Origin of the sequence: Baekduia sp., from assembly GCF_035685985.1 — a bacterium.
In the GTDB taxonomy this organism is placed as follows: domain Bacteria; phylum Actinomycetota; class Thermoleophilia; order Solirubrobacterales; family Solirubrobacteraceae; genus Baekduia.
Genome location: NZ_DASRZV010000014.1, coordinates 1 through 54,617, shown reverse-complemented (window position 1 = coordinate 54,617; position 54,617 = coordinate 1). Strand labels below are relative to the sequence as shown.

Genomic DNA, 54,617 nt, shown 5'->3' with positions numbered 1-54,617 from the left:
CTGGCGCGGCGTCGGCGCGGCGCCGCAGCGGCCCGGCGTCGTCGGCCTGCGCCACTGGACGATCGTGCTCGCCGCGGTCGACGACGTCGCGGAGGTCCGCGCGCGCGTGCGCCAGGCGGGCCTCGACGCCGAGGACGTCGCGGGCGGCTTCGCGGTCGTCGATCCGTTCGGGATGACCGTGCGGATCGTGGTCGCCGGGACACGCTGAACGCGCCCAGCAGGGCCGCACGCTGTCGCTTCGTGGACGAACGGGCACGTTTTTCTGTGCGAATTCGTCCTCTCGCGTTGCGATTTGATGGGGACTTCTGAGAGGGTCGCGCGCGTCATCGCGCCGCGACCGGCAGCACGGCGGCGCCCCATCCGCAGGAGGAGAGAACCCGATGAAGATCAAGCGTGCGGCGGCCGCCCTGGCTGCCGTCGCGGCGTGCGCGGCCGTAGGCGCCCAGAGCGCCGCGGCCCTGCCCGTCGTCTACAACTTCCCGACCGCGCTGGCCGCCTCGGTGGCCAACCCCGGCGGGACCCCGGCGGGCGCCAACGTGGCGTGCACCCCGTCGGCGGCGCATCCGCGCCCGGTCGTGCTCGTCAACGGCACGTTCAGCAACGCCATCATCAGCTGGAACGCGTTCGCGCCGCTGCTGAAGAACAACGGCTACTGCGTGTACACCTTCAACTACGGCGGGCCGCTGGTCCTGGGCCAGGTCGGCGCGCTGGGCCCGATCGCCGCCTCGGCGAGCGAGCTGAAGACCGAGGTCGACAGCGTCCTCGCGTCCACCCACGCGTCGAAGGTCGACATCGTCGGCTGGTCGCAGGGCGGGATGATGCCGCGCTACTACCTCAAGAACCTCGGCGGCGCCGCGAAGGTCAACGCGCTGATCGGGCTCTCGCCGTCCAACCACGGCACGACGCTGGACGGCCTCGCCACGCTCGCCGGCTACATCCCCGGCGCGCTGAGCCTCGTCGGCTCGGCCTGCCCGGCCTGCCAGGACCAGGTCGTCGGCTCGTCGTTCCTGACCGCGCTCAACGCGGGCGGCGACACGGTGCCGGGCGTCAAGTACACGGTGATCCAGACGCGCTACGACGACGTCGTCACGCCCTACACCTCGGCGTGGCTCAGCGGGTCCAACGTCACCAACATCCTGATCCAGAACAAGTGCATCCTGGACCTCGGCGACCACCTCTCGATGCCCTACGACCACGTCGTCGGGCGCGAGGTCCTCAACGCGCTGGACCCGGCCCACGCGAGCTCGACGCTCTGCACGCCGGTCGTCGCGGCGGTCGGCGGATAACCACCGGGCGGTTGTCTCGGCAACGAGTCGGACATGATGGTGGGCGTGCGGGATCGCACGCCCACCACCGCCACGTCCCCGATCGAGGCCGACCCGACGGGTCAGGCCGAGTTCGAGACGCTGCGTGCGGACACGCGCGCCGACGAGGGCAAGCGGCTGCGCAACGGCATCGTCTCGCTCGTCATCCTCGTGGTCCTGGTCGGGGCGCTGCTGCTGGCGGTGCCCGGGCTGCGCGACGTCGCCGACAAGATCTCCGACGTCGCGCCCGGCTGGGTGGGCCTGGCGATCGTGCTCGAGATCCTGTCCTGCGTCGGCTACACGCTGGCGTTCTGCGGGATCTTCTACCGCGTGCCGACGCTGCTGGCCGTGCGCACCGCGCTGTCGCAGATGGCCTTCGGCGCCGTGCTGCCGGTGGGCGGCGCGGGCGGGATCGCGATCGGCGCCTGGGTCACCAAGGCCAAGGGCGGGTCGCTGCGGCGCTTCATCGAGCGCTCGGCGGTCCTGTTCCTGCTGACCAGCGGCGTCAACGCGGCGACGCTCGCGCTGGCCGGGATCCTGGTCGGCGTCGGCCTGCTGCACGCGCCGCACTCGATCGTGCTCGGGCTCGTGCCGGGGCTGGTCGCCTGCGTGGGCATCGGGATCTTCTGGGTCGTGCCCGCCGCGGCCCATCGCTTCGCGCTGGTCGAGGACGCCGGGCGCATCGTGCGCTGGATCCACACGACCGCGCGGGTCGTGCAGGACGCCAAGGAGGAGGTCCGCCACCCGTCGTGGCGCGTGATGGGCGGCTCGGTCGCCTACCTGTGGTGCGACATCGCGATGCTGTGGGTGGCGTTCCGCGCCTTCGGGCACGCGCCGCCGGTCGGCGCGCTCACGCTGGCGTTCATCATCGGGTACCTGGGCAACATCATCCCGGTGCCCGGCGGGATCGGCGCGTTGGACGGCGGGCTGACGGCGGCGCTGGTCCTCTATGGCGCCGACCCCACGTCCTCGGCCGCGGCCGTCCTCGTCTACCACGCGATCGTGCTCTGGGTGCCGACGCTGCTGGGCACGATCGCCTTCCTGCGGCTGCGCCGGACGCTCGACGAGCCGCTCGTGCTCAAGCCCGAGCGACGTACCTGAGCGCCTGCGCGACGACGAGGTCGTCGAGGTTGCCGAGCGCGATGGTGGCGTCGACGAGATGCAGGCCCCAGGACGGGTCGGGGTTCGGCTTCAGCGTGGGCGCGCCGGGCAGCGGTGAGATCCTCAGGACGTGCGCGCCGTTCTCGGTGACGCACCTTCCCGTGTAGGCCTGGGTCTGCAGCCACGGCGTGGAGACGCCGGAGGGCATCGGCATCCCGACCTGCGTGGTCAGCGCGCCGATCGTCGTGCCGGGGGCGAACGGGGCGGACGGGAAGATGGTGGTCAACGTGGCCGGGCCGCCGCTGGAGAGCGCCGCCGGGTTGGTGCACAGCACCGTGCCGCCCTTGCTCTGGGCGAGGCCGCCGAGGCTGCCGCTGCGGCCGAAGACCGCGTTGGCCGGCGGGGTGGCGTCGAACGTGGAGAACGCGACGACGCACCCGAGCTGGGTGTTCCGCCGGCACGCCGGGATGTGCTTGAAGTCCTTGGTGGTGACGTTGCCGCCGAGCAGGATCGCGGAGACCAGGCGCCTGCGGACGGTGGGCTTGGGGTCGACCTCCTCGGCCAGCAGCCGCCGCAGCACCGCGGTGCCCTGGGAGTGGCCGATGAAGACGATGCCGCGACCCTTGTTGTCGTGCTCGAGGTAGTCGCGGAAGGCGTCGCGCACGTCGGCGTAGGCGGTGTCGCGCATCTTGGTCGTGACCGTCGCGGGCTGGAGGAGGCCCTGGAGCGTGATCTGGCGGTAGACCGGCGCGTAGATCCGGCAGGCCGAGTTGTAGCGGGCGGCCTGGTAGAGCGCGATCGACCGCAGCTCGGGGTCGATCCGCTTGTTGGCCTCCGGCGTCTTCTGGTCGCTGACCGTCGGATAGACGTAGAAGCAGTCGACCGACTTGGTGCCCTTGCGCTTCGGGGCGGCGACGGGGCCCTTGACCGCGCCGTCGGGGCTCAGCAGCGTCGTCCCGTCGCCGACGGCGCACGGGTTGGACGCGAGGCCCGGCCGGCACAGCCAGGTCGTCTTGGCGGACGACGCCGTGGGGAGGGCGCACGCGAGCAGCGCGAACAGCGCCGCGGCCGGGACGGCACGCAACAGTCGGGACATGCGTCGCACACTAAGCGCTAGCCGAGCGCGGCGGCAAGGACCTTCCGCGCGATGGGCGCGGCGGCCTTCCCGCCGGCGCCCGCGCCGACCAGCATGACCCCGACGGCGACCTTCGGGTCGCTCGCGGGGGCGAAGGCGACGAACCAGGCGTCGGTGTTGCTGGGGTCCGATCCGCCGTTGCCGGTGAAGCGCAGCTCGGCGGTGCCGGTCTTGCCCGCGACGGTCACGCCGGGGAGCGCGGCGGCGGTGCCGGTGCCGCCGCGGACGACGCCGATCATCATGTCGCGGACCTGGCCGGCGACCTTCGCGCTGACCGCGCGGTTCTTGATGATCTTGTCCTCGGAGACGACGCGCGGCTTGGCGCGGACGCCGTGGTTGCCGATCGTGGCGGCCACCGACGCCATCCCCAACGGCGTGGCGAGGTCCTTGTTCTGGCCGATGGCGGCCGAGCCGACGTTGATGGCGTCGGGCAGGTCCTTGGCGGCGGGGATCGTGTTGGGCTTGGCGACCGGGACGCGCGGCGTCTCGTTGAAGCCGAAGGCCTCGGCGCGCTCGACCAGGCGCTGGGCGCCGACCTTGACGCCGAGCGGGGCGAAGACCGAGTTGCAGGAGTCGGCGAAGGACTGGGCAAGGCTGCCGCCGCAGGACTCGCCCGAGGCGTTGGCGAGCTTGACGCCCGAGAGCGTCGCGCTGGTCTGCACCGGATAGGACGACGAGGGCGTCGCCTTGCCGCTCGCGAGCGCCGCGCTCAAGGTGATGATCTTGAAGGTGGAGCCGGGCGGCTGGGGCGCCGAGACCGCGATGCCGGCCAAGGCGTACACGTCGCCCGTGCGCGGGTTGAGCACGGCGACGCCGCCGAGCTTGGAGCCCAGCGCCTGGGTCGCGACCCGCTGCAGGCCGGGGCGCAGCGTCGAGTGCACCGACTTGCCCGGCGTGGCCGCGACGCGGACGATCCGCCGCTTGCCGAAGCGCAGCTCGGCGCCGTCGCGGCCGGAGAGGCGGTCGCCGTAGCGGGCGTTCAACCCCTTGTAGAAGAGGCCGAGCGTCGGGTCGACGCGCAGCTGGGAGCCGTCGCGGGTCTTGACCGTGCCGGGGTCGGCGGTCTGCAGCGTGCGGCGGCGTGGGGTCTCGCCGGTCCGCAGGCCGGGCAGCCGCAGCGCGGGGTCCCAGCGGACGCCGTCCTGGGAGACCGGGAGCGTGAGCGTCCCGCGCAGCGTGCCGAAGAGGTGGGTGGTGACCGCGACCGGGACCTTCACCTTGCCGCCGCTGGGCTTGCTCGCGGCGCCGGCGCGGCGGGCGCGCGTGGTCGCGGCGGCGTCGGCGGTCTTGATCAGCTCGTCGAAGCGGGCGCGCGGGTACTTGGCCCGCGTCGCGGGGTCCAGCGCGTCCCACATGGCCGCGGTGTCGCGCTTGGCGTAGGCCTTGATGAAGCGGTCGGCGGCCGCGCGCTGGCGGTCGACCTGGCGGTTGTGGTGGACGACGAGCGCGATCGCGCCGCCGACGACGCCGAGGATCAGCAGCGGGACGAGGTAGACCAGCGGGTTGCGTCGCCGGCGGGCGCCGCCCGCGTAGCCGCCGAAGCCGCCGCCGCCACGGCGTCCGCGGCCTCCGCCGCGCCGTCCGCCACGGCCGCCCGCGCGGTGCCCGGGCTCGAGCCACGGCGCGCTCGCTCGGGAGCGCGGTGGCGCCGAGGCGAAGATGGAGCGACGGCGACGGCGTGGCACGGACGTCCTGTTTAGCGTGCCGGGGCCCGCGATGCGACGGTCGCACGCTGACCTGCGGGATTCGGTGTTGTGGGCTGGTGATAAAAGCCTGCCGCCTGGCTCTGGTCATCGCACAAGAAGCCGCGCGCGGTTGGCGCCAAAGTGCAAAGACATGAGCCGTGCCGAGCGTTACGCCAACCTCGCGGGGGTGGTCGTCCCGTTCGCGGGCGTCCTGATCGCGATCGTCCTGCTGTGGAACTCGTGGGTCGACGGGATCGACCTCGCGGTCCTCGCCGTGATGTACCTGGCCACGGCGGTCGGGGTGACCGTCGGCTTCCACCGCCTGCTGACACACCGCTCGTTCGCGGTCGACCCGTGGCTGGAGCGCACGTTCGCGCGCCTTGGGCAGCTGAGCGTCGAGGGCAGCGTGCTGGACTGGGTCGCCGACCACCGCAAGCACCACGCGCACACCGACGTCGAGGGCGACCCGCACTCCCCGCACGTCGGGCACGGGTCCGGCTTCTCCGGGCTCTGGCACGCGCACACCGGCTGGCTGATGGAGACCCAGGGTCAGGCGGACTGGAAGAAGTACTGCCGCGACCTGTACGAGGACCCGAAGATGAAGGCGATCGGGCGGCGGTTCCCGTGGTACGTGCTGGCGTCGCTGCTGATCCCGACGGCGTTGGGCTTCGTGCTGCACGGGTTCACCTGGCAGGGCGCGGTGCGCGGGTACGTCTGGGGCGGCCTGGTCCGGATCTTCCTGGTGCACCACGTGACGTGGTCGGTGAACTCGGTCTGCCACTACTTCGGCTCGCGCCGGTTCGACATCGAGGATCGCTCGACGAACGTGTTCTGGCTGGCGCTGCCGTCGCTGGGGGAGTCCTGGCATCACAACCACCATGCCTTCCCGCGGTCGGCGAAGCACGGGCTGAAGCGGTGGGAGATCGACCTGTCGGCGATGATCATCGGCGGGCTGGCGCGGGTGGGGCTCGCGCGCGATGTGGTGGTGATCCCGCCGGAGCGCCAGGAGGCCAAGGCGATGAAGCGGGAGAAGGTGGCGGTTTAGGCGCCGGCGCCGGCGCCGGCGTTGGTGGCGTCCGGCGCGGTTGTTGTTGGTGGCGCTTTTGGGGTGGGCAAGCTCATCGAGAGGGCGAGCGCTTGAGGTGACGCCGGCGCTGCGGGCCGTCCGTGGGCTCGGGGTTGCGACCTGCGTGGGCGTTGGTGGCGGCGGGGCCGGGGTGGGGGTGGTGCTTCTGTCATCCAGACATCAGACCCGGCTCGGCTCTGCGCGGACGAGTGGCACATCGGGGTCGTCTGGCGACCCCGATGTGCCATCGATCTCGAGGACCGTTCCGAGTTCGGCCGCGAAGCGAGGGTGCGCCACACCGAGCCGGGGTTCAGGTCTGGATGCGGGTCCCGCCCACCAGCGCCCCGCGCCACCCGCAGAGCCCGCGCCGGACGCCACCAACGCCAACGCCAGCGCCGTCGCCGGCGCCAGCGCCCTAAGCCGCCGACTTCACCTTCGGCTGCACCGGCTTGCGGCGCCCCGCGTGGGCCAGCGGCGCCTCGGCGCGGATCTCGGCCAGCAGCCGCGCTCCGAAGTCCCGGTGCGGCTCACCGGGCTGGAGTCCGCCGCCGGCCGGCGGGAAGAACCGGACCGCTAGCCGCGGTCGGGACCGAGGGAACTTCGGCACGTCCACCGTCCCGACCACCGAGCAGCAGACCACCACGGCCTCCGGCACCGCCTCGGCCAGCCGGCCGAAGCCGGACCGGGCGGGAAGCTCGCGGCCCAACGACCGCGTCCCCTCCGGGAACACGCCGATGCAGGCGCCGGCTCGCAGCTCCTCGACCGCGCGGGCGATCGCGCCCTGGTCGCCCTTGCCACGGTCGATCGGGATCTGGCCCATGCCGTCGAGGACGGCGCCGATCCCGGGCTTCCACAGCGAGGACTTGGCCAAGGCCTTGATCTGGCGCTTGGGCAGCGCGGCCACGCCGATCGCGACCGTGTCCCAGTAGCTGTCGTGGTTGCCCGCGAGGAGCACCGGGCCGTCGGCGGGGAGGTGCTCCAGCCCGGAGACCTCCATCCGGCCCCACCACTTGACGGCCGGCGTCGAGAGGGCCATGACGAAGCGGTAGGCGGGCGTGATGGAGGCCATGGCCACCATCTTGCCCGATCACCAGGCCTACTGCTCCGCGGAGTCCTGGCGGCGCAGCTCGGACTTGTGGACGGCGGCCGCCTTCGCCGCGGCCTTCGCGCTGGTCGCCGTCCAGTCGACCGCCACGAACGGCAGCTTCAGCGCGGCCTGCCAGGTCGAGGCGTCGGTCGTGCCGGTCACCGGGATCCCGTTGGTCGTCTGCAGCGCCTGGACCGCCGCGATCGTCGCCGTGTCGTACTTGCCGGTCACCGTCACGGTCGGATAGGTCTGCGTGAGGTGCTCCTGCAGCCAGATGACCTCGTCGCCCTTGGCGCCCTTGCCGAGCGCCGGGTACCCCGGATCGGGCTCGGCCGCCGTCACCGCGGGCGCGGGCTCGTTGAGCACCTTCCAGTGCGCGGCGTCGGTCGCCTGCCAGCTCCACCACGACAGGCCCTCGGCGCCGTAGGCGCTCCACAGCTGGCGGAAGCGGCGCAGGTCGGCGGCGGGCGGGTTGTCGTAGGTCTGGCCGAGCGGCGCGATCGCCGTCTGGTAGATCCGGTTGTGGGCGAGCGTGTGCGCGCTGATCGCGTCGACCGTCCCGCCGATGTCCTTCCAGTACACCTGCGGCAGGTTGGCCTGCGCGCCGCCCGGACCCAGGAACACCGAGAACGGCAGCCCCGGGTGGTAGTCGACGTAGGGGAACGAGGTCAGCCCGATCGGGTAGTTGGCGCCGACCGCGGCGCGGATCGCGGTCATGTACTTCTGGGCCGCGGCGTACTTGCCCTCGTAGGCGGACTCGGCGTCGATGACGAAGCAGTCCGCGCCCGCCTGGATCGCGGCGATCGCCACGTTGGCCTCGCCCGCCGGCGAGTTCCCGTACACGAACTGCCAGGCACAGGCCTTGATGCCGTGCTGGCGCAGCGCGCCGATCAGCAGCGGGCCGAACTGCGCCCACGGCGTCGTGCCGTCGCCCGCCTTGACGTACACGGTGGTGATCCCGGCCGCCGCGGCGCGCGCGGCGATCGCGTCGACGTTGCCGCCCTCGGTCTTCTCCATCTGCCAGATCCACATGCCGTTGCCGCGGAACGCGTCCGGCAGCGGGCCGCCGCCGGTCGTCGCGGGCCGCGTCACCGGCTTGGGCTGCTCGAGCACCCGGATCTTCATGACGTTGGACCGCCGCCCGGCGGTGTCGCGGACGGTCACCTGGACCGACCCGGGCCGCGTGCCCGGCGGGACGCGCGCGACCCAGCCGGCCTTGCCGTGGTGCAACTTGGTGGCCAACGCGCCCTTCGACCACCGGAACGTCACGCGCATCCCGAGCCGCAGCTTGGTCCCGCGCAGCTGGACCTGCTTGCCCACGCGGACCGCCACGCCGGACCTGCACGTCGACGCCTTCACCGGGACGCAGCGCACGTTCGCCAGCTTCGGCGCCCGCGGGTTGGCGGCGTCGGCGCTCGCCGGCAGCGCCGCGGCGGCGCAGGCCATCAGCAGGGCGGCGGCGGAGCGGGACAGGCGTCGGCGTCGGCGCGGCATCGCCGTTCGAGACTCGCGCGCGCCGCCGAAGTTGCGGTCGGCGTCCGTCAGTGGTCGGCGAGCCGGTCGAGCAAGTGCATCGACTTGCGCAGGGTGCGGCGCTCGGTGGCCGACAGCTCGGTCTCCAGCGCCTCGGCCAGCCAGTGCTCGCGCCCCTCGCGCTGGGCGCGGAGCTTCTCCAGCCCCGCGGGCGCGATCGACAGCAGCGTCTTGCGGCCGTCGGTCGGGTGCGCCTCGCCCTGCACGAAGCCCTCCTCCTGCAGCAGCGTCACCGTGCGCGCCATCGACTGGGGCCGGACGCGCTCGGCGGCGGCGAGGTCGCTGGTGGTCATCGGGCCTTCCCGGTCCAGCCGTCCGAGCACGGCGGTCTGGCCGACCGGCATCAGCGAGCTCTCGGCGCGGACGCGACGGATCAGGCGGCCGACGGTCAGCCGCAGGTCGGCGGCGAGGCGGGCGACGTCGTCTTCGGCGTCATCAGGCATGAGGGAAGCCTAATTCACGACGCGACCACCCACACGGCTCGTGCCCGCACGATCTCCTTGCCGTCCACGCAGAGCGAGCAGTCGGCGAACGACAGCGTGCTCCCGACGCGGTCGACGCGCGTGCGCGACTCGATCCAGTCGCCGGGCCTCGCGGGCTTGAGGAAGTCGACGGTCAACGACACCGTCGCGCGGTCCTTGCCGTCCTCGGCGTCGGCCTCGATCGCGCGCCCCAGCGCGAAGTCCGCGAACGTCGACAGCAGCCCGCCCTGGACCGTGCCGCGATGGTTGGCGTGGCGCTCCTCGGTCTGGATGCCGAGCACGAGGTCGTCGCCCGCGTCCGCGCTGTCCTCCTTGACGAAGATCGGCCCGACGTGCTCGAGGAACGGACCCTGGTTGGGGAACGGGGAGAAGCCGGCGGGAGGGGTGCTCATCGGGCCGATCGGTACCCCGGGAAGCGGTGCGCCATCCGTGGTCATCGTTCTTGCACCGCGTCGATCGGGCGGCCTCGATAGCTTCCCGTGATCTGTCGTGCGGCGTACCGGTCGACTCCAAGGCGCCGCGCGAGAAGCCGATGAACAAGACCGTGGACCCCACGCCACAACAGCGCCCCCTTCGCGTGCTCGTCGTCGACGACGCACCGGACATCCGTGCGCTGTTGCGGGCCATGCTCGGCGACCGCGCCGACGTGCTGGTGCTCGAGGCCTCGGGCGGCGAGGAGGCGTTGCGGGTCGCCGCGGAGGACCCGCCGGACCTGGCGGTCGTGGACCAGAACATGCCGGGCATGGACGGGGTCACGACGACGCGCGAGCTGAAGGCGTTGCACAGCGACGTCGAGGTCGTGGCGTTCACGGCGGTCCCGGGGGCCGAGCGCCAGTTCGCGCAGGCGGGCGCCACCCACCACTTCCTGAAGGACCGCTTCGGGGATCTCGTCGGCTTCATCTCCCAACGCGCCGAGGCGGGCAACGGCCGGTGACCTCGCGCGAGGACGCGCCGGACCCCGCCGACACGACGGGCACGGCCCGCCGCGCGCACGAGCTGGCGCTGCTCGTCGACACCATCCGTGACTACGCGATCTTCCTGCTGGACGAGCAGGGCACGATCGTGACCTGGAACGCGGGCGCCGAGCGGCTGAAGGGCTATACGAGCCGGGAGATCGTCGGCCGCCACTTCTCGACGTTCTACCCCGAGGAGGACCGCGCGGCCGGCCGGCCGGCGCGGATCCTGGAGACCGCGCGCGCCGAGGGCCGCTACGAGGAGGAGGGCTGGCGCGTGCGCCGCGACGGCTCCCGCTTCTGGGCCAGCGTCGTGATCACCGCGATCCGCGACGAGGGCGGCCGGCTGCTGGGCTTCGGCAAGGTGACGCGCGACCTCACGCGGCGGCGCCTGGACGAGCAGCACCTGCGCGACAACGCGGCGGTCCTGGCCGCCGCCAACGACGAGCTTCAGCAGTTCCGCCGGATGGTCCTCGGCGTCCGCGACTACGCGATCTTCCTGCTGGACCCCGGCGGGCGCATCACGACCTGGAACGCCGGCGCCGAGCGGATCAAGGGCTACACGGCCGAGGAGATCGTCGGCCGCCACTTCTCCACGTTCTACACCGACGCCGACCGCGCCCGTGAGCATCCGGCCGAGGAGCTGCGGATCGCGTCCACGGCGGGCCGCTACGAGGAGGAGGGGTGGCGCGTCCGCAAGGACGGCACGCACTTCTGGGCCAACGTGGTGATCACCGCGCTGCGCGACGAGGACGGCGTGCTGCTCGGCTTCTCGAAGGTCACGCGCGACCTCACCGAGCGGCGGGCGGCCGATGAGGCGCTGCAGGAGGCCAACGAGCGCCTGGCCCGCTCCAACCAGGAGCTCGACCGCTTCGCGTCGGTCGCCGCGCACGACCTGCAGGAGCCGCTGCGGACGATCTCGGGCTTCGCCGAGCTGCTGCGCGACCGCTACGCCGACGCGCTGGACGACGCCGGGCGCAGCTACCTCGGACACGTCAGCTCGGCGGCGGTGCGGATGTCGCGGCTGGTCGACGACCTGCTCGGCTACGCCCGCGCGGCGGCCGAGCCGCGCCACGACGGCGCCGAGACCGTCGTCGCCGACGCGGTCGAGGTCGTGTTGGCCGAGCTGCGCGCGACGATCGCCGAGCGCGGGACCGCGGTCTTCGTCGACGTGCCCGACGGCGCGCGCGTGCTCGCCGAGCCGCGCGACGTCGAGGCCGCGCTGCGCAACCTGCTGTCCAACGCGGTGAAGTTCGCGTCGGCCGAGGAGCCCCGCGTGGCCGTGACCGCCGAGGCCGTCGAGGGCAGCTTCCGCGTCGCGGTGCTCGACAACGGCATCGGCATCGACCCCGCCGACCGGCCGCGCCTGTTCGTGCCGTTCGCGCGGCTGCACAGCGCGTCGGAGTACGAGGGCACGGGGCTGGGGCTGGCGATCGCGCAGCGGGTCGTGGAGCGCAACGGCGGCGCGATCGGCGTGGACTCGACGGTGGGCGAGGGGAGCCGGTTCTGGTTCACGCTGCCGGCGGGGGTGGCGGCGGTGGGGTAGTCGGCGGCGCGGGGCGCCCCCGGCGCCTACCCCGCCGGCGGCCGCGCCGCGGCGAGGTCCCGCTCGATCGCCTCGGCCGTCGCGAGCAGCGGCGGCAGCAGCGTCGCCTTGACGTCCTCGACCGAACGCGTCGCGTGGGCGGAGACGTTGATGGCGGCGACGACCTCGCCGCCGCGCGAGTGGATCGGCGCGGCGATCGAGCGCAGGCCGGCCTCCAGCTCCTGGTCGACCAGGGCGTAGCCCTGGGAGCGGACGCGGTCCAGCTCGGCGCGCAGCGCCGGCGGCTCGTGGACGGTCTCCGGCGTCAAGGCCACCAACTCGGTCCGGTCGAGCACGTCGGCCAACGCGTCCGGCTCCAGGCCGGCCAGGAGCACGCGGCCCATCGACGTCGCGTAGGCGGGGAAGCGCGTGCCGACCGAGATCGCGACGCGCATGATCCGCCGCGTCGGGACGCGGGCGACGTAGACGACGTCGGTGCCGTCGAGCACCGAGACCGACGAGGACTCGTGGATCTCCTCGACCAGGCGCTCGAGGTGCGGCTGGGCGACCTCGGGCAGCGTCAAGGACGACAAGTACGCGTAGCCCAGCTCCAGCACCTGCGGCGTCAGGGCGAAGCGCGTGCCGGACAGATGCACGTACCCGAGCTGCTGGAGCGTCAGCAGGAACCGCCGCGAGGCGGCGCGGGTCAGGCCGGTCGCGCGGGCGACGTCGCTGAGCGTCTGCGGCTCGGGGGCGCTGAGCGCGCGGATGACCGACAGCCCGCGCTCCAGCGACTGGACGAACTGGCGGTCGCGGGGCGGCGCGGTCTCACTCACCGATCGCGCCCTCTTCCCGGAGCACCCGCTGCGCGGCCGCGAACGCGGTGTTGGCCTGCGGCACGCCGGCGTAGACCGCCGTGTGCAGGAGGACCTCGCGGATCTCGTCGGGCGTGAGCCCGTTTCGCAGCGCGGCGCGGACGTGCATGGCCAGCTCATCCTCGCAGCGCAGCGCGCAGAGCACCGCGAGGGTGATCATCGAGCGCTCGCGGCGCTCCAGGCCGTCCCGCGTCCAGACGCTGCCCCAGGCCATCTTGGTGATGAGCTCCTGGAAGGGCGCGGTGAAGTCGGTGGTGTTGGCGATCGCGCGGTCGACATGGGCGTCGCCGAGCACCGCGCGGCGCACCTCCATGCCGTCGTCGTGCAGGTCGTCGCTCATGCGGTGGACCGCTCCCGGTCGAGGTGGTCGGCGATCAGGTCGATGACGGCGTCGGCGCGCTCGACGCTGACGACGTGGGCGCCGGGATCGAGGATCTCCAGCCGCGCGCCGGCGATCGACGCCGCCAGGCGCTCCTGGTGCTCGGGCGGGATCGCCGCGTCCTGCGCGCCGCCGAGGACCAAGGTGGGGGCCTCGATCGCGGCGGCGTCGGCGCGCTCGTCCAGGTGCGCGAGCGCGTCGCAGCAGGCGGCGTAGCCCTCGGCGGGCTGGGCGGCGAGCATCGCGCGCAGCGCGTCGCGCGCCTCCGGGTGCGCGGCGGCCCACGGCGGCGTCAGCCAGCGCTCGACGACCGCGTCGGCGATCGCCCCGACCGTCCCGGCCTCGCGCACCGTCCGCGCCCGCTCGATCCACGGATCGGGCGCGCCGAGGTGCGCGCTCGTGCAGATCAGGACCAGGCGGTCGATCCGCTCCGGCGCGTGCGCGGCCAGCCACTGGCCGACCATCCCGCCGATCGAGACGCCGGCGAACGAGGCGCGCCGCACGCCCAGGTGGTCCATCAGCGCCAGCGCGGCCTCGCCCAGCCGCGCGATCGAGTACGGGCCGTCCGGGACGGGGGAGGCCCCGTGCCCGAGCTGGTCGTAGGCGATGACGCGCAACCCATGGTCGTTGCGAAGGACGTCGGCCTGCGGGTCCCACATCCGCAGCGTCGTGCCCAGGGATCCGGCCAGCAGCAGCGCGGGCGCGTCGCGCGGCCCGCCGTCCTCGTGGTTGAGGATGTCGCTCATGCTCGGTCCTCCCGCCGGGCGCGGTGCGCCGCCAGCGCGCGGTCGACCAGCGCGCCCGCGGCGGCCTCGGTGGCCCGGAGGTCGAGGTCGTCGCCCAGCGCGGCGTCCAGGTTGGCGCGCATGCGCGCCGGGTCGACCTCCAGCCGCTCCAGCAGGTCGCACGTCCACGCGACCGCCGAGCCCGTGGCGGCGATCAGCGCGCGCAGCGTCTCCCACTCGGCCTGCCAGCCGCCGGCGGCGCGCTCGTGCTCCCCGTCCATCACGGACAACATGGTCGCCGCCAGGCCGGGCGCGCGCGCCGCGCACGCCGCGGCGCTGACCGCCGACACCGGGTTGGCCTTGTGCGCCATCGCCGACGAGCCGCCGCGAGCGCCCTCGCCGTCCTGGGTGCTCTCGCGCGCCTCGCCGACCTCGACCTGGGCGAGCAGGACGACGTCCTTGGCGACCTTGGCGCACGTACCCGCCAGGACCGCCAGCGCGCTCGCCAGCTGCGCGGGCCGGCGGCGGTCGCCGTGCCAGGGCAGCGTCGGGTGGCAGAGCCCGAGGTCGTCGGCCATCGTCGTGGCGAGCGCGGTCGCGTGCTCGCCGAGCGTCGAGCGATCGCCGACCGCGCCCCCGACCTGCGCGGCCGGCACCGTGCGCCGGACCCGAGCGAGCTCCAGCGCGGCCTCGTCCAACGCGGTCAGCCAGCCCGCGGCCTTGGCGCCGAACGTCGTCGGCAGCGCGGGCTGCAGCAGCGTGCGGCCGAGGATCGGCGTCAGGCGCTGGCCGGCGGCCAGGAGCGCGGCGCCGTCGGCGGCCGCGGCGGCGTCGTCCAGCAGCGGGCCCAGCGCGCGGTGCGCGCACAGCATCAGCGCGGTGTCGACGACGTCCTGGCTGGTGAGCCCCGCGTGGACCGACGGCGCGACGTCCTCGCCGACCTCCGCGCGCAGCGCGGCGACCAGGCCGATGACCGGCGTGGCGTGCCGCGCGGTCTCGCGGCCCAGCGCGGCGACGTCGTAGCGCGCGGCGTCACAGGCGGCGGCGATCGCCTCGGCGTGCTCCGCCGGGATCAGCCCGAGGCCCGCGCGGGCGCGCGCGTAGGACGCCTCGACGTCCAGCAGCGCCTGCAGGAACGGACGGTCGGCGACGGCCGCGGCGGCCTCCCCGCGGGCGAAGACCGGGCCGAGCAGCGCGTCAGACGCGGGCTCCGCGGCGGCGGTGGTGGATGTCGAGTTGGTGGCCATCGTCGATGAGCGTTTCACGCATGCAGCACCACCGCCAGGCCCTGGCCGACGCTGGGCGTCGGAGTCTCATCCCTCCAACACCACCGCGAGGCCCTGGCCCACGCCGATGCAGATCGCGGCCAGACCGTACCCGCCGCCGCGGCTGCGCAGCTCGTGGGCCAGGCGGCCGACGATCCGCGCGCCGGACGCGCCGAGCGGATGGCCGATGGCGATCGCGCCGCCGCGGACGTTGACGATCTCCGGGTCGAGGTCGGGCCAGTCGCACAGGCAGGCCAGCGACTGCGAGGCGAAGGCCTCGTTGAGCTCGACCGCGGCGAGGTCGCCCCAGCCGATCCCGGCGGCGCGCAGCGCCTTGCGCGCGGCCTCGACCGGGCCGATGCCGAAGACGTCGGGGTCGACGCCGTGCGCGGCGCGGGAGACCACGCGCGCCAGCGGGTCGCGGCCCAGCCGCCCGGCCGCGGCCTCGTCGCCGAGCAGGACCATCGACGCGCCGTCGTTCAAGGGCGAGGAGTTGCCCGCGGTGACCGTCCCGCCCTCGACGAACGCGGGCTTGAGCCTGGCCAGCTTCTCCAGCGACGTGTCGGCGCGGATGCCCTCGTCGCGCGCGAGGTCGACGCCCGGCACCGGCACGACCTCGCCGTCGTAGATCCCCTCGTCCCACGCGGCGGCCGCGAGCCGGTGGGAGCGCAGCGCGAACGCGTCCTGCTCGTCGCGCGAGATCTTGTAGATGTCGGCGAGCTTCTCGGCCGACGCGCCGAGCGAGATCGTCCACCGGTCGGGCATCTCGGGGTTGACCATCCGCCAGCCCAAGGTGGTGGAGTGCAGCGTCTCGTGCCCGGCGGGGAAGCCCTTGGCGGGCTTGAGCAGGACCCACGGCGCGCGGGTCATCGACTCCACGCCGCCGGCGACGACGACGCGCGCGTCGCCCGCCGCGATCGCGCGCGAGCCCTGGATCGTGGCCTCCAGCGAGGACCCGCACAACCGGTTGACCGCCACGCCGGTGACCGACGTCGGCAGCCCCGCGAGCAGCACGGCCATCCGCGCGACGTCGCGGTTGTCCTCGCCGGCGCCGTTGGCGTTGCCGAGGATCACGTCGTCGACGTCGGCCGGGTCCAGCGCCGGGGTGCGCGCCAGGAGCGCCTTCAGCGCCCCCGCCGCGAGGTCGTCGGGGCGCACGCCGGCCAGCGCGCCCGAGTAGCGGCCGAAGGGCGTGCGGACCGCGTCGATGATGTAGGTGTCGCTCATCGGGCCAGCAGCTCCCGCAGGGCGTTCAGCTCGGCGTCGCTCGGCGGCTCCGTCGTCGTCAGGTCCTCCGCGACGCGAAGGTCCCAGCCCGTCGCGTCGCGCACCTGCTCGACCGTCACGCCCGGGTGGACCCGCGTCAGCATCAGCTCGCCGTCGCCCGGGTCCGGCGTCAGCACCCCGAGGTCGGTGATCACCGCGACCGGCCGCGCGTCGGTGGTCAGGAAGTCGAGTCGCTCGACGAACGTGCGCTTGGTGTGCGGCGCGACGACCATCACCCGGCGGCAGCCGCGCGCGATCTCCGGCGCGCCGCCCGCGCCCGGCAGGCGCGTCTTGGGCGCGTCGTAGTCGCCGATGACCGTGGAGTTCAGCGCGCCGCGCGGGTCGACCTGGGCGGCGCCGAGGAACGCGACGTCGATCCGTCCCGGCTGGATCCAGTAGTTGAACATCTCGGGGACCGACACCACGAAGTCGGCGGTCGCGGCCAGCTCGCCGTCGCCGATCGACAAGGGGATCTTGCGCGGCTTGGCGCCGATCGTCCCCGACTCGTACACCAACACCAGGTCGGGGTTGATGATCTCGCGCGCCAGGATCGCCGCCGTCGAGGGGCGTCCGACGCCGATGAACACCGACCGCGCGTCGGCGAGATGGCGCGCCGCGACGATCGTCTGGACCTCGCCCGAGCCCGCGCCCGCGCCGCTCACAGGATGTGCTCCTCCATGTAGGCCCGGAACTCGTCGCGGTCCCGGGAGACCTCGTCCCACAGCTTGTAGAAGTCGTTGTCGCGGTCGGTCAGGTCGTGCGCGTAGGACGGGTGGGCGCCGCGCTCCGCGACCGCCACCGCGTCGACGCACCAGCCCGGGATGACCACCCCGCCCGGACAGGGCTCCAGCTCGTCCACCACGCGCTCGACGGTCACCAGCGATCGCGCCGACGCCAGCACGGCCTCCTTCTGCACGCCCGGGATGCCCCAGAGCTGCACGTTGCCGCGCCGGTCGGCCTCCTGGGCGTGGACGATCGCCACGTCGGGGCGCAGCGCGGGGACCGCCGCCAGCTCCTCGCCGGTGAACGGGCAGGTGATGAACTTGACGTTGGTGTGCGCGACGAGGTCCGTGCCCGCGTACCCGCGCAGCACCCCGAACGGCAGGTCCGCGGCGCCCGCCGCGTAGCGGTTGGCCATGCCCGCGTGCGAGTGCTCCTCGATCTCGATCGGATGCGGCCAGCCGTGCTCGACGGCGTCGCGCACGCGGTGCAGCGACCCGACGCCGGGGTTGCCGGCGTACGAGAACACCAACTTGCGCGCGCAGCCCATGCCGACCATCTGGTCGTAGAGGACGTCCGGCGTCATCCGGATCAGCTCGAGGTCCTTGCGGCCCTGGCGGATCAGCTCGTGTCCCGCGGCGAACGGGATCAGGTGGGTGAAGCCCTCCAGCGCCACCGCGTCCCCGTCGTGGACGAGATCGGCGACGGCGTCGCGTAGAGGGACGATGTGTGCGCCATGCGTACGGTTGCTCACAATGCGCACACCACGGTATATGCTCCGCGAGAGCGGCGTCAACCCGCCGCGGTCGGCACAGCGAGAGGGAGAGGCCAGGACGTGAGGACGCAGGTCGGGATCATCGGCGCGGGGCCGGCGGGGCTGGTGCTCGGCCGGCTGCTGGAGCTTCAGGGGATCGACTCCGTGATCCTCGAGGCGCGCGACCGCGAGTACGTGCAGCACCGCGTGCGCGCCGGGGTCCTGGAGCAGAACACCGTCGACCTGCTGCGTGGCGCGGGCGTCGCGGAGCGCCTGGACCGCGAGGGCATCGTCCACCACGGCATCGAGCTGCGCTTCGACGGGCAAGGCCATCGCATTGCCATGAGCGACCTCACCGGCGGCCGCGCGATCTGGATCTACGGCCAGCAGGAGGTCGTCAAGGACCTCATCGCGGCGCGCGTCGCCTCCGGCCTGCCGCTGGAGTTCGAGTGCCGCGACGTGGGGGTCCACGACGTCGACGGCGACCGTCCGCGCATCACCTACACCTCGGTCGACGGCACCGCCCAGGAGGTCGAGTGCGACGTCATCGCCGGCTGCGACGGCTTCCACGGCATCTGCCGGCCGGCCGTCGCCGAGGCGGGGGAGATGGTCGTCGCCGAGCGCGAGTACCCGTTCGGCTGGCTGGGGATCCTCGCCGACGTCGCGCCCTCGACCGACGAGCTGATCTACGCCTACCACGACCGCGGCTTCGCGATGCACTCGCTGCGCTCGCCGACGGTCTCGCGGCTCTACCTCCAGGTCGACCCCAGCGACCACATCGACAACTGGCCCGACGACCGCATCTGGCAGGAGCTGCACACGCGCTTCGAGGCGCCGGGCTGGTCGCTGACCGAGGGGCCGATCGTCGAGAAGGGCATCACGCCGATGCGGTCCTTCGTCGCGGCGCCGATGCGCCGCGGGCGGCTGTTCCTCGCCGGCGACGCCGCCCACATCGTGCCGCCGACCGGGGCCAAGGGCCTGAACCTCGCCGTCAACGACGTCCGCGTGCTGGCCGACGCGCTGGTCGCGTTCTTCGGGGCGTCGCGCTCGGAGACCGGCCTGGACGCCTACTCCGACACCTGCCTGCGGCGGGTCTGGCGCGTCCAGGACTTCTCCACCTCTATGACGACGCTGCTGCACCGCCTCGACGGCGACGACTTCGACGCCGGCCTCCAACGCGCGCGACTGCGCTACGTCACGTCGTCGGAGGCGGCGGCGAGGTCGTTGGCCGAGAACTACGTGGGGTTGCCCACCTAGCGGCGCTTCAGCGCGATCGTCGCCGAGGCGCCGCCGCCCGAGACCTTCAACTTGAGGGTTTCGGCCCTGCGCAGCGACCGCTTGGCCTTGCCCGTGAACCGGAGCGTGACCGTCGCCGTGCCCCTCCTGTCGGCCTGGCCGGAGCCCTTGGCGACGAGCCGGCCCGGGGACCCCGAGAGCGGCCCCGGGTGCGGTTCCCCGTACCGGGCTAGATCGGGTACTCCCGGCCGCCGTCCTGGACGGTCAGCCAGCGCAGCTCGGTGAACTCGTCCAGCGCCGCGTCGCCGCCGAAGCGGCCCCAGCCCGACGCCTTGACGCCGCCGAAGGGCATCTGCGGCTCGTCGTGGACGGTCGCGCCGTTGACGTGGACGATGCCGGACTGGATCCGGCGCGCCACGGTCTCCGCGCGGGCGGTGTCGGCTCCGAAGACCGCGGCCGACAGCCCGTACTCGGTGTCGTTGGCGATCCGCACCGCGTCGTCCTCGCCGTCGGCGGCGATGACCGTGACGATCGGGCCGAAGGACTCCTCGGCGTAGATCCGCATCTCGGGCGTGACGCCCGCGACGATCGTCGGCTGCAGGAGCAGGCCGTCGGCCTCGCCGCCGGTCAGCACGCGCGCGCCCTTGGCCTTGGCGTCCTCCAGCAGCTCTCCGACGCGCCGCGCGGCGGCCGCGTTGACGACCGGGCCGATCATCGTGGTCTGCTCGCGCGGGTCGCCGACGGTCAGCGCCTGCGCGCGGGTGACGAGCTTCTCGGCCAGCGCGTCCTCGACGGCGCGGTCGACCACGATCCGCTCGGTCGACATGCAGATCTGGCCGGAGTTCATGAACGCCCCGAAGTTCGCGGCGGCGGCGGCCTCGTCGAGGTCGGCGTCGTCGAGCACGACGAACGGCGCCTTGCCGCCCAGCTCCAGCAGCGTGCGCTTGAGGTGCTCGGCGGCCTTGGCGGCGATGATCCGGCCGACCTTCGTCGAGCCCGTGAAGTTGATGCGCTTGACCGCCGGGTGGGCGATCAGCTCCTCGACGACGTCGGCCGCGTCGGCGGGCTGGTTGGTGATGAGGTTGATCACACCCGCGGGGGCGCCGGCGTCGGCGACGACCTTGGCGACCGCCGCGTGCGTGCGCGGGCACTCCTCCGAGGCCTTCAGGATCACCGTGTTGCCGAAGGCCAGCGGCGTCGCGATCGCGCGCGTGGCGAGGATGACCGGCGCGTTCCACGGCGCGATGCCGACGACGACGCCGACCGGCTGGCGGATCGCGCGCGCGGCGAGCCCGGGCACGTGGGACTCGATCGGCGTCTCGTGGTCGACCTGGGCGGCCAGCGACGCCGCGTGGCGCAGCATCCCGGCGGCCAACATGCAGTTGAACATGCCCCAGCCGAAGGTGGCGCCGCACTCGGCGGTCATCGTGGCGGCGACGTCGGGCGCGCGCTCGTCGAGGAGGTCGGCGGCCTTGGTGAGGGCGGCGGCGCGCTCGTCGGGCGACGTCGCCGACCAGGCCGGGAACGCGGCGGCGGCGGCCTCCGCGGCCCGGTCGGCGTCGCCGCGGTCGGCGGCGGCGGCCTCGGTGACCGGCTCGCCCGTGAGCGGATCGGCCTTCTCGAACGTGCGGCCCGCGGCGGCCGCGACCCACTCCCCGCCGATGAGCAGTGGCTGCTGCTCGGTGCTGACGGTGCTCATCAGTATCGGTGCTCCCTGACCCGGATTCGTGTTCGCATGGCGCACGGGTGCGCGCCATGCGAACGACGTTGTCAGACGGCCTGCGACGAGTCAAGGGCGCCGAGACGTGCGTCGCGCCGCCGCCTGGCGGGGGAGGCCGTCGACACGAAGGCACTGATCCTGAACGGCACGCTGAAGCCGTCACCCGAGGAGTCCGACACCGGCGCGCTGGCGACGTTCGTCGGCGAGCGGCTCGCCGGGCGTCGTCAGCGAGGCCGTCAACCCCGAGGACGGCTGGCCGCGCAACCACGAGCGCGTCGTCGGCGCCGACATCGTGATCTTCGCGACCCCGACCTGGATGGGCCAGCCGGGCAGCGTCATCAAGGGCGCGCTGGAGCGTCTCGACGCGCTGCTCTCCGAGACCCAGGAGGACGGCACGCCGATGGCCTTCAACAAGGTCGCGGGCTTCGTCGTCACCGGCAACGAGGACGGCGCGCACGCGTGCATCGCGGCGATGGCCCACGCGTTGGTCGGGGCGGCCGCGGCGCTGGCCGCCACCCCGATCGGCAAGCCCCCGAACGCGTAGGCACGGCGGGGCGTACAACAAGTCCGGCTCGGCGTTTCAGGTGCGGGCAGGGTGGGGAACCGGCGCCCGTCGGGTCCAACAGCCAGTTCCGCGGGAGGGACTTGTGCAACGACGGGGACGGAAGGCCGCGATCGCCGGTGCGATCGTGGCGACCAGCATGCTCGGCGGCGGCGTGGTGATCGCCGGCACGGGCGCCGGAGACGACGACGCGCTGGCACCGGTCCGCGGTCCGGCCGACGGCGGCGTCGAGAAGAAGGTCGATCGGTTGTTGAAGCAGATGACCGTCGACGAGAAGCTGCAGCAGGTCCAGCTGCTCAGCGACGGGCAGATCACCGACGACGACGCGAAGAAGGGCGTCGGCGGGGTCTTCTCGCTGACCGATCCCGCGAAGATCGACCACTACCAGCACATCGCGGTGGAGCGGTCGCGGCTGCACATCCCGATCCTGTTCGCCTACGACACGATCCACGGCTACCGGACGACGTTCCCGGTGCCGCTGGCCGAGGCGGCGTCGTTCGACCCGGGCGTGGCCGGCGACGACTTCACGATCTCCGCGCGCGAGAGCGCGGCGGTCGGGATCAAGCAGATCTACGCGCCGATGGTCGACGTGTCCCACGAGCCGCGCTGGGGGCGGATCGTCGAGGGCTCGGGCGAGGACCCGTACCTGGGCAGCGTGATGGCCGCGGCCAAGGTCCGCGCGGCGCAGGGCGACGACTACGCCGCCGACGACAAGGTCGTGACGTCCGTCAAGCACTTCGTGGCCTACGGCGCCGCGGAGGGCGGGCGCGACTACAACTCCACCGACGTCAGCGAGCGACGCCTGCGCGATCTGTTCCTGCCGCCGTTCAAGGCGGCGCTCGACGCGGGCGCCGACACCGTCATGTGCTCGTTCAACTCGCTCAACGGGTCGCCGGGCTGCGCCAACGCGCACACGATGACCGACATCCTGAAGGGCGAGTGGGGCTTCGACGGGTTCGTCGAGAGCGACTACACCGCGGTGGCCGAGCTGCGGGCCTGCCCGCCGAAGAACCCCGACGACGGGCCGTGCGGGCACGGCATGGCGGCCGACGGGGCGGCGGCGGGCGCGCTGGCCCTCAACGCCGGGACCGACAGCGAGATGGTGTCCACCAACCTCCGCGACAACGGCAAGCAGCTGCTGGCCTCCCGGCAGATCTCGATCAGGCGGCTGGACGACGCGGTTCGGCGGATCCTGCGCGTGAAGTTCCGCGCGGGGCTGTTCGACCACCCCTACGCGGACCGGTCGAAGGTCGCCGAGCGGACGCTGCGGCCGGCGGACCGCGCGAAGGCGCGCGCCGCGGTCGGCAAGTCGGTGGTGTTGCTCAAGGACGACGACGGCACGCTGCCGATCGACCCCTCCAAGTCGGTCGCGGTGATCGGGCCGTTGGGCGACGACCAGCACGACATGCTCGGGCCGTGGTGGGGCCAGAGCCAGGACGAGGACGCGGTCTCGCTGCTGGCCGGCGTCAAGGCCCAGGACCCGGACACCACGTTCGCGCAGGGGTGCCCGATGGTCGACGCCGACCTCTACGACCCCAAGAACGAGTGCCCGGACGACTCCGGCTTCGCCGACGCGGTCGCGGCGGCGCGGAAGGCCGACCAGGTCGTGCTCGCGCTCGGCGAGGTCCGCGGGCAGGGCGGCGAGGCCGAGGTGCGGTCCAAGATCGACCTGCCGGGCCGACAGCTCGACCTGCTGAAGGCGGTCAAGGCCACCGGCAAGAAGGTGACCGTGGTGCTGTTCAACTCGCGTCCGCTGGACCTCACCGACGTCGCGGCCAACGCCGACGCGATCGTCGAGGCCTGGTTCCCGGGCATCGAGGCGGGCAACGGGCTGGCCGACGTGCTGTTCGGCGCGGTCGACCCGGGCGGCAAGCTGCCGGTCAGCTTCCCGCGCTCGGTCGGCCAGGTGCCGATCTCCTACAACCACGAGCCGACGGGGCGTCCGTGCGACGCGTCGCAGAAGTACAACTCGCGCTACCGGGACATCGCCTCGTGCGATCCGCTGTACGAGTTCGGCTACGGGCTGTCCTACACGACGTTCAAGTTCGACAACCTGGTGTTGTCCTCCAAGTCGATGTCGCCGCGCGACAGCGTGAAGGTGTCGGTCGACGTGACGAACACCGGCTCGCGGGCCGGTGACGAGGTCGCGCAGCTCTACCTCCACGACCCGGTCGCGTCGCTGTCGCAGCCGGTGCGGCGGCTGCGCGGCTTCCAGCGTGTGACGCTGAAGCCGGGGGAGAAGCGGACGGTGACGTTCCGCCTCGACGCCTCCGACGTCGGCTTCTCCGACGACGCGGGCAGGTTCGTGGTCGAGCCCGGTGAGATCGACGTGTTCGCCGGCGACTCCTCCAAGGCCGACCTGACGGACTCGTTCACGGTGACCGGTGGCTCGCGTCGCTGACGTCCCGCCCCGGACGGCGGCCGAAGCTCCGCAGCTTCGGCCGACGTCTGGCCGATTAGGCCCTTTCAGTCCTAGATCACGTCAAAACTGACGTGGACGCCCTCGCGGGTCGCGGCCAGGGTCGCCCGCCGTGGGAGAACCGCTGGACGACTTCAACATCAGGCTTCGCGAGCTGCGCGCCGCGCGGGGGTTGACTCAGGAGCAGGTCGCCGAGGCGGTCGGGACCAGCCAGTCGCACTACAGCAAGATCGAGCTGGGCCTGGTGAGCCCGACGATCCGGACGGTGCAGAAGATCGCCGCCGCGCTCGGCGTCGACCCGATGGAGCTGCTGCGCGGGGCTGCGGAGCCGTAGGGGCGGGAGCGGTCCGGGCCCGCGACCTCGGGGATGGTGAGGCCGCCGACCCGGGTTCCCGTCCCGGTCTCCCGGTCTCAGGCGACCTTCACCGTCGCCGACTTCCGCGACGTCTTGCCCGACTTGGGCGCGAAGGTCGCGGTGAGCTTGAGCTTCCCGTTCAGCTTGGCGCCGCGACGGGGCTTGACCGTCACCTTGATCGTGCCGGCGCGCCGGGCGGAGGCCGACCCGCTGGCCACGGTGCGCGAGCCGCGCTTGAGCGTGACCGTCAGCTTGCCCGCGGCGGGCGCGGTACCCGTGAGCTTCAGCCCGCGGCGCAGGGCCGCGGCCCTGATCTTCGTGGGCAGCGTGATCTTGAAGGACTTGGTGCTCGACGGCGACTTGGGCGGGGGCGGCGTGTCCGTGCGGGGCGGGGTGGAGATGGGCGGAGGCGTCGTCCCGCCGTTGCCCGGAGGCGGCGTCCCGCCACCGGCCGGGGGCGCCGTCGTCGTGGCGTCCGAGAACGCCGGCATGCGCGCGGTGCCCGACACCAGCCGCGACCCGCTCAGCGTGCAGGTGAAGTCGTCGTCGAACGCGTACGGGTCGGCCTGCGCGACGTGCACGCCGGCCGCGTCGTCCCAGGCGACGCTCTTGCCGTCGCGGCTGAGCGCGCCGCGCTCGAAGCCCGCGCCGATCGGCAGCGCGCACCCGGAGTCGATGTCGCCGTAGGGCGGGGCGTCGTTGACGTAGGAGAAGAGCGCGAGGCGCTTGCTGCCGTCGCCGAGCGTCTCGCGGACGAGGACGCGCGTGCCGTCGGCCGAGATCTCGGCGAACGTGAGCTTCGACCCGGGCTCGGTGGGCGACAGCATGACCCGCGAGGCGCCGGTCCAGTAGATCGTGCCCTCCGGCCGCGCGACCACCGGCCGCTCGCGGAACCAGGTCAGGTCGGTGTAGTCGATGGACGCCTGCGCGTCGGCGCCGCTCGGGCTGTTGGGGTTGGAGCGCCCGTAGCGCGGCTGGTTGGGGTCGCCGAAGGCCAGGAACGTGTAGCCGAGCGTGGCGGTCGCGCCGTCGGGCTGCATCCGCGCGCTGGTCGGCGGCGAGGTCGTGGTGTCGCCGGGCGACCGCGGCATGAGGTGGCGCTGCGGCGCGCCCGTGCCGTAGGCCCAGTAGACGATCTCCTGCTGCCCCGTGGTCGCGTTGGCCTGGAAGGCGGCGAGCGAGCCCTCCTCGTCGGCGGTCGGCAGCACGTAGGGCCGTGCCGGGGTGCCGTCGGTCGAGAGCGCGTGGCGCTGGCTGCCGTCGAGGTTCTCGACGTAGACGTTGTCGTGGTCGACGTAGGTGATCTCGGCGGCGCCGGCGGAGGCGGTTCCGAGGGCCGCCAGGGAGAGCGCTGCGGCGAACGCGGGGAGCGGGGTCTTCAGCATGGCGGCGATGCTCCCGGCGGGCTTCCCGGACCGCATCGGGGATGTACCTAGGGATCCCGGCGCCGAGGCCGAGACCCGGGGACTCCCTGATGCGCGCCGGCGGGTCCCGGCCCATCGTGCCGGTCATGAAGACCATCGTCTGCGTCCTCCTGGCGCTGCTCGTGCCCGTCGCCGCCGCGGCCACGGCGTCGGCCGACCCGCGCTACACGGCCAAGGTCGCGATCACCACCGGGGAGACCTTCACCTACAACCAGGGCGGGTACCCCGACGACTGCGACAGCTGGACGCACGCCGAGGGCGAGCTCAGCGCCCGCGCCCGGGCGTCCGGCCCGCTGATCTTCGCCTCCGGCGGCGGCTACACCGTCGGCGGCCTCAGCATCACCGCCAAGAGCGAGACGAACGTCAGCCGCCTGGTCACGTACAAGGTCCACACCGCGTCGGCCGGCGGCGCCTGCGGCACGTGCGACCCGCACACCGAGCTCGGCGACTGCCCCGACCAGACGCCCAGGCCCGACGACGTCGGCCGCAGCTCCTGCCCAGGGTCGCCGACCACGGCCCGGTCCGCCGCGCGCCTGACCTTCAACGTCAAGGGGACGCTGCTGGTCGAGGGCAACACGCCCAGCCGCAAGGTCCTGCAGGAGTGCTCGCGGCTCTTCCCGGTGCCGTACGGCGTCCCGATCGGCAGCGCCGAGCTGCCGCTCCAGAAGGAGGCGTTCCCGGGCGCGGCGCGGCAGGTCGCCAAGCTCGCCAAGGGCAAGTCCAAGAAGTTCCGCAAGGCCGACAAGGTCGGCGGCAGCTGCGGCAAGAAGAAGGTCGTGATGGCGGTCTGCACCACGCACGAGACGGTCGTCGTCGTGACGCGCGTCAGCTAGCTCGGCGCCGTGATCCGGGCGGCGGCCGCGCGGCCGTCGCCCGGCACCCCTTGCACTTCGGATACCAGTCGGTATCCTGACGCTCTGTCAAGGCTGGTACGTGCGTGTACCAGCGTGGTCGAGCCAGAGGGCGAAGGCGGGCGCATGAGCAGCACCATCAACGGGCAGACGGCGGTGATCACGGGCGCGGGGTCCGGGATCGGGCAGGCGGTGGCGCGGCGGCTGGCCAAGCACGGCTGCCCGGTCGTGCTCGCCGACTGGAACGAGGACGGCCTCAACGACACGGCCGCGTCGATCAGCGGGCCGGTGCTCGTCAAGAGGCTCGACGTCCGCGACCGCCAGGGCCAGATGGCGCTGGCCGCCGAGGTCAAGGCGTGGGCGCCGTCGCCGATCGGGCTGGTCTTCAACAACGCGGGCGTCACCGTGCTGCAGGGCGTGGCCGACGCCTCGCCCGAGGACGACCAGTGGGTGTTGGACATCAACTTCCACGGCGTCGTCAACGGCGTGACCGCGTTCCTGCCGATCCTGCTGGAGCAGCGCTCGGGCGTGATCGCCAACACGTCGTCGGTCTTCGGCCTGGTCGGCTTCCCGCACCAGTCGGCCTACTGCGCCTCGAAGTTCGCGGTGCGCGGCTACACCGAGGCGCTGCGCCAGGAGCTGAAGGGCACCGGCGTGCGCGCGGTCGTCGTCCACCCGGGCGGCGTGAAGACCAACATCGTGTCCAACGCCCGCTTCCGCTCGGACTTCCGCGGCGACCACCAGGACGTCGAGTCGGCGGCGCGCGAGTTCGCGACGATCGCCCGCACGTCGCCGGACAAGGCCGCGAAGATCATCCACGAGGGCATCGAGAAGGGCCGCTCGCGGATCCGGGTCGGCCCGGACGCGGTCTTCCTGGACCTGCTGGTCCGGGTCGCGCCGACCAAGTACTTCGACATCATCGAGCGCCTCGAGGGCGTCGTCAGGAGGGGATCGTGAGCACCACCGTGATCGACGGGCTTCCGCCCGGGCCGACGGCCCCGATGCCGTTCCAGACGCTGGGCATCATGCTGCGCCAGCGCCCGTACCTGGAGCGCCAGCGCCGCCGCTACGGGCGGATGTTCTCCATCAACCTGCTCGGCCTCGGCCGCATGGTGATCCTGGCCGACCCGGACCTCATCAAGCACACGTTCATGGCGCCGCCCGACGTGCTGCACGCCGGGTCGCGCTCGCCGCTGCGCAAGGTGCTGGGCGACAACTCGCTGCTGGGCATCGACGAGGACCATCACATGGAGCAGCGCAAGCTCCTGCTGCCGCCGTTCAAGGGCCAGCGGATGAAGGCCTACGAGCCGCTGATCGAGGAGATCGCGTCGGCCGAGATCGAGCGCTGGCCGCTGAACACCGAGTTCGCGACCGCCAGGTCGATGCAGACGATCACGCTGCGCGCGATCCTGCGCGCGGTGTTCGGGGCCAGCGGCGCCACGCTGACCGAGCTGGAGGAGCTGCTCCCGCGCTGGACCGACATGGGGCAGTCGCTCAGCCGCTTCCCGCAGATCCACAAGGACCTCGGCCCGCTGTCGCCGTGGGGCAAGTTCCTGCGCTTGCGGGCCAAGGTGGACAAGATCCTCGACGGCCTGATCGACCAGACCAAGAACGACCCGGACCTGGCCGACCGGCCCGACGTCCTGGCCCTGATGGTCCAGGCCCGGCGCGAGGACGGCACGGAGCTGACCAACCCCGAGATCCGCGATCAGCTCGTCACGATGCTCGCCGCCGGCCACGAGACGACCGCGCACACGCTGGCGTGGTCGATCGAGCGCCTGCGCCGCCATCCGGAGATCCTGAAGCGGTTGCAGGACGAGGCCGCCGCGGGCGGCAAGGAGCTGCGCGAGGCCACGATCCTCGAGGTCCAGCGCATGCGCCCGGTGATCTCGTTCGCCGGCCGCCACACGATGAAGCCCTTCGAGGTCGGCGGCTACCGGATCCCGCGCGGCGTGCTGATCGGGCTCAGCGCCGGGCTGACGCACTACGACCCCGAGCTGTTCCCGCATCCGGATCGCTTCGACCCCGACCGCTTCGTCGGCGTGCGCCCCGGGACCTACTCGTGGATCCCGTTCGGCGGCGGCCGCCGGCGCTGCATCGGCGCGACGTTCGCGCACATGGAGCTGGACGTCGTCCTGCGGCTGATCCTGGAGCGCGTCGAGCTGGCGCCGACCGACGCGCCCGACGAGCAGTGGCACTTCAAGGGCGTCGCGTGGTCGCCCAAGGAGGGCGGGCGGGCGTTGGTCACGCGCCGTCGCGGGCCGGTCGCGCGGCCGGAGCCCGAGGCGCCCGAGGAGGAGGTCGCGCGGGCCGCGTGACCGAGGACGTCGACCTCTCGCTGCTGGCCCTGCTCCCGGAGCCCGCCGGGTTCCGCGACCGCCTGCTGCTCGGCATGGCGGCGGCGATCCGCGAGCAGGGCAGCTTCCGGCCGGTCACGGTCGCCGAGGTCGTCCGGCACGCGCGCACCAGCCGCCGGACCTTCTACCAGCACTTCGACGACCGCGAGTCGTGCTTCCTGGCGCTGTTCGACGTCGTCTCCGCGCGGCTGCTGGAGACGATCGCCGACGCGGCGACCGGCGACGGCCCGTTCGCGCGGCGCGCCGAGCGCGCCGTCGCCGCCTACCTCGGCACGCTGGCCGCCGAGCCGACGCTGACGCGCGCGTGCATCCAGGAGACGGCGTCGCTGGGCCCGGAGGGGCTCGCGCGACACCGCGCGATGAACGACCTCTGGGCCCAGCAGATCATGCGCCTGGTCGAGGAGGCGCGCCGGCACGACGACGCGCTGCGCCCGCTGGGGCTGGAGGTCGCCACGATCATCACCGGTGGCTTCCGGGACCTCGTCCTCGTCGCCCTCGACCAGGGCCGTGACCTGACCGAGCTGCAGGACGTCGCGGTCGACGTCCTGCGCCGGATCACGCTGCGCTGACCACCTGCCGCGTCGTCACGTTGACGCGGTTCCACAGGTTGATGGCCGCGATCGCCAGGACGATCGCGGCCATCTGCTGCTCGTCGAAGTGCGCGGCGGCGGCGTCGTAGATCGCGTCGGGGACCGGGTCGGCCCGGTCGGCCATCCGGGTCACCGCCTCGGTCAGCGCGAGCGCGGCCCGCTCGGCGTCGGTGTAGTACGGCAGCTCGCGCCAGGCGCCGATGCCGTACACGCGCTCCTCGCTCTCGCCGGCCTTGCGCAGCGCCTTGGCGTGCATGTCCACGCACCAGCTGCAGCCGTTGATCTGGCTGGCGCGCAGCGAGAGGAACTCGAGGTCGATCGGGACGCGGGCGCGGCTCGCGGCCTTGCTCAGCGCCTGGGCGGCCTCCAGCGCGCCCTCGAGGACGAGGACGGGGTTCTGCATGCGGGGGAGGAGAGGGGTCGTCGAGGTCGACATGGTGGGGTTGCTCCTTGTCACATCCGGGGGTGTGCGTCGGTCTCACCCCTATGACCGAGCGCGAGCGGAGAATGTGACAACGATGGACGAGAACGACCTGTTGGCCCGACGCTTCGAGGAGCACCGCGGTCGCCTGCACGCGGTGGCGCGGCGGATGCTGGGCTCGTCGGCCGAGGCCGACGACGCGCTGCAGGAGGCGTGGCTGCGGACCAGCCGCGATCGCCGCGACGAGGTGGACGACCTCGGCGCGTGGCTGACGACCGTGGTCTCGCGCGTGTGCCTCAACATGTTGGACTCGCGTCGGCGTCGCCGCGAGGAGGCGCTCCTGGACGACGGGCGGCTGCCGGAGCCGACGGTGGTGGTGGAGCCCGAGGAGCAGGCGCTGGCGGCGGACGCGGTCGGCTCGGCGCTGCTGGTCGTGCTGGACCAGCTCTCGCCGCCGGAGCGGCTGGCGTTCGTGCTGCACGACCTGTTCGGGCTGTCGTTCGAGGAGGTCGCGCCGATCGTGGACCGCACGCCGGCGGCGGCGCGGCAGCTGGCGTCCCGCGCGCGGCGGCGCGTGCGCGGGGCCGAGGCGCCCGCCGGCGACCTCCGCCGCCGCCGCCGCGCGATCGTCGACGCCTACCTGGCCGCCGCGCGCGAGGGCGACTTCGACGGGTTGTTGAACGTGTTGGCGCCCGACGTGGAGCTGCGGGTGGACCAGGACCCCGCCCATCCCGGCGCGCCGCTGCGGATCGTGCGCGGCGCGGAGGCCGTGGCGCGCAGCGCGTCGCTGGGCGGGCGCGGCGGCCAGGCGGCCGGGCGCTCGGCGCGGCGGGCGCTGATCGACGGCGTCCCGGGCGCCGTGGTCTTCGACGCCGACGGCGCGCCGGTGACGATCCTGGCCTTCGCCGTCGAGGGCGAGCGGATCGCGCGGGTGGACATCCTGCTGGACCCGGCGCGGGTGGCCGCCGCGGTGGGCTGAGCGCCTACGACGACAGGTGGATCTTGGTGCCGCGCTTGCCGTAGATCAGCGGCGGCGCGGCGTCGGCGACGATCCTGCCGGCGCGCCAGCGGTAGTGCACGGTCTTGGTCTTCGACGGGCAGCAGAACGGGTCGTCGCCCGAGTAGGCCCCGTACTTGACGCTGATCGCGCGGCCGGAGCCGGTGACGCGGAGGTGCAGCTGGAGGCGGTCGGAGGCCCAGCCGAGGAAGCGCGTGCCGCGGAAGAGCAGGACGGCCTGGCCGGTGCCGTCGCCGGAGTCCGCGAGGACCAGGCCGAAGGCGGTGATCGTGGAGCCGTCGCTGCCGCGGGCGACGGCCTTCGGGCCGGTCAGCGCGAAGTGGCGCTTGCCCAGCGTGCCGTCGACGACGTAGGAGCGGTGCGCGTAGGACTGGGCGACCGCGCGCGAGGGGCCGGCGGCGGAGGCGGCGGCGGGCGCGGTGAAGGCGACGCCGGTGAGGGCGAGCGCCGCGGCGGCGGCGGGCAGGGCGGGAGCGGGGCGGACCGAGAGCATGTCCGCCCCGTACCCGTGTGCGCGAGGCTCAGTCCAGGTCCGGCGCGCGGTAGACCACCTCGCCGCCGACGATCGTCGCGACCGTCGGGACGGCGGGCAGGTCGTCGGCGGCGGTGTCGACGGGATCGGCGCCGAGGACCGTGACGTCCGCCAGGTGGCCGGGCTTCAGCGCGCCGAGGCGGTCGGCCATGTTGGTGGTCTCGGCCGGGCGGACGGTGTAGCCCTCGAGCGCGGTGAGCGCGTCGATCGCCTGGTCGTCGTAGGCGGCGCGGCCGGTCTCGCCCGGCGGGCGGCGCAGGCGCGCGGCGCCCATGCCCTCGCGCCAGTCGAAGCGCGCGACCGGCCAGTCGGAGCCCAGCGTGACGGTCGCGCCGGACGCGATCAGCGAGCGGATCGGGAAGGCGCGGCCGGGCGCGGTGCGCTCGGCGCCCAGGCGCCGCGACCAGTTGTCGTCGCGGTCGGGCGACAGGTGCATCATGTGCTGGGCCTGCATCGAGGCGATGACGTCCTCGGCGGCGAAGCGCGGCAGGTCGTCGGGCTGGAGCGTCTCGATGTGCTCGATCCGGTGGCGGATCCCGGGCGCGGCGCCGGACTTCCTGTAGGCGTTCAGCGCCTCGCGGACGCCGCGGTCGCCGCAGGCGTGGGTGACGACCTGGAAGCCGTGGGAGGCGAAGAACGCGACCGCGCGGGCGTACCTGTCGGGGTCGGGCCAGAACGGGGCGAGGCCGTCGCCCTCGCGGTCGGCCTCCACCAGCCATGCGGTGCCGGTGTCGATGACGCCGTCGATGAACAGCTTGGCGACGCCGGCGCGCCAGCGGGCGCCGCGCGCGTCGCGGTGGCGGGCGTACTCCTCCCAGGTCTCCTCGGGCGTGTCGGGGTTGGACCAGAACGGCATGACGATCCGGGTGCGCAGGTCGCCGTTGGCCTCCAGCTCGCGCAGCGTGTCCAGCGAGGCGACGGTCCCGTCCATGCCGTGCACGCCGGTGAGGCCCGCCGCCGCGAAGCGCTCGAGGTTGCCCTTGTTGAAGGCGTAGACCTCGGCGTCGGTCAGCGCGGGCATCGCGGCGCGGGCCAGGCGCATCGCGCCCATCTCGCGCAGCTCGCCGGTGGGCCTGCCGGCGTCGTCGACGACGACCTCGGCGTGCTCGTCGAAGCGGCGGGGGCCGTCGATCCCGGCCAGCTCCAGCGCGCGCGGCGTGGCCAGCGCGGTGTGGAAGTCGATGAACGTCAGCAGCGCTGGGCCGCCGCCCGCGGCGTCGGCGATCAGCTCGCCGCCGATGCCGCTGTCGGCGAACGCGTTGTAGTCCAGGCCGAAGCCGAGCACCCACTGGCCGGGCGCGCACCGCGCGCGCTCGGCGGCGACCGCGGCGCGGACGCCGTCCAGCGTGTGGACGTCGAGCAGGTCGACGCCGCGGGCGTCCAGCGCGCCGAGGAACGGGTGGACGTGGCTGTCGGTCAGGCCGGGCACGACGGCGGCGCCCTTCAGGTCGATCGTCTCGTCGGCGCCCGCGACGTCGCGCGCGTCGCCGACGACGGCGATCCTGTCGTCCTTGATGCCGATCGCGGTCGCGGCGGGCCGGTCGGGGTCCAGCGTGCGGACGCGGCCGTTGACGAGCGCGAGGTCGAGCTGCTCGTTCATGCCGCCACCTCGCCGGTCGACGCGCGGGCGGGCGCGATCAGCGGCCAGGGGCGGGCGGCCTCGATCGCCGCGCCGACGCGGAAGGTCGTGAGGTCGTCGTAGGTCCGGGCGGCGATCTGCACGCCGGTCGGGACGCCGTTGTCGGCGAAGCCGGACGGGACGTTGAGGACCGGGCAGCGCGACATGATGTTGAACACCGGCGTGAGGCCGGCGTCGAAGTAGAACTCGAGGTCGACGCCGTCGACGGTCAGGACCGTGTCGATGTAGTCGTCGCCGGCGACCAGGCCGCGGGTGGCCATCGTCGGGCAGATCAGCGCGTCGTAGCGGTCCAGCAGCGCGCCGACGGGCGCGTACAGCTCGGCCTCCAGCGTGTGCTTCTCCAGCAGCGTGCCGCCGGCCGCGTAGCCCGCGATGCGCCGGGCGAACTCGGCGGCGTAGGCGGTGACGGTGTCGGCGTGCGCGGCGGCCTCCGCGCCGATCCACTCGCCGAAGCCGAGGTGGAAGTGGATCGCGGTCGCGCGGCGGACCTTCTCGCGGTCGACGACGAGGTCGACCTCCTCGACGAGCGCGCCCGCGCCGCGCAGCGCCTCGGCGACCGCGAGCGTGTTGGCGCGGATCTCGGGGTCGACGGGCCAGGAGCCGAGGTCGGTGGAGACGGCGACGCGCAGGCCCTCGACGGGCTCGAAGTCGCTGGGCAGCACGTACTTGGGGCGCAGGGACGCGATGTCGTCGGGCGCCGGTCCGGCGATCGCGTTCTCGTACAGCGCGGTGTCGGCGACCGTGCGGGCCAGCGGGCCGACGTGGCAGTAGGTGTCCAGGTTGAACGGCGCCTCCTGCGGGACGCGGCCGTAGGGCGGCTTGAAGCCGACGACGCCGTTGAACGACGCGGGGGCGCGGATCGACCCGCCGATGTCGGAGCCGGAGGCCAGCGTGGTGGTGCCGGAGGCCAACGCGGCGCCCGCGCCACCGGAGGATCCGCCGACGCCGAACGCGGGGTTCCACGGGTTGCGCGTGACGCCGTGGATGCGCGAGTGCGTGAAGAACGCGCACGAGTACTCGGGCGCGGTGGTGCGGGCGTGGACGATCGCGCCGGCGTCGAGCATCCGCTGGGCGAAGTTGGAGGAGTGCTCGGCGACGAGGTCCTTGTAGGTCAGCGAGCCCTGGGTCCACGGCTGGCCCGCGACGGCCTCCTCCTCCTTGATCGCCAGGGGGAGGCCTTCGAGCGCGCGCGGCTCGGGCCCGCCGCGCTCGGCCCAGGCGACGTAGCGCTGCTCGGCGGCCCTGGCCTCGACGCGGGCCTCGTCGTGGCGCTCGTGGACGAGCGCGTTGACGGTCGGCTCGACCTCCTCGGCGCGGGCGATCACCGCATCGAGCAGCTCGACGGGGGAGAGGCTCCGATCGCGGAAGCGCTCCAGCGCCTCGGTGGCGGAGATGGCGTACAGCTCGCTGCTCATCGGTCCTTCTTCGCGGGGTCGTTGGTGGGGTTGGCGTCGGCCACGGCCTCGATCGCGTCGAGGATCGCGTCGGAGGCGAGGTCGAACGACGCGTCGAGGTCCGGGAAGAGATGCGCCGCGGCCCGCGCGGCGTGCGGATGCGTGGTCGCGGGCAGGAGCGCGTAGGCGCGGCGCATCGCGTCGGCGTCGCGGAACGTCTGGCCGTTGGCCGCGTAGTAGAGGCCGGTGCCGACGACGTGGTTCTCGATGACCTGGAGGTACCGGGCGGCCTGCTCGGGTCGCAGGCCACGTCGGATGAGGAGGCCGAGGAGCCGGTCGGCGATCGCCTGGAGGCTCGGCGTGTCGTCGGGCTGGACGGCGAGCAGCAGCGCCAGGTCGGGGTGCCGGCGGTAGCGGTTCATCGCGTGGCGCAGCTCGGCCTTGAGGGTCTCGCGCCAGGTGAGCGCGGTCTCGTCGAGGTCGGGGAGCGTGCCGAACAGGCGGTCCGCGAGGCCGGCGAGGATCTCGTCCTTGTTGCGGAAGTGGCGGTAGACCGCGGTCGGGTCGGCGTCGAGCTCGGCGCCGATGCGGCGGAGCGTGACGGCGGCGACGCCTTCGGCGTCGGCGATGGCCTGCGCGGCGTCGAGGATCCGGGCGCGGTCGAGGCGCGGACGGGCGGGCGCCGCGGGGTTCTCGGGGGCCGTGGAGGCGGCGCGTGGGGCCATCGAGGGCCGAGCCTATGGGGTGCGTCGGGAGGAAGTCAACAGCGTTGACAGCGGTGTGGACCCGAGTCGTGCCCCGGGCGCCGCCACCCGGCGTCCCGACCCCTACAGCAACCGTCGCCCCGTCACCGCGGCCAGCGCCAGGCCCGCGCAGACGACCATCCGCAGCACCGGCCGCGGCATCGTCGCGAAGCGCACGTCGTGCCGGTGGCGCCGTTGCAGCAGCGCGAAGTCCCGCAGCCCCGGCTTCTCACCGTCCTTCACCCGGCCGGCGACCTCCAGCGCCGCCAGGTCCCGCAGGAGCAGATGCAGGCGACAGCCCGGCGTCAACGTCACGCGGGCCGTGAGGTCGCGGTCGCCGACGACCTGCCAGAAGTGCACCGCGCCGTGGGGGATCACGATCGAGTCGCCGGCGGCGAGGTGGTGGGCGACTCCCGCGAGCGTGAAGAGGACGTGGCCGCCGAGGACCTCGAAGACCTCGTCGCTGGTGTCGTGGACGTGCGGCGTGTTGGGCCGCTCCATCGGCGCGACCGTGAGCTGGATGACCAGGTGGTCGTCGTCGGCGGCCACGACCTCGTGGAGCCGGCCGCTGGGGAAGACGATGGTCTCGAGGGGCCTGTCGGCAGCGGCCGGGCCGGCGAGGAGAGGGCTGGTCATGCACGCACTGTCCTCCGGCGCGCGCGGGCCCGCATCGGGGGGTACCCCAGTCCGGGCTCTAGTGTCGTGATTCATTCATTCGCCGGCCGCCTCCGGGCGCTCGCCGCCGCCATGCGCTCGTCGCTGTTCCTCAACGACCCACAGGGTCGCCTGCGGCCATCGACGACCGCCTGACGGGGCCGAGCATCCCGGAATGCTGCGACCGAATGAGTGAATCACGACACTAGGTGGGGACCGCCGCACGCCGGCGCTCGAGCGCCAGCGACACCATGAAGATGACCATCCCGGCCAGCGCGAGCGCGACGGCGACGACCATCGGCGCGGTCAGCCCGAGGCCCGCGGCGAGCACGACGCCGCCCAGCCACGCGCCGATCGCGTTGGCGATGTTGAACGCCGAGTGGTTCAGCGCGGCGCCGAGGGTCTGCGCGTCGCCGGCGACCTCCATCAGCCGCATCTGCAGGCCGGTCGGGAGGATCAGCGCCATCCCCAGGAAGAACACGGTGATCGGCGCGAGCACGGGGCTGGCGCTCGTGAACGCGAACGTCCCGAAGATCGCCGCCATCGCCACGAACGCGCCGAGCATCGCCCGATGCGGGCGCCAGTCCATCAGCCGCCCGGCCATCAGGTTGCCCGCGACCATCCCGGCGCCCCAGATCGCGAGCACGACCGGCACGAGCGCCTCGCGCAGGCCCGCGCGGTCGGTGAGGATCGGCGAGATGTAGGAGTACACGGCGAACATGCCGCCGCCGCCGATCCCGCCGGTCGCGACCGCCAGCCAGACCTGCGGGCGGCGCAGCGCGGTCAGCTCGCGCCGGAACGTCGCCGCGCGGTCGGCGGCCACCAGCGGGACGACGCGCAGCACGCTGATCGCGGTCACCGCCGCCAGCGTGGCGGCCACGCCGAACGCGACGCGCCAGCCGAACGCCTGGCCGATCCACGTCGCCGCCGGGACCCCGACCACGTTGGCCACGCTCAACCCGAGCAGCACGCGCGCGACCGCGCGCGCCTTCAGGCCCGGGGGCGCGAGGTCGGCGGCCAGCAGCGACGCGACGCCGAAGTACGCGCCGTGCGGCAGGCCGGTCAGGAAGCGCGCGGCCATCAGCGTCGCGTAGGACGGCGCCAGCGCGCTGAGCAGGTTGCCGAGCGCGTAGGCCACCATCAACGCGACGAGCAGCGTGCGCCGCGGGAACCGCGCGCCGAGCCCGGCGAGCACCGGCGCGCCGACGACGACGCCGACCGCGTAGGCCGACACGACATGGCCCGCGGTCGGGATCGAGATGCTCACGCCGTGGGCGATCTGCGGCAGCAGGCCCATGGCCACGAACTCGGTCGTGCCGATCGCGAACCCGCCGAGGGCGAGCGCCAGCAGCGCCGCGCGCAGGGGCGGCGCGGACGGTGCGGGAGTCGAGGACCGGGTCCGAGGTTCGCTGAGCAGGGCGGACACGCCCTTACACGTGTAGCGGACGCGCGCGCGAGATCGGGCCGGGGTTCACACACCTTCACGTCGGCAGACCCACTACCGTGGCGCGCCGCATGACTTCGACTTCCTCCGACGGCGACTCCGTCGGCTTCGCGGACCTCGACCTCGCGCCCGAGCTCGTCGCCGCCCTGACCACCCTCGGCTACGAGGAGCCCACGCCGATCCAGCGCGAGGCGATCCCGGCGCTGCTGGAGGGCCGCGACCTGCTCGGCCAGGCGGCCACCGGCACCGGCAAGACCGCGGCGTTCGCGCTGCCGCTCCTGCAGCGCCTGGGCCGCGACGGCGGCCAGACGCGCGATCCGCGCGGGTTGGTCCTCGTGCCGACGCGCGAGCTGGCGACCCAGGTCGCCGAGGCCGTCCACCGCTACGGCCGCGACCTCGGCGTCCGGACGCTCGCGATCTACGGCGGGCAGCCGATCGTCCGCCAGCTCAAGGCGCTGGAGCGCGGGGTGGACGTCGTCATCGCCACGCCCGGCCGCGCGCTCGACCACATCCGCCGGTCGTCGCTGAAGCCGGAGGGCCTGCGGACGATCGTGCTCGACGAGGCCGACGAGATGCTCGACATGGGCTTCGCCGAGGACATCGAGGCGATCCTGTCCGGCACCCCGGTCGACCGCCAGACCGTGCTGTTCTCCGCGACGCTGCCGCCGCGCATCGCGCGCATCGTCGACTCGCACCTCAACGACCCGGTCCGGATCCGGCTCGGCGGCGAGCGCCACGCGCCGGGCGAGGCGCCGAAGGTCCGCCAGAAGGCCTACGTCGTGCCGCGCGCGCACAAGCCCGCCGCGCTCGGCCGCGTCCTGGACGTCGAGTCGCCCGGCGCGACGATCGTCTTCTGCCGCACGCGCGCGGAGGTCGACCAGCTCACCGAGACGCTCAACGGCCGCGGCCAGCGCGCCGAGGCGCTGCACGGCGGCATGAGCCAGGAGCAGCGCACGCGCGCGATCGGGCGCCTGAAGGCCGGGACGACCGAGCTGCTGGTCGCGACCGACGTCGCCGCGCGCGGCCTCGACGTCGACGTGCTCACCCACGTCGTCAACTACGACGTCCCGTCGGCGCCGGAGGCCTACGTGCACCGGATCGGCCGCGTCGGGCGCGCCGGGCGCGAGGGCACGGCGATCACGCTCGCCCAGCCGCGCGAGCACCGGATGTTGAAGGCGATCGAGCGGGTGACGCGCCAGCCGATCGCCGTCGAGAAGCTGCCGACGGTCGCCGACCTGCGCGCGCGGCGCCTGGAGGCCACGACCGAGGCGCTGGCCACGCTGCTGGCCGAGGGCGGCGAGGCGCTCGACCCGTTCCGCGTGGTCGTCGAGACGCTCGGCGACGAGCACGACCCGATGGAGGTCGCGCTGGCGGCCGTGGCGCTGGCGCACCGCGCCGGCGGCACGCCGGCCGACGCCGAGCACGACGAGATCCCGGACCTGTCGGCGTCGCGGGAGCGGCCGGCGAAGGGGCCGCGCGAGCGGCGCCCGGAGCGGGGCGAGCGCCCGGAGCGCGGCGAGCGCGGCGAGCGCGGTGGGCGCGGCGAGCGCCCCGAGCGCGGCGGGCCGAAGGAGCGGGGCGGGCGCGGGAAGCACCGCGACGCCGACGGCCCGGCCACCACGCGCCTGTTCATCGGCGCCGGGCGCGAGCGCGGGATCCGGCCGCAGGACCTCGTCGGCGCGATCGCGAACGAGGCCGGGTTGAGCGGGCGGCAGATCGGCGCGATCGAGATCGCCGAGCGGTTCTCGCTGGTCGAGGTGCCCGAGGCGGCGGCCGATCACGTCGTGGCCGCGCTGCGCCATCGGACGATCAAGGGTCGCAAGACGACGGTCCGTCGGGAGGGCACCCGCCCCCGTCGGTGGTAGCTTCCCGGGGGTGGGCCGCAGCGCAGAGCGACCTTCCCCGATGAGGAGTTTCACGTGACGGAAGTGCGGGACCGGCGCTGGATCGCCGCGGCACCCCGAGACGTCTGGCGGTTGCTGAGCGCCATTGAGCGCTACCCCGACTGGTGTCCGTGGGCGCGGACGGTGCGGCACGCGGGCGGTCCGGCCGGGCTCGGCGTCGGCTACCAGACCGGCGCGGGGGAGTGGCGGATCGTGGAGTTCGACCCGCCGCGCCGGCAGGTCCACCGGGCCGAGCATCCGCGGCTGGCGCGCACGTTCGACCGGGTCTTCGAGCTGCGCTCCGACGGTGCCGACGGCACCTGGGTGGAGCTGATCGTCCGCTCCCGCCCGGCGCTCGGCTGGGCGGGACGCGCGTTCGATCGCGCCATCTTGCGTCCGCAGGAGGCGCGCCGGCTGCCGCGCGCGCTGGACGGCATCGAACGCCTCCTGGCCGCGCCGGGTCTGCGGGCCTTAGGCTGAGGCCAACCCCACCGTCAACCACCACAGGAGGAAGCCGGATGCCGGCCAAGGGCCATGCGCAGTGGAAGGGCGATCTCAAGAGCGGGAGCGGCACGTTCACCGCGGGGGACGCGATCTCGGGCGACTACTCCTACAAGTCGCGCTTCGAGGACGGGCCGGGCGCCAACCCGGAGCAGCTGATCGCGGGCGCGCACGCGTCGTGCTTCTCGATGGCGCTGTCCAACATGTTGGCCGAGGCGGGCACGCCGGCCGAGCAGATCAACACCGACGCGGTCGTGACGCTGCGCCTGGTCGACGGCGCGCCCACGATCACCAAGATCGAGCTGACGACGCTCGGGCGCGTCCCCGGCCTCGACGAGGACAAGTTCGTCGAGGCGGCCAACGCGGCCAAGGCCGGCTGCCCGGTCAGCAAGGCGCTGGCGGGCGTCCCGGAGATCACGCTGGACGCGTCGCTGGAGGCCGTCTAGCGACGATCGGCCAGGCGTGGTGGTCGGGCGCGCTCCGGGCGGATCCGCCGCGGGGGCGCGCCGTCGCGCCCGTCGCGCCGCCGCGCCGTCGCTAGGCGCCGGGCAGGACCTTCGGCAGCCACGCCGCGACGGCCGCGCGCACGGCCGGCAGGTCCTTCTTGAGCGCGTGGTCGCCGGGGACCTGCGCGACCTGACGGCGCCCGCGCCCGCGGCGGGCCGGCGGCATCCCGAAGCGGTCGTTGACGCCCTGGACGACGAGCATCGGCACGCGCACCGCGTCCAGCTCGGGCTGGCGCGTCTTGGGCTCGGCGTCGGGGTCGCGCCGCGGCGGGTGCAGCGGGAAGGCCAGGCACAGCACGCCGATCGCGCCGGTCTCGGCGGCGGTGCGGCAGGCGACGCGCGCGCCGGAGGAGCGGCCGCCGGACAGCGTGGGGAGCCCGGCGAGCGCGCCGGCGGCCAGCGCCGCGTGCGCCGCCAGCCAGGCGGCGTCGAGCTGCGCGGCGGGCGCCGCCGAGCGCCGTCCCGCGACGCGGTAGGGCTGCTCGATCCGCGCGACGGTCACGTGCGCGTCCAGCGCGGCGTCGGTCGCCGCCAGCAGGTCGGGCGCGTCGACCGAGCCGCCCGCGCCGTGGCCGAGCAGCAGCGCCGCCACCGGCGCGGGCGCGTGGCGCACGTGGGCGCGGGCCGGGCCGTGCGGCGTGTCGATGTCCAGGACCTCGTCGGCGGGCACCATGCCACCATACGTCGCGATGCACGACGCCTCCGCACCGGTGCGGGTCGACAAGTGGCTGTGGGCCGCGCGGATGGTCAAGACCCGCGCGCTCGGATCCGACGCCGCCAAGGGCGGGCGGGTCGAGGTCAACGGCGTGGTCGTCAAGCCGAGCAAGGACGTCAGGCCCGGCGACGAGCTGGCCTACACCAACGGCCCGGTGAAGACCGTCGTGCGGATCACGGCGACGGCCGAGCGGCGCGGCTCGGCGGCCGTCGCGGCGACGCTCTACGACGAGACGCCCGAGTCGATCGCCGCGCGCGAGGCGTTCCGCGAGCGGCGGCGCCTGGAGCTGCAGTCGATCCCGCGGTCGACCTACGACGACGGCGGCGCGCGGCCGACCAAGCGCGACCGGCGCCGCTTCGAGCAGCAGCGCGAGACGGCGCGCAACCGCCGCGACGTGTAGGCCTACGCGCGCTGCCGCGTTCGCTGCAGGCGCTTGACGACCGGGTGCGACAGCGCGAACAGGATCACGAAGACCGCGATCGTGCCCCAGACCAGCGGGTCGGTGGTCGAGAAGTGCTCCAGGCGCGAGCCGAGGATCACCGCGATGACGATCAGCGGCAGCTGGCCGATCGCGGTCGTCCACGCGAAGCGCGTCAGCGGCACGCGCGTCGCCCCGCACACGTAGCCGACGAAGCTGAACGGCACGATCGGCAGGAGGCGCAGGAGCAGCAGCGCGGTCCAGCCGCCGCGCTGCACCGCGTGCTCGATCGCCGCGCTGCGCTCGTCGCCGGCCAGCCGGGTGAGCAGCGGGCGGCCGAGGTGGCGGCCGATGAAGAACGTGCAGATCCCCGAGGCGAACCAGCCGGTCGCGCAGATCAGGATCCCGAGCGGGATCCCGTAGGTGAAGCCCGTGACGAGGTTGGTGATCTCGGCCGGGAAGACCACGACCGCGTGGGCGATCATCAACGCATACAACACGAGCACGCCGCCCGCGCCGGTGCCGCGGAGCTGCTCGCGCAGCGCGGTCGTGTCGCCGTGGGCGGCGTGGCCGAGCGCCTCGCGGACCGGGTGGATCAGCAGGCAGAGGCCGAGGGCGAGGACGACGGCCCCGGCGATCGCGGCGATGTGCGACCGGCGGGGCCCCACGGCCCTACCTCACACCGAGCAGGTCGACCACGAACACGAGCGTCTCGTCCGGCCCGATGACCGGCGGGGCCCCGCGCTTGCCGTAGGCGAGCATCGGCGGGATCGTGATCCGGCGCCGGCCGCCGACCTTCATGCCCTCGACGCCCTGGTCCCAGCCCTGGATGACCTGGCCCTTGCCGAGGCCGAACTTGAACGTGTCGCCGCGGTCCCAGGAGGCGTCGAACTGGTCGCCGGTCGCCCACGAGACGCCGACGTAGTGGACGTCGACGATCTTGCCGGCGACGGCCTCGTCGCCGGTGCCGACCTCGAGGTCCTCGATCTCCAGCTGGTAGGACGGCGCGCCGCCGGGGACGCTGACTTCGGGCTTCTCGTTGGGGGCCATGGCCCGGGAGGTTAGCCGGCGCTATCCACCGGCGCGCACGACATCGTAGCCGTCGGCCTCCAGGGCGGCGATCACGGTGTCGCGGTGGTCGCCCTGCAGCTCGATGACGCCGTCCTTGGCCGAGCCGCCGACGCCGCAGCGCTTCTTGAGCTTGGCGGCGAGATCGCGGATCTCGAGGTCGTTGAGCGGCAGGTTGAAGACGGTGGTGACGCCCTTGCCCTTGCGGCCCGCGATCTCGCGGCGGACCTTCACGGGGCCGGACGTCTGGCGCTTGACCGTCTTCGGGTCGCGCGCCTTGCGCAGGTCGCCGTCGGAGGACGACCAGACCATGCTGGAGTCGTTGCCGCGTCGGGGCATCGGGCTCAGGATAGGCTGCGAGGCAATGGCGTACACCAACGCGGAGGGCCGGCAGCAGCTGCTCGACGACCTGGGCGGGGCGGCCGACGCGATCGCGATCGCGATCGCCGCCCTCGGCGAGGCCTACGAGCTGCTCGACGAGCAGACCGGCGACAAGCTGGAGGAGCTGCTGTTCCGCCCGGCGCAGGCCGCGTCGGGGCGGGCGAAGCGGACGTACGCGGAGTTCGCCGAGCGCCACGGGTTCCCGGCGCGGGCGTTCGCGGGCGGCCGCGCGCCCCACGCGCACCGGCCGAAGGACCACATCGACAACGCGGTCGCCGCCTTGGAGCGGGCCGACGCCGAGCTGGGCGAGCTGCAGGACTCGATGCTGCCGGTCGAGGTCGGCGACGCCGAGGTCCGGGCGGGCATCGCGGAGACGCGGGCGTTGTTGGGGCCCTTGCCGCACACGGCCCACGAGCTGGAGCGACGGCTCGGGCGCTAGCGTCAGCCCTCGGCGGCCTCGGACGCCTCCAGCCAGGCGGCCTCGAGGTCGTCGCGCTCGGCGGTGAGGGTCGCCAGCTCGTCGTTGAGCGCGCGCAGGCGGTCGAAGTCGGTGGCCGCGCCCGCCATCGCCTCGTGCAGCTCGGTCTCGCGCGTGGCGAGCTTGTCCAGCGCGCGCTCGATCCGGGCGATCTCCTTGCGGGCCTCGCGCGCGGCGCCGCCGGCGCCGGGCCTGCGGGCGGGGGCGGCGGGCGCGGTGGCGTCCGCGGCGGTGACGGGCGCGGTGGCCGGCGCCGGCGTCGCCGCCGCCGCCGCGTCGGCCGCGTGACGCGCCTGGAGGTACTGGTCGATCCCGCCCGGGAGATGGCGGATCCCGCCGTCGCCCATCAAGGCGTACACGTCGTCGGTGACGCGCTCGACGAAGTAGCGGTCGTGGCTGACGACGACCAGCGTGCCGGGCCAGCCGTCGAGCAGGTCCTCCAGCGCGGTGAGCGTGTCGATGTCGAGGTCGTTGGTCGGCTCGTCCAACACGAGGACATTGGGTTCGTCCATCAGCAGCCGCATGAGCTGCAGGCGCCGGCGCTCGCCGCCGGACAGGTCGCGGACCAGCGTTCGCGCCCGCTCGCCGCGAAAGCCGAAGCGCTCGGCCATCTGGCCGGAGGTGATCTCGACGCCGTCGGCCAGCCGCGTGCGCCCGCGCACCGAGGCGACCGACTCGAGGACGTTCTGGTCGCCGGGGATCTCGGCGACCTCCTGCGACAGGTAGGCCAGCCGCACGGTCTGGCCGCGGTCGACCGCGCCGGACGTCGGCTCCTGCGTGCCCGCCAGGATCCGGATCAGCGAGGTCTTGCCGCTGCCGTTGACGCCGACCAGCGCGACGCGGTCGCCGGGGCCCAGCCGCCAGGTCAGGTGGCGCAGGAGCGGCGGCGCGTCGCCGTAGCGCAAGGTGATGTCCTCGGCCTCGAGCACCTTGTTGCCCAGCCGCCGCGCGGAGAAGCGCAGCAGCTCGGCCCCGTCGCGGGCCTCGGGCTCGTCGGCGATCAGCGCGTTGGCGGCCTCGATGCGGAACTTCGGCTTCGACGTGCGCGCCGGCGGCCCGCGCCGCAGCCACGCCAGCTCCTTGCGCATGAGCTGCTGGCGGCGCTCCTCGCGCGCGGCGGCCTGGCGGTCGCGCTCGGCGCGCGCCAGCACGTAGGCCGCGTAGCCGCCCTCGTACTGGTCGACACCGCCGTCGTGGACCTCCCACGTCCGCGTGCACACGGCGTCCAGGAACCAGCGGTCGTGCGTGACGACCAGCAGCGTGCCGCGGCGGGCGGCGAGGTGCTGGGCCAGCCAGTCGACGCCCTCGACGTCGAGGTGGTTGGTCGGCTCGTCGAGCAGCAGCAGGTCCGGGTTGTCGATCAGCGCCTTGGCCAGCGCGATCCGCCGGCGCTCGCCGCCGCTCAGCGGGGCGATGACCGTGTCCAGGCCCTGCGGGAAGCGGTCGATCCCGACGCCGCCCAGCAGCCCGTCGAGCACGGTGCGGAAGCGGGCGTCGGCGCGCCACTCGTGGTCGGCGCGGCCCTCGACCAGCTCGGCGCGGACCGTGGCGGAGGGGTCGAGCGCGTCGCCCTGGCCGAGCACGCCGATCGACACGCCGCCGGAGCGCGTGACCGCGCCCGCGTCGGGCTCCTCGGAGCCGCCGATCAAGGCCATCAACGTGCTCTTGCCGTCGCCGTTGCGACCGACGACGCCCACGCGATCGCCCTCGGCCAGGCCGAGCGTGACGTCGCTCAGGACCGTGCGCGCGGCGTAGCCCTTGGCGACGTCCTTGAGGTTGACGAGGTTGCGCGCGGCGACGGGCGTCACCACCCGTAACCTACGCAACATGAGCGACGACGGCCCTTCCGACGACGCCCTGCTGCGCCCCTGCGACGTCGCCGCCTGGCTCGACGTGGAGGAGTCCTGGGTCGCCGACGCCGTCGCCCGCGAGGACCTCCCGATCATGGGCTACACCTCCAACGGGGAGCCCGTCGTCGTGGCCGGCGAGGTCCGGGCCTGGCTGCGACGGCCGGACCCGTTCGGGGACTGCACCTAGGGACGGGATCGCCGGCGCGGCGTCCGGGCAGGGCTCGCGTCCGCCGGGCCGCGTGTTTTCCCTGGAGCGCGGGGTAGTGGAGGGCTGATGACCGACGCCGGACGCCGTGACATCGACCGTGCCATCGCCGGGCTGGCGGAGAAGCTGCCGGCCGAGCTGGAGGTGCTCGCGCGGATCGCCTATGACTACTCGTGGTCCTGGGACCCGGACGGCGACGCGCTGTTCGGCGACGTCGACCCGGACCGCTGGACCGCGTGCGCGGGCAACCCCGTGCGGCTGCTGCAGGAGGCGAGCGCCGAGCGCCTGGCCGCCGCCGCGGCCGACGCGGCGCTGCTGGAGCGCGCCGCCGCGCTGGACCGGCGGTTGGCCGACCATCGCGCGGCGCCGCCGTCGCGGTCCGGCGCGCCGGTCGCGTACTTCTGCGCGGAGTACGCGATCCACGCGTCGCTGCCGATCTACTCCGGCGGCCTCGGCGCGCTGGCCGGCGACCTGGTCAAGGAGGCCAGCGACCGGGCGCTGCCGTTCGTCGCGATCGGGTTGATGTACCGCCAGGGCTACTTCCGCCAGCGGATCGACCTGTCGGGCTGGCAGCGCGAGTACTGGCTGGACACCGACGCCGAGCGCCTGCCCGCCGCGCTGGTCACCGGCGACGACGGGCGGCCGCTCACGGTCTCGGTGCCGGTGCGCGACGAGACGATCGTCGCGCAGCTGTGGCGGGTGGACGTCGGCCGCGTGCCGCTGTTCCTGCTGGACGCCGAGCGGCCCGAGAACTCCGCCTTCGCGCGCTTCACGACCTCGCAGCTGTACGTCGGCTCGCCCGAGGTGCGACTCGACCAGTACGCCTTGCTCGGGATCGGCGGACGGCGCGCGCTGGCCGCGCTGGGGGTCGAGCCCGAGGTCATCCACCTCAACGAGGGCCACGCGGCGTTCGGGGCGCTGGAGGAGCCGGGCGCGACGGTCGAGGAGATCGTCGCCGCGTCCCGGCCGCACACGGTCTTCACCACGCACACGCCGGTCCCGGCGGGCAACGACGCCTACCCGGGCGGCGACGTCGCGCTGCTGCTGGAGCCGGAGATCGAGGCGCGCGGCCTGGACGACGGCGCGGTGCTGGCGCTCGGCCGCACGCATCCCGAGGACGAGCACGAGCCGTTCGGGATCACGCAGCTGGCGATCCGCACGTCGCGGGCGACCAACGCGGTCAGCCGCCGCCACGGCGAGGTCGCGCGCGAGATGTGGCAGGAGCTGTGGCCCGGGACGCCGGTCGACGACGTCCCGATCACGCACGTCACCAACGGCGTGCACGTCCCGACGTGGATCGGCGGGCCGATGCGGACGCTGTTCGACACGTATCTCGGCGACGGCTGGATCACCCGCGCGGCCGACCCGGCGACGTGGGAGGGCATCGACGCGATCCCCGACGACGAGCTGCTGGCCGTGCGGCGCGCGCAGCGCGAGGGGCTCGTCGACCTCGTCCGCGCCCGGATCCCGCGCGACCGCCTGGTCCGCGGCGAGGAGCGCGCGTTCGTGGAGGCCGCCGAGTCCGCGTTCGACCCCGACGCGCTGACGATCGGCTTCGCCCGCCGCGTGGCGACCTACAAGCGCCTCGGGCTGATGGTCCACGACGCCGAGCGCGCGCTGGACCTCCTGCGCGGCGACCGCCCGGTCCAGCTCGTCATCGCCGGCAAGGCGCATCCGAAGGACGACCCGGGCAAGCAGCTCATCCAGGAGCTGCTGCATCTGCGCGGTGCGGCGGGGACGGAGGGGCGCGTGGTCTTCCTGGCCGACTACGACCTGGCGTCCGCCGCGCGGCTGGTCGGCGGCTGCGACGTCTGGGTCAACCTGCCGCGCCCGCCGCTGGAGGCGTCCGGGACCTCCGGGATGAAGTCGGTGCTCAACGGCGGCCTGCAGCTGTCCGTGCTGGACGGCTGGTGGGCCGAGGCCTACGACGGCTCGAATGGCTGGGCGCTACCCGGCGAGGTCGACGCCGACCACCAGGCCCAGGACGCCAGGGACGCGGCGATGTTGTACCGGTTGCTCGAGGACGAGGTGGTGCCGGAGTTCTACGCGGGGAACGGAGCGTGGGTGGCGCGGGTCAAGGCGTCGCTGAAGACCTGCGCGCCGCGGTTCTCGGCGACGCGGATGTTGCAGGACTACGAGAGCAAGATGTACGCGTGGAGCGGGGTGGCGGTGTAGGAGGGGGGCTTGGGGCGTCTCGGGCGCCTTTGGCGCTGACGCGCTCGGCGCTCGTGGTGCCGCTCCGCGCTGGTGGCCGAGTCACCGAGGGGAACGAGCGGGGTTGGCAGCGCCACCCGGGTCGCTCTCCGCCGGCCCGGCGCCGGGCTCAGGGCGAGCCGTTCGGGGCCGAAGCGTCGTCGCGGGTCACTGCGAACGTCCATGCGACGTTCGCAGTGACCCGCATCGCGCCGGCCGACCCTTCAACGCGCCGGCCGACCCGCGTCGCGCCGGCGGACCGATGGCGCGCTCGTGTCGTTATCCGACACGAAGGCGCCATTGGTTGTCGCTTCGGCCCCGAACGACCCGCCCTGAGCCCGGAGACTCGCTCGCGGACGACCGCAGGCGGTCGCCACGCCAACCCGGCCTCGCTCCCCTCGGTGACTTGGCCACCAGCGCCCCGCAGCACCGCCAACGCCCAGCGCGTCAGCGCCGCGAGCGCTCGCGCCACCCGGCCCGAAGCCCGCGTCAGCGCCGCCGCCGCCGCCGGCGCCGCGCCCGCGCCCCCGCCCGCTCCCGCCCCTACGCCACCCCCGCCTCGGCCAGCCAGGCCCAGAGCGTCTCCTGGTCCACCACCTGCACGCCCAGCTTGTCGGCCTTGTTGGTCTTCGCCGCGCCCGTGTTGGCCCCGGCCAGCAGGTAGTCCGTGTCGCCCGACACCGATGAGGTCGCCGTCGCGGCGGCCTGCTCCACCAACCGGGTCACGTCCGGCCGCGAGACCTTGGCGCCGGAGCGCGGGTCGGTGAACGCGCCGGTGATGACGACGGTCTTGCCCTTCAGCGGCGAGTCGCCGGCGGCGGCGACGTCGACGGGGCGGTCCTCGTCGTGGACGGTGAGGTCGACGCCGGCGGCGCGCAGCTCCGCGATCTCCTGGTCGACCTCCGGGCGCTGGAAGAACGCGACCAGCGACTCGGCGACCTTCGGGCCGATGTCCTTGATCGCCACCAGCTCGTCGACCGACGCCGCGGCGATCTCCTCGATCCGCTCGAACCCGGCCAGGCACAGGCGCTTGGCCGTCCCGTCGGAGGCCATCGGGATCGCGAAGCCGATCAGCGCCCGGCGCAGCCCCAGGCCCTTGGACTCCGCGATCGAGTCCACCATGTTGCGCGCCGAGACCTCGCCCATGCGCTCGTAGTCCAGCAGCAGGTCGGTCGTGATCTTGGTGTAGAAGTCCGCGCGCGACTTCAGGACCCCGTCCTCGGCGAGCTTCTCGATCCAGACGTCGCCGACGCCCTCCATGTCGGCCGCCGGCCGCGACGCCCAGTGCATCAGCCGGCGCGTGATCTGCGCCGGGCACTGCAGGTTCGGGCACCAGCGCTCCTCGCCGGTGCCGCGGATCTCCAGCTCGGTCGCGCACGACGGGCAGTACTTCGGCGGGACGATGACCTCCTCGGTCCCGTCGCGGTCCTCGGGGATCGAGCGCCCGGCGAACGGGATGACGTCGCCGCGGCGGACGACCGCGATCGTGTCGCCGATCCGCAGGTCGCGCTCCCGGATCAGCCGCGGGTTGTGCAAGGTGATGTTCTCGACCGTCACGCCGCCGACGAACACGGGCTCGACCTTCGCGCGCGGCGCGATCCGCCCGACCTTGCCGACCTGCCACTCGACCGCCAGCAGCTTCGTGAGCTTCTCCTCCGGCGGGTACTTGAAGGCGATCGCGCCGCGCGGCTCGGCGCTGTTGAAGCCCGCGGCCTCGAACGCCGCCGGCTCGTGCAGCCGCACGACCGCGCCGTCGATGTCGTAGTCCAACGCGTCGCGGCGGGCGCCGATCGCGTGGATGGCGTCCATGACCGCGTCGGTCGTGTCGCACAGCGTCTGGTGGACCAGCTCGAAGCCGAGCCGCTCGGGATCGACGTCGGCCCCGTCGTGCTCGGCCCCGAAGGCGAAGAAGCGCAGCAGGCGGCCGGCCTCGGCGGCGGCGCGCGCGTCCTTCTGCATCAACGTGCCGGCCGCGCCGTTGCGTGGGTTGGTCAGCGGCTTGTCGGGGTGCGTGTCGTTGTAGGCCTGCCACGTGGAGCGCGCCATCAGCGCCTCGCCGCGCACCTCGACGCGCCCCTTCGGCTTCACGGTCCGCGGCAGCTCCGGGATCACGTGGATCGCCTTGTCGGTGACGATCTCGCCGATCGTCCCGGTCCCGCGCGTGGCGACGTAGTCGAGCTTCCCGTGCTCGTAGACGATCGAGATCGAGAGCCCGTCGAGCTTCTCCGACACGCGGAACACCTGGCCCGGGAAGCGCTCGCAGAACGTGACGATCGCCTCCTCGGTCGTCGCCTTGGCCAGCGAGAGCATCGGCCGCGCGTGGCGGACCGTCGGGCCCTGCAGCTGCTCGGGCGCGTTGACCTTGCCCAGCGGCGAGTCGCTGGGCTCCAGCTCCGGATGCTCGGCGACCAGCGCGGTCAGCTCGTCCTTGAGCGCGTCGTAGTCGGCGTCCGGGAACGGACTGTCGCCGTCGCCGTAGTAGGCGTCGTTGAGGCGCTTGACCTCCGCGCTCAGCTCCTGGATCCGGGCGGCGATGTCCTTCGTGCTCACGTGCCCATGGTGACGGCCGCGCCGGATGCGGAGCCTCCGGCGGCTAGGGTTAGAGAGAGCCCGGCGCTTTCGCAGTTGTTGCCCTCGTGCACCCTCCGCGTTTCGCAGAACACCGACAGGAGGGTGGATCTCCTATGGCCGCACGCAACAAGAAGACGACGATGGCGAAGCTCAACCGCGAAAACCGCCAGCGCGAGAAGCGCATGGAGAAGAACGCGCGCAAGGAGGCCCGCAAGCTCGGCCTCGTCCCCGCGCCCGCTGAGGCCGAGGGCGAGCCCGTCGAGGAGGCGTGGCAGCTGACCCGCGGGCTGGACCCCGACCAGCTCTAGTCGCACACTGGAGCCGTCATGCGGCTCCTCGGAAGGCTCGAGCTGGGGTACGCCATGCTGATCGCCTGGATGGCGGTCGCCGGATGGCGGATGGCGGTCGGCTCCGCGCACGACGACGACGGCTACGGCTGGGCGTGGCGTGCGCACAACGGGCTGCTGCTGCTTCAGGGCGTCCTCGCCCTGCTGGCCGGCGTCACGTGGCTGGCGGTGATGATGTCGGCGCGCGACCGCCGGCGCGGCCAGGTCGTCGGGTGCCTGGCGATCTTCGTGCTGTTCGCCGCGGCCTTCGCGGTGATCTTCGCGTTCCCCGGCCTGTACAGCTCGGGCACGTACGAGAACTAGCTAGCGGCCGCCGCGCTCGCGCCGGTCCAGCTCGGCCTCGAGGTCGATCGCGCGGATGTCGGGCTCGTCCGGCAGGCGCTCCAGCAGCGCGCGCACGTGGGCGCGGACGTCGGCCTGCTCGCGCCGCGAGTCGTCCAGCGCGGCGTGCAGCGCGCTGTGGGTGACCTTCATCTCGGCGGCGTCCACGCTCAGCGGCGTGGCCTCGTCGTCGGGGAGGCGGCCCAGGAGGCCGTCCAGGACGGCGGCGATCCGGTGCTCCTCGCGCCCGAGGTCGTCGCGAAACGTCCGCAGCGCGGTGCGCAGCGTCTCGCGCTCGTCGTCGTGGACGATGAGCGGGAAGGTCGGTGGCGCGGCGGTGGCGTCGTCGTCGGAAGCGGCCATGCGCGGACGCTACGCGTCGGCGCGCTGCTCCCGCAAGGCCGCGGCCAGGATCCCGTTGACGAACTTCGGCGCGTCGGCCCCGCAGAACTCCTTGGCGGTCTCGACGGCCTCGTCGATCGCGCCCTCGGCGGGGATCGGCGTGTCGGCCGGGACCGCGTCGGGGTGGAGCATCTCCAGGAGCGCGACGCGCATGATCGCCTTCTCCAGCGGCGCGATGCGGTCGATCGTCCAGCCCTTGGCGTGGCGCTCGATCACCCCGTCGAGGTCGGCGGCGTAGTCGGCCGACGCGTAGGCGAGCGCGCGCGTGAACGTGGTCGCGTCGCGCGAGAAGACGTCGTCCAGCTCACGGCTGGTGACGTCGTGCTGGTAGAGGGCGAACGCGGCGGCGCGGCGTTGATCGGAACGACGGGACAAGCGCTAGGCCCGCGACATGTAGTCGCCGGTCTCGGTCTGGATCTTCACGCGGTCGCCGATGTTGACGAACAGCGGGACCATGATCTGGGCGCCGGTCTCGACCGTCGCGGGCTTGTTGCCGCCGCCGGAGGCCGTGTCGCCGCGGACGCCCGGCTCGGTCTCGGTGACCTCCAGCTCGACCGACGACGGCAGCTGGATCGAGGACGGGTTGCCGTCCATGAACACCACGTCGACCTCGTCGGAGGGCTTGGTCCAGCGCAGCGCGTCGGCGACGCCGGCGGCCGGGACCGCGAGCTGCTCGAAGGACTCGGTGTCCATGAAGTGCGCGTCGGTGTCGTCGGCGTACAGGAACTGCATCTTGCGCGCCTCGGTCCGGACGGCGCGGAACTTCTCACCGGCGCGGAACGTCTTGTCGATCACGTTGCCATCGCTGGCGCGCTTCAACTTGGTGCGCACGAAGGCCGGACCCTTGCCGGGCTTGACGTGCTGGAACTCGACGACCTTGTAGATGGTGCCGTCGACTTCGATGTGGTTGCCGTTCTTGAGCTGGTTGGTGCTGATCATGGTCCGCCGACCAGTATGGCGCACCCGCCCGGGACGGCCGCATCCGCCCGCCCCCGACGGCGTCGGTCCGCGCGCGGACCGCTAGACGGCCGTCGCGTGCGGGATCGTGACGACCGCCAGCGACGTGGCGGGCATCGAGAGCGAGAGCGTGCCGTTGGCTCCGGGGCAGACGCGCGAGGTGCGCGGACGGCCGGACGGCGGCGCCTGCCAGGCGGTGGCGCAGCCGGTGCGCCGCGCGGTCGTGGACCCGGCGTGGGTGACGCGGATCGTGGCGGTCGCCTGCCGGCGGGTGATGAGCAGGAGGCGGGCGGTGCCGTCGCGGTCGACGGTCGACCCGCCGCGGACCGCGCCGGTGGTGATCGTGCGCACGACGTGGCTGCCGGACGGCGCGGCGCGCGCGAAGGCGAGCATGCCGGTCAGCGGCGGGCGGCCGGTCACGCGGCCGTCGCGATGGACGACGAACGGCGCGTAGGCCGCGCCGGCCCAGGTGTGCAGGGTCGCTGAGTGCACGCCCGCCCGCGCCAGCGCCATCAGCGTGTCCGCCGTCCAGAGCGCCGCGACGGGCCGGTTGCTGAGCCCGGGGCGCCCGCCGCAGGCGAAGGTGTTCAGCTCCGAGACGTTCACCGGCAGGTGCTCCTCGCGGCCGATCCGCAGCAGCGGCCGCAGCGACGCGACGCGCGTGCGGCTGGACGCGCGGCCGGCCAGCCAGGACGCCTTGGGCGTCGGGGCCTCGCAGTTGGGCTCGGCGTAGAGGTGGGCGGCGAGCGCGCCGGCGCGGCCGCCCCACTGGTGCAGCATGGCGGGCAGCGCCGGCCACCACGCCGGCGCGGCGAAGCCCGCGACGGTCAGCGCGGCGCCGCCGGCGACCGGCTGCAGCGCGCGCAGGTAGGTGCCGGCGTCGCGCGCGTAGTCGGCGAGCGTGTACCTGGCGAACTTGGTCAGCCGCCGGTGGACGTGGCCGCCGCGGACGAACGTGCGCCCGCGCGTGTAGAAGTCGGGCTCGTTGCCGATCTCGATCCCGGCCAGCGAGCCCGGCGGCAGCTCCCGGCGGGCCGCGCGGATCAGCGCGACGGCGTTGCTCGGGTCGCGCAGCGCGAGGTTGACCCCGAGCGAGACCGGACCGCCGAGGCCGCGCGCCAGCCACGCGACGTCGTCGAGCGTCCCGGGCCCGAGGTTCTGCAGGACCGTCGGCGGCTTGGGCTCGCGTCCGCCCGGGTTCCACCAGGCCTGGTCGGCGCTGTCGCCGCCGACCCGCAGCCGCAGCGGCGAGCCCGCCGCCTGGCGCAGCGGCGCCAGCAGCGCCAGCAGCGCGGCGGGGCGGTGCCCCGCGTAGGCGCCGAGCGTGTCCCACTCGACCGACAGCCCCAAGAACGACCGCGGCACCGTCCGGCCCGGCCGATCGACGACGATCCGGGCCGTCCCGGCCACCGGGTCGGGATCGTCCTTCCGGCCACCGCGCGCCAGCAGCACCACGAGGACCATCGCCACGCCGATCGCCGCGACGAGGGCGACGAGCCGCCAGAGCCGCGGTGCGCGTGCCGAGCCGATGGTCGCCATGAGCGGCCTGAGTATGCCGAGCGTCGTGCGCCTGCGCGCCGGGCGGCCCGTACCCCGCGGGTAGCGCCGCCGCGCCCTAGGGCACAATGCGGGGGAGATGAGCACCACCGACGAGACCGCCGCCCAGCTCGATGCGCTGGTGACGCGCCTGGAGCGCGCCGCCGAGCAGCTGCGCTCGGGCGACGTGTCCCCCGACGCGGCCGCGACCCTGGTCGAGGACGCCGCGTCGCTGGCCTCCCAGGCCTCGGCCGAGCTGGAGCGCCTGTCGCGCGCCGCGGCGGCCGAGCCGCACCCCGGCCAGGACCCGCTGCTGTAGTGCCGTCGTCCGCTGACACCGAGGCGGAGGTGGGGACGGGGGCTGTCGTGGCCTACCCCGACCACCTGCGCGCCCACGTCGACGTCTACCTCGACGCGCTGCGCTTCCCGTCCCGCGCCCCGCGCACCGAGGGGCTGGAGGACGCGATGCGCTACAGCCTGCTGGCCGGCGGCAAGCGCATCCGGCCGGTCCTGGCGCTGGCCACCGCGGGCGCGATCGGGCTGGACCGCCAGGCCGTGCTGCCGCTGGCCGCCGCGCTGGAGCTGATCCACACCTACTCGCTCATCCACGACGACCTGCCGGCCATGGACAACAGCGACCTGCGCCGCGGGCGGCCGACCTGCCACAAGCAATATGACGAGGCGACCGCGATTCTCGCGGGCGACGCGCTGTTGACCCGGGCGTTTGAGGTGCTGGCCGAGCCCGACACGCATGGCGACCCGGCGGTGCGGTGCGAGCTGGTGACGGCGCTGGCGATCGCGGCAGGCGCGTCGGGCATGGTCGGCGGCCAGATGATCGACCTCATCGCCGAGCACCGGCCCGACCTCGACATGGGCGCGATCACCCATCTGCAGCGGATGAAGACCGGCGCGCTCATCGTCTGCGCCTTCGAGCTGCCGGTGGTGATGGCCCGTGCGCCCGAGCCCGAGGCGCGTGCGCTGACCGCGTTCGCCCAGGACCTCGGCCTTGCCTACCAGATCGTCGACGACCTGCTCGACGTGGAGGGCGATCCCGCGCTGCTCGGCAAGGCC

The 54,617-nt window shown here is 73.8% G+C and carries 58 protein-coding genes (1 of these 58 running past the window's edge); 26 read left to right on the top strand and 32 right to left on the bottom strand.

Translation table 11 applies throughout. The features are described 5' to 3' along the window. The 3 genes from VFG42_RS06810 to VFG42_RS06800 form a co-directional block, all read left to right on the top strand. A protein-coding gene (locus VFG42_RS06810; RefSeq protein WP_324906618.1) for a VOC family protein crosses the window boundary here: on the top strand, positions 1–208 show its 3' end. The gene continues 704 nt to the left of window position 1, outside the view; the window shows 208 of its 912 coding nt (coding positions 705–912); its start codon lies beyond the left edge, outside the window; the stop codon is at positions 206–208. A 172-nt stretch (positions 209–380) separates the two neighbouring features. After that, positions 381–1,286: a lipase gene (locus tag VFG42_RS06805; protein ID WP_324906616.1), complete on the top strand. Its 906-nt coding sequence runs from the start codon at positions 381–383 to the stop codon at positions 1,284–1,286. 45 nt (positions 1,287–1,331) lie between these two features. Continuing rightward, positions 1,332–2,405, top strand: a complete 1,074-nt coding sequence (locus VFG42_RS06800; protein ID WP_324906614.1) for a lysylphosphatidylglycerol synthase transmembrane domain-containing protein — start codon at positions 1,332–1,334, stop codon at positions 2,403–2,405. Here the strand turns inward: VFG42_RS06800 and VFG42_RS06795 are convergent. Together VFG42_RS06795 and VFG42_RS06790 are read right to left on the bottom strand one after the other, a co-directional pair. Beyond that, complete coding sequence (locus tag VFG42_RS06795) at positions 2,383–3,501, bottom strand: DUF3089 domain-containing protein (protein WP_324906612.1); 1,119 nt, start codon at positions 3,499–3,501, stop codon at positions 2,383–2,385. The genes VFG42_RS06800 and VFG42_RS06795 overlap by 23 nt on opposite strands. A 17-nt stretch (positions 3,502–3,518) precedes the next feature. Continuing rightward, a complete protein-coding gene (locus VFG42_RS06790; protein WP_324906610.1) occupies positions 3,519–5,225 on the bottom strand; it encodes a penicillin-binding transpeptidase domain-containing protein in 1,707 nt (568 codons plus the stop codon). Positions 5,226–5,376: 151 nt separating this feature from the next. On the opposite strand from VFG42_RS06790, the gene VFG42_RS06785 reads away from it, so the two are divergent. Next, positions 5,377–6,270 (top strand): acyl-CoA desaturase, encoded by an 894-nt coding sequence (locus VFG42_RS06785; protein ID WP_324906608.1) that lies wholly within the window; start codon positions 5,377–5,379, stop codon positions 6,268–6,270. Between the two features lie 436 nt (positions 6,271–6,706). Here the strand turns inward: VFG42_RS06785 and VFG42_RS06780 are convergent, their stop codons facing one another. The 4 genes from VFG42_RS06780 to VFG42_RS06765 are packed head-to-tail and all read right to left on the bottom strand — an operon-like array spanning position 6,707 to position 9,785. Beyond that, positions 6,707–7,360 carry a lysophospholipid acyltransferase family protein gene (locus tag VFG42_RS06780; protein ID WP_324906606.1) on the bottom strand — a complete coding sequence of 218 codons (654 nt, stop codon included), beginning with the start codon at positions 7,358–7,360 and terminating at the stop codon, positions 6,707–6,709. Positions 7,361–7,387: 27 nt separating this feature from the next. Beyond that, complete coding sequence (locus VFG42_RS06775; RefSeq protein ID WP_324906604.1) at positions 7,388–8,872, bottom strand: peptidoglycan-binding domain-containing protein; 1,485 nt, start codon at positions 8,870–8,872, stop codon at positions 7,388–7,390. A gap of 47 nt (positions 8,873–8,919) precedes the next feature. Beyond that, positions 8,920–9,354, bottom strand: a complete 435-nt coding sequence (locus VFG42_RS06770) for a MarR family winged helix-turn-helix transcriptional regulator (protein WP_324906602.1) — start codon at positions 9,352–9,354, stop codon at positions 8,920–8,922. A gap of 14 nt (positions 9,355–9,368) precedes the next feature. After that, positions 9,369–9,785, bottom strand: a complete 417-nt coding sequence (locus VFG42_RS06765) for a PaaI family thioesterase (RefSeq protein ID WP_324906600.1) — start codon at positions 9,783–9,785, stop codon at positions 9,369–9,371. Between the two features lie 140 nt (positions 9,786–9,925). On the opposite strand from VFG42_RS06765, the gene VFG42_RS06760 reads away from it, so the two are divergent. Beyond that, a complete protein-coding gene (locus tag VFG42_RS06760) occupies positions 9,926–10,327 on the top strand; it encodes a response regulator (RefSeq protein WP_324906598.1) in 402 nt (133 codons plus the stop codon). A gap of 62 nt (positions 10,328–10,389) precedes the next feature. Next, entirely contained in the window at positions 10,390–11,892 is a 1,503-nt protein-coding gene (locus VFG42_RS06755) for a sensor histidine kinase (protein WP_414642334.1), read from the top strand. A 26-nt stretch (positions 11,893–11,918) separates the two neighbouring features. Here the strand turns inward: VFG42_RS06755 and VFG42_RS06750 are convergent, their stop codons facing one another. The 7 genes from VFG42_RS06750 to VFG42_RS06720 form a co-directional block, all read right to left on the bottom strand. After that, positions 11,919–12,707 (bottom strand): IclR family transcriptional regulator domain-containing protein, encoded by a 789-nt coding sequence (locus VFG42_RS06750; RefSeq protein WP_324906594.1) that lies wholly within the window; start codon positions 12,705–12,707, stop codon positions 11,919–11,921. Then, a complete protein-coding gene (gene pcaC, locus VFG42_RS06745) occupies positions 12,700–13,086 on the bottom strand; it encodes a 4-carboxymuconolactone decarboxylase (RefSeq protein WP_324906592.1) in 387 nt (128 codons plus the stop codon). Before pcaC ends, VFG42_RS06750 begins: the two co-directional genes overlap by 8 nt. Continuing rightward, positions 13,083–13,871: a 3-oxoadipate enol-lactonase gene (pcaD, locus tag VFG42_RS06740; protein ID WP_324906590.1), complete on the bottom strand. Its 789-nt coding sequence runs from the start codon at positions 13,869–13,871 to the stop codon at positions 13,083–13,085. Before pcaD ends, pcaC begins: the two co-directional genes overlap by 4 nt. Further along, positions 13,868–15,097 carry a lyase family protein gene (locus VFG42_RS06735; protein WP_324906588.1) on the bottom strand — a complete coding sequence of 410 codons (1,230 nt, stop codon included), beginning with the start codon at positions 15,095–15,097 and terminating at the stop codon, positions 13,868–13,870. The genes pcaD and VFG42_RS06735 overlap by 4 nt, the downstream gene beginning before the upstream one ends. A 66-nt stretch (positions 15,098–15,163) precedes the next feature. Then, complete coding sequence (locus tag VFG42_RS06730; RefSeq protein ID WP_324906586.1) at positions 15,164–16,342, bottom strand: thiolase family protein; 1,179 nt, start codon at positions 16,340–16,342, stop codon at positions 15,164–15,166. Then, positions 16,339–17,043 carry a CoA-transferase subunit beta gene (locus VFG42_RS06725; protein ID WP_324906584.1) on the bottom strand — a complete coding sequence of 235 codons (705 nt, stop codon included), beginning with the start codon at positions 17,041–17,043 and terminating at the stop codon, positions 16,339–16,341. Before VFG42_RS06725 ends, VFG42_RS06730 begins: the two co-directional genes overlap by 4 nt. Beyond that, on the bottom strand, positions 17,040–17,855 hold the full coding sequence (locus VFG42_RS06720; RefSeq protein WP_324906582.1) for a CoA transferase subunit A: 816 nt from the start codon (positions 17,853–17,855) through the stop codon (positions 17,040–17,042). The genes VFG42_RS06725 and VFG42_RS06720 overlap by 4 nt, the downstream gene beginning before the upstream one ends. A gap of 81 nt (positions 17,856–17,936) precedes the next feature. Here VFG42_RS06720 and VFG42_RS06715 point away from each other — a divergent pair, with 81 nt between their 5' ends. Further along, entirely contained in the window at positions 17,937–19,112 is a 1,176-nt protein-coding gene (locus VFG42_RS06715) for a 4-hydroxybenzoate 3-monooxygenase (RefSeq protein WP_324906580.1), read from the top strand. A gap of 208 nt (positions 19,113–19,320) precedes the next feature. Here the strand turns inward: VFG42_RS06715 and VFG42_RS06710 are convergent, their stop codons facing one another. Next, positions 19,321–20,790 carry an aldehyde dehydrogenase family protein gene (locus VFG42_RS06710; RefSeq protein ID WP_324906578.1) on the bottom strand — a complete coding sequence of 490 codons (1,470 nt, stop codon included), beginning with the start codon at positions 20,788–20,790 and terminating at the stop codon, positions 19,321–19,323. 313 nt (positions 20,791–21,103) lie between these two features. Here VFG42_RS06710 and VFG42_RS06705 point away from each other — a divergent pair, with 313 nt between their 5' ends. The 3 genes from VFG42_RS06705 (at position 21,104) to VFG42_RS06695 (ending at position 24,126) form a co-directional block, all read left to right on the top strand. Further along, complete coding sequence (locus VFG42_RS06705) at positions 21,104–21,355, top strand: NAD(P)H-dependent oxidoreductase (RefSeq protein ID WP_349260394.1); 252 nt, start codon at positions 21,104–21,106, stop codon at positions 21,353–21,355. A gap of 145 nt (positions 21,356–21,500) precedes the next feature. Next, complete coding sequence (gene bglX / locus VFG42_RS06700) at positions 21,501–23,774, top strand: beta-glucosidase BglX (RefSeq protein WP_324906576.1); 2,274 nt, start codon at positions 21,501–21,503, stop codon at positions 23,772–23,774. A gap of 130 nt (positions 23,775–23,904) precedes the next feature. Then, a complete protein-coding gene (locus VFG42_RS06695) occupies positions 23,905–24,126 on the top strand; it encodes a helix-turn-helix transcriptional regulator (RefSeq protein ID WP_324906574.1) in 222 nt (73 codons plus the stop codon). Positions 24,127–24,203: 77 nt separating this feature from the next. On the opposite strand, the gene VFG42_RS06690 is transcribed toward VFG42_RS06695, so the two are convergent. Next, complete coding sequence (locus tag VFG42_RS06690; protein ID WP_324906572.1) at positions 24,204–25,532, bottom strand: hypothetical protein; 1,329 nt, start codon at positions 25,530–25,532, stop codon at positions 24,204–24,206. 125 nt (positions 25,533–25,657) lie between these two features. Between VFG42_RS06690 and VFG42_RS06685 the strand changes: the two genes are divergently transcribed. From VFG42_RS06685 to VFG42_RS06670, 4 genes are all read left to right on the top strand, one after another. Next, a complete protein-coding gene (locus VFG42_RS06685; RefSeq protein ID WP_324906570.1) occupies positions 25,658–26,404 on the top strand; it encodes a hypothetical protein in 747 nt (248 codons plus the stop codon). Between the two features lie 144 nt (positions 26,405–26,548). Next, a complete protein-coding gene (locus VFG42_RS06680) occupies positions 26,549–27,379 on the top strand; it encodes an SDR family oxidoreductase (protein WP_324906568.1) in 831 nt (276 codons plus the stop codon). Further along, on the top strand, positions 27,376–28,740 hold the full coding sequence (locus VFG42_RS06675) for a cytochrome P450 (protein WP_324906566.1): 1,365 nt from the start codon (positions 27,376–27,378) through the stop codon (positions 28,738–28,740). The genes VFG42_RS06680 and VFG42_RS06675 overlap by 4 nt, the downstream gene beginning before the upstream one ends. Continuing rightward, a complete protein-coding gene (locus VFG42_RS06670) occupies positions 28,737–29,348 on the top strand; it encodes a TetR/AcrR family transcriptional regulator (protein WP_324906564.1) in 612 nt (203 codons plus the stop codon). Before VFG42_RS06675 ends, VFG42_RS06670 begins: the two co-directional genes overlap by 4 nt. On the opposite strand, the gene VFG42_RS06665 is transcribed toward VFG42_RS06670, so the two are convergent. Further along, positions 29,335–29,772 (bottom strand): carboxymuconolactone decarboxylase family protein, encoded by a 438-nt coding sequence (locus tag VFG42_RS06665; protein ID WP_324906562.1) that lies wholly within the window; start codon positions 29,770–29,772, stop codon positions 29,335–29,337. The two genes, VFG42_RS06670 and VFG42_RS06665, sit on opposite strands and share 14 nt — an antisense overlap. 115 nt (positions 29,773–29,887) lie before the next feature. Here VFG42_RS06665 and VFG42_RS06660 point away from each other — a divergent pair, with 115 nt between their 5' ends. Then, entirely contained in the window at positions 29,888–30,769 is an 882-nt protein-coding gene (locus VFG42_RS06660) for a sigma-70 family RNA polymerase sigma factor (RefSeq protein ID WP_324906560.1), read from the top strand. A 4-nt stretch (positions 30,770–30,773) separates the two neighbouring features. Here the strand turns inward: VFG42_RS06660 and VFG42_RS06655 are convergent, their stop codons facing one another. The 6 genes from VFG42_RS06655 to VFG42_RS06630 all read right to left on the bottom strand — a co-directional run bounded on the left by VFG42_RS06655 (position 30,774) and on the right by VFG42_RS06630 (position 37,196). Then, positions 30,774–31,301, bottom strand: a complete 528-nt coding sequence (locus tag VFG42_RS06655) for an LppP/LprE family lipoprotein (RefSeq protein ID WP_324906558.1) — start codon at positions 31,299–31,301, stop codon at positions 30,774–30,776. 28 nt (positions 31,302–31,329) lie between these two features. After that, positions 31,330–32,940: an amidohydrolase gene (locus tag VFG42_RS06650; protein WP_324906556.1), complete on the bottom strand. Its 1,611-nt coding sequence runs from the start codon at positions 32,938–32,940 to the stop codon at positions 31,330–31,332. Continuing rightward, positions 32,937–34,394 carry an amidase gene (locus tag VFG42_RS06645; protein WP_324906554.1) on the bottom strand — a complete coding sequence of 486 codons (1,458 nt, stop codon included), beginning with the start codon at positions 34,392–34,394 and terminating at the stop codon, positions 32,937–32,939. The genes VFG42_RS06650 and VFG42_RS06645 overlap by 4 nt, the downstream gene beginning before the upstream one ends. Continuing rightward, a complete protein-coding gene (locus tag VFG42_RS06640) occupies positions 34,391–35,098 on the bottom strand; it encodes a helix-turn-helix domain-containing protein (RefSeq protein WP_324906547.1) in 708 nt (235 codons plus the stop codon). Before VFG42_RS06640 ends, VFG42_RS06645 begins: the two co-directional genes overlap by 4 nt. Before the next feature lie 102 nt (positions 35,099–35,200). Then, positions 35,201–35,752: a cupin domain-containing protein gene (locus VFG42_RS06635; RefSeq protein WP_324906545.1), complete on the bottom strand. Its 552-nt coding sequence runs from the start codon at positions 35,750–35,752 to the stop codon at positions 35,201–35,203. Between the two features lie 223 nt (positions 35,753–35,975). Further along, complete coding sequence (locus VFG42_RS06630) at positions 35,976–37,196, bottom strand: MFS transporter (protein ID WP_324906543.1); 1,221 nt, start codon at positions 37,194–37,196, stop codon at positions 35,976–35,978. An 89-nt stretch (positions 37,197–37,285) separates the two neighbouring features. On the opposite strand from VFG42_RS06630, the gene VFG42_RS06625 reads away from it, so the two are divergent. The 3 genes from VFG42_RS06625 to VFG42_RS06615 are packed head-to-tail and all read left to right on the top strand — an operon-like array spanning position 37,286 to position 40,044. Then, on the top strand, positions 37,286–39,079 hold the full coding sequence (locus VFG42_RS06625) for a DEAD/DEAH box helicase (protein WP_324906541.1): 1,794 nt from the start codon (positions 37,286–37,288) through the stop codon (positions 39,077–39,079). A gap of 54 nt (positions 39,080–39,133) precedes the next feature. Beyond that, a complete protein-coding gene (locus tag VFG42_RS06620; protein ID WP_324906539.1) occupies positions 39,134–39,577 on the top strand; it encodes an SRPBCC family protein in 444 nt (147 codons plus the stop codon). A 38-nt stretch (positions 39,578–39,615) separates the two neighbouring features. Continuing rightward, positions 39,616–40,044, top strand: coding sequence for an OsmC family protein (locus VFG42_RS06615; protein ID WP_324906537.1), 429 nt, complete (start codon positions 39,616–39,618; stop codon positions 40,042–40,044). A 91-nt stretch (positions 40,045–40,135) separates the two neighbouring features. Here the strand turns inward: VFG42_RS06615 and VFG42_RS06610 are convergent, their stop codons facing one another. Continuing rightward, a complete protein-coding gene (locus VFG42_RS06610; protein WP_324906535.1) occupies positions 40,136–40,777 on the bottom strand; it encodes an alpha/beta family hydrolase in 642 nt (213 codons plus the stop codon). A 16-nt stretch (positions 40,778–40,793) separates the two neighbouring features. Between VFG42_RS06610 and VFG42_RS06605 the strand changes: the two genes are divergently transcribed. After that, positions 40,794–41,219, top strand: coding sequence for an RNA-binding S4 domain-containing protein (locus tag VFG42_RS06605; RefSeq protein WP_324906533.1), 426 nt, complete (start codon positions 40,794–40,796; stop codon positions 41,217–41,219). 2 nt (positions 41,220–41,221) lie between these two features. Here the strand turns inward: VFG42_RS06605 and VFG42_RS06600 are convergent, their stop codons facing one another. From VFG42_RS06600 to VFG42_RS06590, 3 genes are read right to left on the bottom strand one after another with little or no spacing between them, the layout of a single operon-like run. Beyond that, positions 41,222–41,905: a TVP38/TMEM64 family protein gene (locus tag VFG42_RS06600; RefSeq protein ID WP_324906531.1), complete on the bottom strand. Its 684-nt coding sequence runs from the start codon at positions 41,903–41,905 to the stop codon at positions 41,222–41,224. A 4-nt stretch (positions 41,906–41,909) separates the two neighbouring features. After that, on the bottom strand, positions 41,910–42,287 hold the full coding sequence (locus tag VFG42_RS06595; RefSeq protein WP_324906529.1) for an FKBP-type peptidyl-prolyl cis-trans isomerase: 378 nt from the start codon (positions 42,285–42,287) through the stop codon (positions 41,910–41,912). A gap of 21 nt (positions 42,288–42,308) precedes the next feature. Then, complete coding sequence (locus VFG42_RS06590) at positions 42,309–42,644, bottom strand: stress response translation initiation inhibitor YciH (protein ID WP_324906527.1); 336 nt, start codon at positions 42,642–42,644, stop codon at positions 42,309–42,311. 25 nt (positions 42,645–42,669) lie between these two features. Here VFG42_RS06590 and VFG42_RS06585 point away from each other — a divergent pair, with 25 nt between their 5' ends. Then, positions 42,670–43,125: a hypothetical protein gene (locus VFG42_RS06585; protein ID WP_324906525.1), complete on the top strand. Its 456-nt coding sequence runs from the start codon at positions 42,670–42,672 to the stop codon at positions 43,123–43,125. Between the two features lie 2 nt (positions 43,126–43,127). On the opposite strand, the gene VFG42_RS06580 is transcribed toward VFG42_RS06585, so the two are convergent. Continuing rightward, positions 43,128–44,972, bottom strand: coding sequence for an ABC-F family ATP-binding cassette domain-containing protein (locus VFG42_RS06580; RefSeq protein ID WP_324906522.1), 1,845 nt, complete (start codon positions 44,970–44,972; stop codon positions 43,128–43,130). 19 nt (positions 44,973–44,991) lie between these two features. On the opposite strand from VFG42_RS06580, the gene VFG42_RS06575 reads away from it, so the two are divergent. Further along, positions 44,992–45,201 (top strand): hypothetical protein, encoded by a 210-nt coding sequence (locus VFG42_RS06575; protein ID WP_324906520.1) that lies wholly within the window; start codon positions 44,992–44,994, stop codon positions 45,199–45,201. A gap of 87 nt (positions 45,202–45,288) precedes the next feature. After that, on the top strand, positions 45,289–47,394 hold the full coding sequence (glgP, locus tag VFG42_RS06570) for an alpha-glucan family phosphorylase (protein ID WP_324906518.1): 2,106 nt from the start codon (positions 45,289–45,291) through the stop codon (positions 47,392–47,394). A 561-nt stretch (positions 47,395–47,955) separates the two neighbouring features. On the opposite strand, the gene ligA is transcribed toward glgP, so the two are convergent. Continuing rightward, positions 47,956–49,962 (bottom strand): NAD-dependent DNA ligase LigA, encoded by a 2,007-nt coding sequence (gene ligA, locus VFG42_RS06565; protein ID WP_324906516.1) that lies wholly within the window; start codon positions 49,960–49,962, stop codon positions 47,956–47,958. A 134-nt stretch (positions 49,963–50,096) separates the two neighbouring features. On the opposite strand from ligA, the gene VFG42_RS06560 reads away from it, so the two are divergent. Together VFG42_RS06560 and VFG42_RS06555 are read left to right on the top strand one after the other, a co-directional pair. Beyond that, entirely contained in the window at positions 50,097–50,291 is a 195-nt protein-coding gene (locus VFG42_RS06560; protein ID WP_324906515.1) for a hypothetical protein, read from the top strand. Between the two features lie 18 nt (positions 50,292–50,309). Next, on the top strand, positions 50,310–50,633 hold the full coding sequence (locus VFG42_RS06555; RefSeq protein ID WP_324906513.1) for a hypothetical protein: 324 nt from the start codon (positions 50,310–50,312) through the stop codon (positions 50,631–50,633). Here VFG42_RS06555 and VFG42_RS06550 read toward each other — a convergent pair whose 3' ends face one another. The 4 genes from VFG42_RS06550 to VFG42_RS06535 form a co-directional block, all read right to left on the bottom strand. Beyond that, positions 50,634–51,014, bottom strand: coding sequence for a hypothetical protein (locus VFG42_RS06550; protein ID WP_324906511.1), 381 nt, complete (start codon positions 51,012–51,014; stop codon positions 50,634–50,636). Between the two features lie 9 nt (positions 51,015–51,023). Further along, positions 51,024–51,428 (bottom strand): transcription antitermination protein NusB, encoded by a 405-nt coding sequence (locus tag VFG42_RS06545; RefSeq protein ID WP_324906509.1) that lies wholly within the window; start codon positions 51,426–51,428, stop codon positions 51,024–51,026. Positions 51,429–51,431: 3 nt separating this feature from the next. Continuing rightward, a complete protein-coding gene (gene efp / locus VFG42_RS06540) occupies positions 51,432–51,992 on the bottom strand; it encodes an elongation factor P (RefSeq protein ID WP_324906507.1) in 561 nt (186 codons plus the stop codon). Positions 51,993–52,073: 81 nt separating this feature from the next. After that, positions 52,074–53,549 carry a hypothetical protein gene (locus VFG42_RS06535; protein WP_324906505.1) on the bottom strand — a complete coding sequence of 492 codons (1,476 nt, stop codon included), beginning with the start codon at positions 53,547–53,549 and terminating at the stop codon, positions 52,074–52,076. 97 nt (positions 53,550–53,646) lie between these two features. On the opposite strand from VFG42_RS06535, the gene VFG42_RS06530 reads away from it, so the two are divergent. Then, complete coding sequence (locus VFG42_RS06530) at positions 53,647–53,865, top strand: hypothetical protein (protein ID WP_324906502.1); 219 nt, start codon at positions 53,647–53,649, stop codon at positions 53,863–53,865. Between the two features lie 47 nt (positions 53,866–53,912). Beyond that, on the top strand, positions 53,913–54,617 hold a 705-nt coding region (locus tag VFG42_RS06525), incomplete at its 3' end, for a polyprenyl synthetase family protein (protein WP_324906500.1).

What these genes read in the sequence shown, in the direction of transcription:
- VFG42_RS06805 (WP_324906616.1), top strand. Translation starts at nt 381, where the DNA reads ATGAAGATCAAGCGTGCGGCGGCCGCCCTGGCTGCCGTCGCGGCGTGC.
- VFG42_RS06795 (WP_324906612.1), bottom strand. Translation starts at nt 3,501, where the DNA reads ATGTCCCGACTGTTGCGTGCCGTCCCGGCCGCGGCGCTGTTCGCGCTG.
- VFG42_RS06785 (WP_324906608.1), top strand. Translation starts at nt 5,377, where the DNA reads ATGAGCCGTGCCGAGCGTTACGCCAACCTCGCGGGGGTGGTCGTCCCG.
- VFG42_RS06780 (WP_324906606.1), bottom strand. Translation starts at nt 7,360, where the DNA reads ATGGCCTCCATCACGCCCGCCTACCGCTTCGTCATGGCCCTCTCGACG.
- VFG42_RS06775 (WP_324906604.1), bottom strand. Translation starts at nt 8,872, where the DNA reads ATGCCGCGCCGACGCCGACGCCTGTCCCGCTCCGCCGCCGCCCTGCTG.
- VFG42_RS06770 (WP_324906602.1), bottom strand. Translation starts at nt 9,354, where the DNA reads ATGCCTGATGACGCCGAAGACGACGTCGCCCGCCTCGCCGCCGACCTG.
- VFG42_RS06765 (WP_324906600.1), bottom strand. Translation starts at nt 9,785, where the DNA reads ATGAGCACCCCTCCCGCCGGCTTCTCCCCGTTCCCCAACCAGGGTCCG.
- VFG42_RS06760 (WP_324906598.1), top strand. Translation starts at nt 9,926, where the DNA reads ATGAACAAGACCGTGGACCCCACGCCACAACAGCGCCCCCTTCGCGTG.
- pcaC (WP_324906592.1), bottom strand. Translation starts at nt 13,086, where the DNA reads ATGAGCGACGACCTGCACGACGACGGCATGGAGGTGCGCCGCGCGGTG.
- pcaD (WP_324906590.1), bottom strand. Translation starts at nt 13,871, where the DNA reads ATGAGCGACATCCTCAACCACGAGGACGGCGGGCCGCGCGACGCGCCC.
- VFG42_RS06735 (WP_324906588.1), bottom strand. Translation starts at nt 15,097, where the DNA reads ATGGCCACCAACTCGACATCCACCACCGCCGCCGCGGAGCCCGCGTCT.
- VFG42_RS06730 (WP_324906586.1), bottom strand. Translation starts at nt 16,342, where the DNA reads ATGAGCGACACCTACATCATCGACGCGGTCCGCACGCCCTTCGGCCGC.
- VFG42_RS06710 (WP_324906578.1), bottom strand. Translation starts at nt 20,790, where the DNA reads ATGAGCACCGTCAGCACCGAGCAGCAGCCACTGCTCATCGGCGGGGAG.
- VFG42_RS06690 (WP_324906572.1), bottom strand. Translation starts at nt 25,532, where the DNA reads ATGCTGAAGACCCCGCTCCCCGCGTTCGCCGCAGCGCTCTCCCTGGCG.
- VFG42_RS06685 (WP_324906570.1), top strand. Translation starts at nt 25,658, where the DNA reads ATGAAGACCATCGTCTGCGTCCTCCTGGCGCTGCTCGTGCCCGTCGCC.
- VFG42_RS06680 (WP_324906568.1), top strand. Translation starts at nt 26,549, where the DNA reads ATGAGCAGCACCATCAACGGGCAGACGGCGGTGATCACGGGCGCGGGG.
- VFG42_RS06665 (WP_324906562.1), bottom strand. Translation starts at nt 29,772, where the DNA reads ATGCAGAACCCCGTCCTCGTCCTCGAGGGCGCGCTGGAGGCCGCCCAG.
- VFG42_RS06660 (WP_324906560.1), top strand. Translation starts at nt 29,888, where the DNA reads ATGGACGAGAACGACCTGTTGGCCCGACGCTTCGAGGAGCACCGCGGT.
- VFG42_RS06655 (WP_324906558.1), bottom strand. Translation starts at nt 31,301, where the DNA reads ATGCTCTCGGTCCGCCCCGCTCCCGCCCTGCCCGCCGCCGCCGCGGCG.
- VFG42_RS06650 (WP_324906556.1), bottom strand. Translation starts at nt 32,940, where the DNA reads ATGAACGAGCAGCTCGACCTCGCGCTCGTCAACGGCCGCGTCCGCACG.
- VFG42_RS06645 (WP_324906554.1), bottom strand. Translation starts at nt 34,394, where the DNA reads ATGAGCAGCGAGCTGTACGCCATCTCCGCCACCGAGGCGCTGGAGCGC.
- VFG42_RS06640 (WP_324906547.1), bottom strand. Translation starts at nt 35,098, where the DNA reads ATGGCCCCACGCGCCGCCTCCACGGCCCCCGAGAACCCCGCGGCGCCC.
- VFG42_RS06635 (WP_324906545.1), bottom strand. Translation starts at nt 35,752, where the DNA reads ATGACCAGCCCTCTCCTCGCCGGCCCGGCCGCTGCCGACAGGCCCCTC.
- VFG42_RS06625 (WP_324906541.1), top strand. Translation starts at nt 37,286, where the DNA reads ATGACTTCGACTTCCTCCGACGGCGACTCCGTCGGCTTCGCGGACCTC.
- VFG42_RS06615 (WP_324906537.1), top strand. Translation starts at nt 39,616, where the DNA reads ATGCCGGCCAAGGGCCATGCGCAGTGGAAGGGCGATCTCAAGAGCGGG.
- VFG42_RS06610 (WP_324906535.1), bottom strand. Translation starts at nt 40,777, where the DNA reads ATGGTGCCCGCCGACGAGGTCCTGGACATCGACACGCCGCACGGCCCG.
- VFG42_RS06605 (WP_324906533.1), top strand. Translation starts at nt 40,794, where the DNA reads ATGCACGACGCCTCCGCACCGGTGCGGGTCGACAAGTGGCTGTGGGCC.
- VFG42_RS06595 (WP_324906529.1), bottom strand. Translation starts at nt 42,287, where the DNA reads ATGGCCCCCAACGAGAAGCCCGAAGTCAGCGTCCCCGGCGGCGCGCCG.
- VFG42_RS06590 (WP_324906527.1), bottom strand. Translation starts at nt 42,644, where the DNA reads ATGCCCCGACGCGGCAACGACTCCAGCATGGTCTGGTCGTCCTCCGAC.
- VFG42_RS06585 (WP_324906525.1), top strand. Translation starts at nt 42,670, where the DNA reads ATGGCGTACACCAACGCGGAGGGCCGGCAGCAGCTGCTCGACGACCTG.
- VFG42_RS06575 (WP_324906520.1), top strand. Translation starts at nt 44,992, where the DNA reads ATGAGCGACGACGGCCCTTCCGACGACGCCCTGCTGCGCCCCTGCGAC.
- glgP (WP_324906518.1), top strand. Translation starts at nt 45,289, where the DNA reads ATGACCGACGCCGGACGCCGTGACATCGACCGTGCCATCGCCGGGCTG.
- VFG42_RS06560 (WP_324906515.1), top strand. Translation starts at nt 50,097, where the DNA reads ATGGCCGCACGCAACAAGAAGACGACGATGGCGAAGCTCAACCGCGAA.
- VFG42_RS06555 (WP_324906513.1), top strand. Translation starts at nt 50,310, where the DNA reads ATGCGGCTCCTCGGAAGGCTCGAGCTGGGGTACGCCATGCTGATCGCC.
- VFG42_RS06550 (WP_324906511.1), bottom strand. Translation starts at nt 51,014, where the DNA reads ATGGCCGCTTCCGACGACGACGCCACCGCCGCGCCACCGACCTTCCCG.
- efp (WP_324906507.1), bottom strand. Translation starts at nt 51,992, where the DNA reads ATGATCAGCACCAACCAGCTCAAGAACGGCAACCACATCGAAGTCGAC.
- VFG42_RS06535 (WP_324906505.1), bottom strand. Translation starts at nt 53,549, where the DNA reads ATGGCGACCATCGGCTCGGCACGCGCACCGCGGCTCTGGCGGCTCGTC.
- VFG42_RS06530 (WP_324906502.1), top strand. Translation starts at nt 53,647, where the DNA reads ATGAGCACCACCGACGAGACCGCCGCCCAGCTCGATGCGCTGGTGACG.